The 55,414-nt window shown below is 65.8% G+C and carries 57 protein-coding genes and 1 tRNA gene (1 of these 58 cut by a window edge); 20 read left to right on the top strand and 38 right to left on the bottom strand.

Features of this window, described 5'->3' with window-relative positions; genetic code table 11:
• The first annotated feature begins 119 nt into the window (after window positions 1–119).
• Window positions 120–905 carry an FkbM family methyltransferase gene (locus Q8M85_RS21580; protein ID WP_305548585.1) on the top strand — a complete coding sequence of 262 codons (786 nt, stop codon included), beginning with the start codon at window positions 120–122 and terminating at the stop codon, window positions 903–905.
• Window positions 906–946: 41 nt separating this feature from the next.
• Here Q8M85_RS21580 and mraY read toward each other — a convergent pair whose 3' ends face one another.
• From mraY to Q8M85_RS21515, 13 genes are all read right to left on the bottom strand, one after another.
• Window positions 947–2,029 carry a phospho-N-acetylmuramoyl-pentapeptide-transferase gene (gene mraY / locus Q8M85_RS21575; protein WP_305548583.1) on the bottom strand — a complete coding sequence of 361 codons (1,083 nt, stop codon included), beginning with the start codon at window positions 2,027–2,029 and terminating at the stop codon, window positions 947–949.
• On the bottom strand, window positions 2,030–3,466 hold the full coding sequence (gene murF, locus Q8M85_RS21570) for a UDP-N-acetylmuramoyl-tripeptide--D-alanyl-D-alanine ligase (RefSeq protein ID WP_305548581.1): 1,437 nt from the start codon (window positions 3,464–3,466) through the stop codon (window positions 2,030–2,032). It lies immediately after the preceding gene.
• Complete coding sequence (locus Q8M85_RS21565) at window positions 3,466–4,947, bottom strand: UDP-N-acetylmuramoyl-L-alanyl-D-glutamate--2,6-diaminopimelate ligase (protein ID WP_305548579.1); 1,482 nt, start codon at window positions 4,945–4,947, stop codon at window positions 3,466–3,468. Before Q8M85_RS21565 ends, murF begins: the two co-directional genes overlap by 1 nt.
• Before the next feature lie 12 nt (window positions 4,948–4,959).
• Entirely contained in the window at window positions 4,960–6,750 is a 1,791-nt protein-coding gene (locus Q8M85_RS21560; protein WP_305548577.1) for a penicillin-binding protein 2, read from the bottom strand.
• Window positions 6,751–7,107 carry a cell division protein FtsL gene (locus Q8M85_RS21555; RefSeq protein ID WP_305548575.1) on the bottom strand — a complete coding sequence of 119 codons (357 nt, stop codon included), beginning with the start codon at window positions 7,105–7,107 and terminating at the stop codon, window positions 6,751–6,753.
• Window positions 7,108–8,130 carry a 16S rRNA (cytosine(1402)-N(4))-methyltransferase RsmH gene (gene rsmH / locus Q8M85_RS21550; protein WP_305548573.1) on the bottom strand — a complete coding sequence of 341 codons (1,023 nt, stop codon included), beginning with the start codon at window positions 8,128–8,130 and terminating at the stop codon, window positions 7,108–7,110.
• 4 nt (window positions 8,131–8,134) lie between these two features.
• Window positions 8,135–8,638 (bottom strand): division/cell wall cluster transcriptional repressor MraZ, encoded by a 504-nt coding sequence (locus Q8M85_RS21545; RefSeq protein ID WP_305548571.1) that lies wholly within the window; start codon window positions 8,636–8,638, stop codon window positions 8,135–8,137.
• A gap of 656 nt (window positions 8,639–9,294) precedes the next feature.
• Entirely contained in the window at window positions 9,295–9,948 is a 654-nt protein-coding gene (locus Q8M85_RS21540; protein ID WP_305548569.1) for a TetR/AcrR family transcriptional regulator, read from the bottom strand.
• Between the two features lie 19 nt (window positions 9,949–9,967).
• Window positions 9,968–10,420, bottom strand: a complete 453-nt coding sequence (locus tag Q8M85_RS21535; RefSeq protein WP_305548567.1) for a glyoxalase/bleomycin resistance/extradiol dioxygenase family protein — start codon at window positions 10,418–10,420, stop codon at window positions 9,968–9,970.
• A gap of 27 nt (window positions 10,421–10,447) precedes the next feature.
• Window positions 10,448–11,047, bottom strand: coding sequence for a dihydrofolate reductase family protein (locus Q8M85_RS21530; RefSeq protein ID WP_305548566.1), 600 nt, complete (start codon window positions 11,045–11,047; stop codon window positions 10,448–10,450).
• A 29-nt stretch (window positions 11,048–11,076) separates the two neighbouring features.
• A complete protein-coding gene (locus tag Q8M85_RS21525) occupies window positions 11,077–11,454 on the bottom strand; it encodes a nuclear transport factor 2 family protein (protein WP_305548564.1) in 378 nt (125 codons plus the stop codon).
• Window positions 11,451–11,924, bottom strand: a complete 474-nt coding sequence (locus Q8M85_RS21520; RefSeq protein ID WP_305548562.1) for a VOC family protein — start codon at window positions 11,922–11,924, stop codon at window positions 11,451–11,453. The genes Q8M85_RS21525 and Q8M85_RS21520 overlap by 4 nt, the downstream gene beginning before the upstream one ends.
• Before the next feature lie 160 nt (window positions 11,925–12,084).
• On the bottom strand, window positions 12,085–13,158 hold the full coding sequence (locus Q8M85_RS21515) for an Mrp/NBP35 family ATP-binding protein (RefSeq protein ID WP_305548560.1): 1,074 nt from the start codon (window positions 13,156–13,158) through the stop codon (window positions 12,085–12,087).
• A 249-nt stretch (window positions 13,159–13,407) separates the two neighbouring features.
• Between Q8M85_RS21515 and Q8M85_RS21510 the strand changes: the two genes are divergently transcribed.
• The 4 genes from Q8M85_RS21510 (at window position 13,408) to Q8M85_RS21495 (ending at window position 16,991) form a co-directional block, all read left to right on the top strand.
• A complete protein-coding gene (locus Q8M85_RS21510) occupies window positions 13,408–13,623 on the top strand; it encodes a DUF1127 domain-containing protein (RefSeq protein ID WP_305548558.1) in 216 nt (71 codons plus the stop codon).
• 612 nt (window positions 13,624–14,235) lie between these two features.
• Window positions 14,236–15,384, top strand: a complete 1,149-nt coding sequence (locus Q8M85_RS21505; protein WP_305548556.1) for a benzoate/H(+) symporter BenE family transporter — start codon at window positions 14,236–14,238, stop codon at window positions 15,382–15,384.
• A 190-nt stretch (window positions 15,385–15,574) separates the two neighbouring features.
• On the top strand, window positions 15,575–16,441 hold the full coding sequence (locus Q8M85_RS21500) for an S-methyl-5'-thioadenosine phosphorylase (protein ID WP_305548554.1): 867 nt from the start codon (window positions 15,575–15,577) through the stop codon (window positions 16,439–16,441).
• Between the two features lie 10 nt (window positions 16,442–16,451).
• Window positions 16,452–16,991, top strand: coding sequence for an adenine phosphoribosyltransferase (locus Q8M85_RS21495; protein ID WP_305548552.1), 540 nt, complete (start codon window positions 16,452–16,454; stop codon window positions 16,989–16,991).
• 330 nt (window positions 16,992–17,321) lie between these two features.
• Here Q8M85_RS21495 and Q8M85_RS21490 read toward each other — a convergent pair whose 3' ends face one another.
• The 12 genes from Q8M85_RS21490 to coxB form a co-directional block, all read right to left on the bottom strand.
• Window positions 17,322–18,731 carry an FAD-binding oxidoreductase gene (locus Q8M85_RS21490; RefSeq protein ID WP_305548551.1) on the bottom strand — a complete coding sequence of 470 codons (1,410 nt, stop codon included), beginning with the start codon at window positions 18,729–18,731 and terminating at the stop codon, window positions 17,322–17,324.
• Window positions 18,732–18,775: 44 nt separating this feature from the next.
• Window positions 18,776–19,576: an MBL fold metallo-hydrolase gene (locus Q8M85_RS21485; protein ID WP_305548549.1), complete on the bottom strand. Its 801-nt coding sequence runs from the start codon at window positions 19,574–19,576 to the stop codon at window positions 18,776–18,778.
• A 75-nt stretch (window positions 19,577–19,651) separates the two neighbouring features.
• The gene (locus Q8M85_RS21480) at window positions 19,652–20,167 is read right to left on the bottom strand and encodes a DUF1697 domain-containing protein (protein ID WP_305548547.1); all 516 of its coding nucleotides are present in this window, start codon (window positions 20,165–20,167) and stop codon (window positions 19,652–19,654) included.
• Between the two features lie 135 nt (window positions 20,168–20,302).
• Window positions 20,303–20,887, bottom strand: coding sequence for a GNAT family N-acetyltransferase (locus tag Q8M85_RS21475; RefSeq protein WP_305548545.1), 585 nt, complete (start codon window positions 20,885–20,887; stop codon window positions 20,303–20,305).
• On the bottom strand, window positions 20,887–22,143 hold the full coding sequence (locus Q8M85_RS21470) for a pitrilysin family protein (protein ID WP_305548543.1): 1,257 nt from the start codon (window positions 22,141–22,143) through the stop codon (window positions 20,887–20,889). The genes Q8M85_RS21475 and Q8M85_RS21470 overlap by 1 nt, the downstream gene beginning before the upstream one ends.
• Window positions 22,143–23,528: a threonine synthase gene (gene thrC, locus Q8M85_RS21465; RefSeq protein WP_305548541.1), complete on the bottom strand. Its 1,386-nt coding sequence runs from the start codon at window positions 23,526–23,528 to the stop codon at window positions 22,143–22,145. The genes Q8M85_RS21470 and thrC overlap by 1 nt, the downstream gene beginning before the upstream one ends.
• 11 nt (window positions 23,529–23,539) lie before the next feature.
• A complete protein-coding gene (locus Q8M85_RS21460; RefSeq protein WP_305548539.1) occupies window positions 23,540–24,208 on the bottom strand; it encodes an SURF1 family protein in 669 nt (222 codons plus the stop codon).
• 66 nt (window positions 24,209–24,274) lie between these two features.
• Window positions 24,275–25,078, bottom strand: a complete 804-nt coding sequence (locus Q8M85_RS21455; protein ID WP_305548537.1) for a cytochrome c oxidase subunit 3 — start codon at window positions 25,076–25,078, stop codon at window positions 24,275–24,277.
• Window positions 25,079–25,104: 26 nt separating this feature from the next.
• Window positions 25,105–25,701, bottom strand: a complete 597-nt coding sequence (locus Q8M85_RS21450) for a cytochrome c oxidase assembly protein (RefSeq protein WP_305548535.1) — start codon at window positions 25,699–25,701, stop codon at window positions 25,105–25,107.
• A complete protein-coding gene (locus Q8M85_RS21445; RefSeq protein WP_305548533.1) occupies window positions 25,698–25,892 on the bottom strand; it encodes a hypothetical protein in 195 nt (64 codons plus the stop codon). Before Q8M85_RS21445 ends, Q8M85_RS21450 begins: the two co-directional genes overlap by 4 nt.
• Before the next feature lies 1 nt (window position 25,893).
• Window positions 25,894–26,838 (bottom strand): heme o synthase, encoded by a 945-nt coding sequence (gene cyoE / locus Q8M85_RS21440; protein ID WP_305548531.1) that lies wholly within the window; start codon window positions 26,836–26,838, stop codon window positions 25,894–25,896.
• A gap of 72 nt (window positions 26,839–26,910) precedes the next feature.
• A complete protein-coding gene (gene coxB / locus Q8M85_RS21435) occupies window positions 26,911–27,822 on the bottom strand; it encodes a cytochrome c oxidase subunit II (protein ID WP_305548529.1) in 912 nt (303 codons plus the stop codon).
• A gap of 147 nt (window positions 27,823–27,969) precedes the next feature.
• On the opposite strand from coxB, the gene Q8M85_RS21430 reads away from it, so the two are divergent.
• On the top strand, window positions 27,970–28,794 hold the full coding sequence (locus tag Q8M85_RS21430) for an alpha/beta hydrolase (RefSeq protein ID WP_305548526.1): 825 nt from the start codon (window positions 27,970–27,972) through the stop codon (window positions 28,792–28,794).
• A 55-nt stretch (window positions 28,795–28,849) separates the two neighbouring features.
• Entirely contained in the window at window positions 28,850–30,271 is a 1,422-nt protein-coding gene (gene tldD, locus Q8M85_RS21425) for a metalloprotease TldD (protein ID WP_305548524.1), read from the top strand.
• Between the two features lie 68 nt (window positions 30,272–30,339).
• Here tldD and Q8M85_RS21420 read toward each other — a convergent pair whose 3' ends face one another.
• The 3 genes from Q8M85_RS21420 to Q8M85_RS21410 form a co-directional block, all read right to left on the bottom strand.
• Window positions 30,340–32,640 (bottom strand): Tex family protein, encoded by a 2,301-nt coding sequence (locus tag Q8M85_RS21420; protein ID WP_305548521.1) that lies wholly within the window; start codon window positions 32,638–32,640, stop codon window positions 30,340–30,342.
• An 85-nt stretch (window positions 32,641–32,725) separates the two neighbouring features.
• Window positions 32,726–33,745: a GlxA family transcriptional regulator gene (locus tag Q8M85_RS21415; RefSeq protein WP_305548519.1), complete on the bottom strand. Its 1,020-nt coding sequence runs from the start codon at window positions 33,743–33,745 to the stop codon at window positions 32,726–32,728.
• Window positions 33,746–34,212: 467 nt separating this feature from the next.
• Window positions 34,213–34,289 (bottom strand) — tRNA-His (locus Q8M85_RS21410).
• Window positions 34,290–34,416: 127 nt separating this feature from the next.
• Here Q8M85_RS21410 and Q8M85_RS21405 point away from each other — a divergent pair.
• The 8 genes from Q8M85_RS21405 to Q8M85_RS21370 all read left to right on the top strand — a co-directional run bounded on the left by Q8M85_RS21405 (window position 34,417) and on the right by Q8M85_RS21370 (window position 40,794).
• Complete coding sequence (locus Q8M85_RS21405) at window positions 34,417–34,635, top strand: DUF6324 family protein (RefSeq protein ID WP_305548518.1); 219 nt, start codon at window positions 34,417–34,419, stop codon at window positions 34,633–34,635.
• 84 nt (window positions 34,636–34,719) lie between these two features.
• Entirely contained in the window at window positions 34,720–36,291 is a 1,572-nt protein-coding gene (locus tag Q8M85_RS21400) for a Ppx/GppA family phosphatase (protein WP_305548517.1), read from the top strand.
• A complete protein-coding gene (locus Q8M85_RS21395) occupies window positions 36,291–36,902 on the top strand; it encodes a VOC family protein (RefSeq protein WP_305548515.1) in 612 nt (203 codons plus the stop codon). Before Q8M85_RS21400 ends, Q8M85_RS21395 begins: the two co-directional genes overlap by 1 nt.
• Window positions 36,899–37,384: a GNAT family N-acetyltransferase gene (locus Q8M85_RS21390; protein WP_305548513.1), complete on the top strand. Its 486-nt coding sequence runs from the start codon at window positions 36,899–36,901 to the stop codon at window positions 37,382–37,384. The genes Q8M85_RS21395 and Q8M85_RS21390 overlap by 4 nt, the downstream gene beginning before the upstream one ends.
• 32 nt (window positions 37,385–37,416) lie before the next feature.
• Window positions 37,417–38,130: a molecular chaperone DjiA gene (locus tag Q8M85_RS21385; protein ID WP_305548511.1), complete on the top strand. Its 714-nt coding sequence runs from the start codon at window positions 37,417–37,419 to the stop codon at window positions 38,128–38,130.
• The gene (locus Q8M85_RS21380) at window positions 38,127–39,179 is read left to right on the top strand and encodes an endonuclease/exonuclease/phosphatase family protein (RefSeq protein WP_305548508.1); all 1,053 of its coding nucleotides are present in this window, start codon (window positions 38,127–38,129) and stop codon (window positions 39,177–39,179) included. The genes Q8M85_RS21385 and Q8M85_RS21380 overlap by 4 nt, the downstream gene beginning before the upstream one ends.
• 31 nt (window positions 39,180–39,210) lie before the next feature.
• The gene (locus Q8M85_RS21375; RefSeq protein WP_305548506.1) at window positions 39,211–39,624 is read left to right on the top strand and encodes a hypothetical protein; all 414 of its coding nucleotides are present in this window, start codon (window positions 39,211–39,213) and stop codon (window positions 39,622–39,624) included.
• A 198-nt stretch (window positions 39,625–39,822) separates the two neighbouring features.
• Entirely contained in the window at window positions 39,823–40,794 is a 972-nt protein-coding gene (locus tag Q8M85_RS21370; RefSeq protein ID WP_305548504.1) for a bifunctional 2-polyprenyl-6-hydroxyphenol methylase/3-demethylubiquinol 3-O-methyltransferase UbiG, read from the top strand.
• Between the two features lie 115 nt (window positions 40,795–40,909).
• Here the strand turns inward: Q8M85_RS21370 and scpA are convergent, their stop codons facing one another.
• Complete coding sequence (gene scpA / locus Q8M85_RS21365) at window positions 40,910–43,036, bottom strand: methylmalonyl-CoA mutase (protein WP_305548502.1); 2,127 nt, start codon at window positions 43,034–43,036, stop codon at window positions 40,910–40,912.
• A 67-nt stretch (window positions 43,037–43,103) separates the two neighbouring features.
• On the opposite strand from scpA, the gene Q8M85_RS21360 reads away from it, so the two are divergent.
• Window positions 43,104–43,574 carry a DUF4174 domain-containing protein gene (locus tag Q8M85_RS21360; protein WP_305548500.1) on the top strand — a complete coding sequence of 157 codons (471 nt, stop codon included), beginning with the start codon at window positions 43,104–43,106 and terminating at the stop codon, window positions 43,572–43,574.
• A 46-nt stretch (window positions 43,575–43,620) separates the two neighbouring features.
• Here the strand turns inward: Q8M85_RS21360 and Q8M85_RS21355 are convergent, their stop codons facing one another.
• The 6 genes from Q8M85_RS21355 to Q8M85_RS21330 form a co-directional block, all read right to left on the bottom strand.
• Window positions 43,621–45,624: an acetyl/propionyl/methylcrotonyl-CoA carboxylase subunit alpha gene (locus Q8M85_RS21355; protein WP_305548498.1), complete on the bottom strand. Its 2,004-nt coding sequence runs from the start codon at window positions 45,622–45,624 to the stop codon at window positions 43,621–43,623.
• A gap of 95 nt (window positions 45,625–45,719) precedes the next feature.
• The gene (locus tag Q8M85_RS21350; protein ID WP_305548497.1) at window positions 45,720–45,938 is read right to left on the bottom strand and encodes a hypothetical protein; all 219 of its coding nucleotides are present in this window, start codon (window positions 45,936–45,938) and stop codon (window positions 45,720–45,722) included.
• 322 nt (window positions 45,939–46,260) lie between these two features.
• Window positions 46,261–46,656 carry a hypothetical protein gene (locus Q8M85_RS21345; protein WP_305548495.1) on the bottom strand — a complete coding sequence of 132 codons (396 nt, stop codon included), beginning with the start codon at window positions 46,654–46,656 and terminating at the stop codon, window positions 46,261–46,263.
• A gap of 183 nt (window positions 46,657–46,839) precedes the next feature.
• Window positions 46,840–46,968 carry a hypothetical protein gene (locus Q8M85_RS21340; protein WP_305548492.1) on the bottom strand — a complete coding sequence of 43 codons (129 nt, stop codon included), beginning with the start codon at window positions 46,966–46,968 and terminating at the stop codon, window positions 46,840–46,842.
• A gap of 208 nt (window positions 46,969–47,176) precedes the next feature.
• Window positions 47,177–47,587, bottom strand: a complete 411-nt coding sequence (locus tag Q8M85_RS21335; RefSeq protein ID WP_305548490.1) for a DUF6497 family protein — start codon at window positions 47,585–47,587, stop codon at window positions 47,177–47,179.
• 5 nt (window positions 47,588–47,592) lie between these two features.
• Window positions 47,593–49,125: an acyl-CoA carboxylase subunit beta gene (locus Q8M85_RS21330; protein ID WP_305548488.1), complete on the bottom strand. Its 1,533-nt coding sequence runs from the start codon at window positions 49,123–49,125 to the stop codon at window positions 47,593–47,595.
• A gap of 183 nt (window positions 49,126–49,308) precedes the next feature.
• Between Q8M85_RS21330 and Q8M85_RS21325 the strand changes: the two genes are divergently transcribed.
• The 3 genes from Q8M85_RS21325 to Q8M85_RS21315 all read left to right on the top strand — a co-directional run bounded on the left by Q8M85_RS21325 (window position 49,309) and on the right by Q8M85_RS21315 (window position 52,385).
• Window positions 49,309–49,659, top strand: a complete 351-nt coding sequence (locus Q8M85_RS21325; RefSeq protein WP_305548486.1) for a DMT family protein — start codon at window positions 49,309–49,311, stop codon at window positions 49,657–49,659.
• Between the two features lie 63 nt (window positions 49,660–49,722).
• On the top strand, window positions 49,723–50,931 hold the full coding sequence (locus tag Q8M85_RS21320; protein ID WP_305548483.1) for a multidrug effflux MFS transporter: 1,209 nt from the start codon (window positions 49,723–49,725) through the stop codon (window positions 50,929–50,931).
• Window positions 50,932–50,990: 59 nt separating this feature from the next.
• Window positions 50,991–52,385 (top strand): short-chain fatty acyl-CoA regulator family protein, encoded by a 1,395-nt coding sequence (locus Q8M85_RS21315; protein WP_305548482.1) that lies wholly within the window; start codon window positions 50,991–50,993, stop codon window positions 52,383–52,385.
• 48 nt (window positions 52,386–52,433) lie between these two features.
• Here Q8M85_RS21315 and Q8M85_RS21310 read toward each other — a convergent pair whose 3' ends face one another.
• From Q8M85_RS21310 to betI, 3 genes are all read right to left on the bottom strand, one after another.
• Window positions 52,434–52,670 carry a YdcH family protein gene (locus Q8M85_RS21310; protein ID WP_305548480.1) on the bottom strand — a complete coding sequence of 79 codons (237 nt, stop codon included), beginning with the start codon at window positions 52,668–52,670 and terminating at the stop codon, window positions 52,434–52,436.
• 82 nt (window positions 52,671–52,752) lie between these two features.
• Complete coding sequence (betA, locus tag Q8M85_RS21305; RefSeq protein WP_305548477.1) at window positions 52,753–54,402, bottom strand: choline dehydrogenase; 1,650 nt, start codon at window positions 54,400–54,402, stop codon at window positions 52,753–52,755.
• 3 nt (window positions 54,403–54,405) lie between these two features.
• Entirely contained in the window at window positions 54,406–54,987 is a 582-nt protein-coding gene (gene betI, locus Q8M85_RS21300; protein WP_305548474.1) for a transcriptional regulator BetI, read from the bottom strand.
• Between the two features lie 88 nt (window positions 54,988–55,075).
• Here betI and choX point away from each other — a divergent pair, with 88 nt between their 5' ends.
• Window positions 55,076–55,414 carry the 5' portion of a choline ABC transporter substrate-binding protein gene (gene choX, locus Q8M85_RS21295; RefSeq protein WP_305548471.1) on the top strand. Its footprint extends 591 nt past the window's final position, so only the first 339 of its 930 coding nucleotides appear in the window; it begins with the start codon at window positions 55,076–55,078; its stop codon lies beyond the right edge, outside the window.

Below are 55,414 nucleotides of genomic sequence, written 5' to 3'. Positions count from 1 at the left end.
AACCTGTTCGGGCACAGGGATAGGGGAGGATCGCGCAAAGGGAAAGAGGAGGCGGCTTCCGCTGACCGCCCCACCTGCTAATCTCTCCGTCAAAGCAAGGAGCCAAGAACGTGCAAACCATGCCGGTCTTTCCCCAGGCCGAGACCCGCTTCGGTCGGATGTTCACCCTGCAGGGCGATACCGTCATCGGCCGCGCGCTGCGGCTTTACGGCGAGTTCGCGGGGGACGAAGTCGACAGCATCCTCGCCCTCACCCGCGCCGGGGATCATGTGCTGGATCTGGGCGCGAACATCGGCTTTCACACGCTGGCGCTGGCCCGCACGGTGGGCCCGCAAGGCCGCGTTACCGCCATCGAGCCGCAGCGTTACTGCTTCCAGCTTCTGTGCGCCAATGTCACGCTGAACCAGGTGACCCATGTCCACTGCCTGCGCGCCGCTGTCGGCGACCAGCCGGGAACCTGCGCCGTACCGGTGAACGACCCCGCCACCCGCCACAACGCGGGCGCGACCGAGGTCTCGCTGACCCCCGGCAGCGGCGAGACGGACACGGTGCCACTGATCACCGTGGACAGCCTGGCCCTGCCGCGCTGCGACCTGATCAAGGTCGACACCGAGGGTTTCGAGGACCGCGTGGTCGCGGGCGGCCTGGGCACCCTCGCCCGGTTCCGGCCGGTCCTGTACATCGAGGTGCACGACCGCGAGAACCTTCAGCGCCTGGTTGGCCAGCTGAGGCCCCTCGGCTACGGCCTGACCCTGCACCACACCCGGTTCTACCGGGCGAAGAATCCGCATGGCGAAGCTGCGCAGATCTTCACCGCCACCGCCGGGGGAAGTGCCCTGATTGCCCTGCCGCAGGGCCGGACCCTGCCCCGGGGCCTGCCGGGAGAACTGCGGACAATCGGCTGAAGCGCAAGCGTAGGGTGGGCGATATCGCCCACCCTACCCACTCACCTGACTTTCAGTGTCGCAAGGCCGATCATCGCCAGGATCAGGCTGATGATCCAGAACCGGATCACGATCTGCGGCTCGGCCCAGCCCTTCTTTTCGAAGTGGTGGTGGATCGGCGCCATAAGGAAGATGCGTTTCTTGGTGCGCTTGTAGTAGAGGACCTGGATGATCACCGACAGCGCCTCGACGACGAACAACCCGCCGACGATGGCCAGCACGATCTCGTGCTTGGTGCAGACGGCGATGGCCCCCAGCGCACCGCCCAGGGCCAAGGACCCGGTATCGCCCATGAACACCGCCGCCGGGGGTGCGTTGTACCACAGGAACCCCAGGCCGCCGCCGAACAGGGCCGCCGAGAAGATCAGCAGTTCCGACGTCCCCGGCACATAGTGGACGTCCAGGTATTGCGTAAAGTCGACCCGGCCCACCGCATAGGCGATGATCCCCAGCGTGCCGCCCGCAATCATCACCGGCATGATCGCAAGACCATCCAGCCCGTCGGTCAGGTTGACTGCGTTCGCCGCTCCGACGATCACGATCATCCCGAAGGGCACGAAGAATATGCCAAGGTTCAGAAGCGCATCCTTGAAGAAGGGGAAGGCCAGTTCATTCGTCAGCTCGGGCGGGTGGAACATCGAGGCCGCATAGGCCGCCAGCGCCGCGATCAAAAGGCCCAGTCCCATCCGCACCTTGCCCGAGACGCCTTTGGTGTTCTGCTTTGTCACCTTCGCATAGTCGTCGGCAAAGCCGATCAGCCCGAAGGCCAGCGTGACCAGGATCACGATCCAGACGAAGGGATTGTCCAGACGTGCCCAGAGCAGCGTCGAGACCATCAGCGCCGACAGGATCAGAAGGCCGCCCATCGTCGGGGTCCCGGCCTTCGACAGATGCGACTGCGGGCCGTCGTCGCGGATTGGCTGGCCTTTGCCCTGTTTTCTGCGCAGAAGGTCGATCAGCGGGCGACCGAACAGGAACCCGAAGAGCAGAGCTGTGACAAAAGCTCCGCCCGCGCGGACGGTGATATAGCGGAAAAGGTTGAACACCCCACCGCCATCGGAAAACTCGGCAAGCCAGTAAAACATCTAGACGATCCCTTCTTTCGGGCTCGCGGCCTGCCCCATTTTCCGCAGAACGTCAACGACGAGGCTGACCTTTATCCCCTTCGAGCCCTTGACCAGCAGGATGTCCCCCGCGTCGATCAGGCTGCGCACCCGCGGCGCCAGTTCCGCCGCTGTCTCGACCCATTCCCCGCGCTGCAGGCGTGGCAGGGCCGCATGCAGCGCCTTCATCCTGGGACCGACGCAATGGATCACATGCACCTCCGACAGGCCCGGATGCCGGGCAATCGCCGCGTGCAACTCGCCCTCGGTCGGACCCAGTTCCAGCATGTCGCCCAGGATCGCGATCCGGCGGCCGCCACCGACGCGGCCGATCCCGTCGGTCGGCCGGGCCGCGATCAACACGTCCAGACTTGCGGCCATCGAGGCCGGGTTGGCGTTGAAGGCGTCATCGATCAGGTCGAAGAAGGTCTCCTCGACGATATCCAGCGTGATCCGCTCGCGCTGCCCGCGCCCTGGCGGAGGCGCCCAGCGCCCCAGGTCATGCGCCGCGATCATCGGGTCCGCCCCCAGCGCCTCGGCCACCGCCAGCGCACCCAGTGCATTCACCGCAAAGTGGCGGCCAGGGGACGAGACCTTGAACAGCACCGGCTCGCCGCGTCGCGTGGCCTGGCAGACGGTCGCCTCATCGGCGATCCGGGCCGACAGCAGGCGGTAATCCGCCCCCTCGACCGCGCCGAAGGCCACCGGCGTCGCTCTTACCGCTTCGGCCTGTGCCCGCAGGATCGGCGCTGTCGCGATATCGGCGTTGTAGACCGCCACACCGCCCGGCACCAACCCGTCGAAGATCGAGGCCTTTTCATGCGCGATACCCTCGACGCTGTCGAAGGCCTCCAGATGTGCCGGGGCGACCGTGGTCACCATCGCCACATCCAGCCGCGCCAGCCGCGCCAGGGGCGCGATCTCGCCCGGATGGTTCATCCCGATCTCGATCACCGCGAAATCCGCGTCCTGCGGCATCCGCGCCAAGGTCAGTGGCACCCCCCAGTGGTTGTTGTAGCTGGCTTCCGCGGCGTGGGTCCTGCCCTGCCCCGCCAGGATCGCCCGGAGCATCTCTTTGGTCGAGGTCTTCCCGACCGACCCGGTAACGCCGACCACGCGTGCCCTGGTCCGCGCACGCGCAAAGGCCCCCATCGCCTCCAGCGCCTTCAGCACGTCAGGCACCAGAAGAAGCGGCGCATCCGGCGCCACGCCCTCTGGCACGCGACTTACCAGCGCCGCCGCCGCACCCTTTTCCAGCGCCTGGGCCACGAACTCATGCCCGTCCCGCACGTCCTTCAGCGCCACGAACAGATCGCCCGGTTGCAGCGTCCGCGTGTCGATGGACACGCCCGAGGCCGCCCAGGCCTTCGTCACCTGCCCGCCTGTCGCCTGGGCCGCGTCGGAAGATGTCCACAGCATCAGATCACCCCATCCAGCGCGGCCACGGCGACCGAAGCCTGTTCCACATCGTCGAAGGGATAGATGTCCGTCCCGATCACCTGTCCGCTTTCATGCCCCTTGCCGGCGATCAAGAGAGCGTCTCCCGGCAGCAGCGCATCCACCGCCCGCAGGATCGCCTCGGCCCGGTCGCCGACCTCGTTGGCCTCGGGGCAGGCTTCCAGGATCGCCGCGCGGATCGATGCAGGGTCCTCGGTCCGGGGATTGTCGTCGGTCACGTAAAGCACATCGGCATGGGCCTGCGCCGCCGCCCCCATCAGGGGTCGCTTGGTGCGGTCCCTGTCGCCGCCCGCGCCGAAGACGACGATGATCCGCCCCATCACATGCGGCCGCAGCGCCCGCAACGCCGTCTCCAGCGCATCCGGCGTATGGGCATAGTCCACATAGACCGCCGCCCCGTTCCTGCGCGTCGCGGCCAGCTGCATCCGGCCCCGGACCCCGGTCAGGCGCGGCAGCACCGCCAGAACCGCTTCCGGCGCATCTCCCGCCGCAATCGCAAGCCCCGCGGCCACCGCCACGTTCTCGGCCTGAAACGCCCCGATCAGCGCCAGACGCGTCTGGAAGGCGCGGCCCTGCCACAGATAGCGCACCTCCTGTCCGGTCGGATCGGGCCGGGTCGCGGCAATCTGCAGATCCGCCCCCTGACCCTTGCCGACCGTCAGCACCCGCAGCCCCCGATCCAGCGCCAGTTCGGCCATCTCGGAGCCCTTGGCACCGTCCAGGTTCACCACGGCTACCCCATCCTCGGGCAGCAAACGGGTGAACAACTGCGCCTTGGCCTCGAAATAGGCCGCCATCGTGCCGTGATAATCCAGGTGATCCTGCGTCAGGTTGGTGAAGCCCGCAGCCCGCAGCCGCACCCCGTCCAGCCGCCGCTGGTCGATCCCGTGGCTTGAGGCCTCCATCGCCGCATGGGTCACCCCCCCGGAAGCCGCCGCTGCCAGAAGCTTCTGCAGGGTCACCGGGTCTGGCGTCGTGTGCCCGGACGGAGCCGACCAGGCCCCCTCGATCCCCGTGGTGCCGATGTTGATCGCCTCATGGCCCAGGGCGGTCCAGATCTGCCGGGTGAAGGTCGCGACGGAGGTCTTGCCGTTGGTCCCCGTCACCGCGACCATCACCTCGGGCTGCGCGCCGAACCACAGGGCCGCCGCACAGGCCAGCGCGGCGCGGGGGTCCTCGGCCACCACCAGCGCCACGTCGCTGTCGGCCAGCACCGCGCCCGCAAGCTTAACGCCTTCGGCATCGGTCAGCACTGCCGCCGCACCCTGCTCCAACGCCGCGCCGATGAACCTGGCTCCATGCACCGCTGTCCCCGGCAACGCGGCGAACAGCATCCCCGCCCGCACCGCCCGGCTGTCCGCCGTCACCCCCGACAGCGCCGGATCGCGCCCCGCCCGGGCCGTCAGGCCCAGATCGGATAGCCGAGTCGCGCGCGCTGTCATGGCAAACTCCCGTCAGTTGCTGGCGGCTGTTACCGCATCCACCGCGACAGGTTCAAGCTTGGGCCGCAACCCCATCAACGGAGCGACGCGCCGGATGATCTCGGAGGCGACCGGCACCGCGGTCCAGCCCGCAGTCCGCCGCGTCTGCGACAGGGTGTCGTCCTGCGGCTCGTCCAGGGTCACGATCAGCACATACTGGGGATTGCTGGCGGGGAAGATGGACGCAAAGGTGTTGACCACCTTGTCGTCATAGTAGCCGCCGGACTTCTTCGGCTTGTCCGCCGTCCCGGTCTTGCCCGCGACCTCATAGCCCGGCACCTCGCCCAGGGACGCCGTGCCCTCGGTCACCACGCGGCGCAGCATCGCGACCGAGTCGAACGCGGTCTTCTCGCTCATCACCCGGACGCCGGTCGTCGGCCCTTCGCGCTTCAGCAGGGTGGGCTTGATCGCAACCCCACCGTTGGCAATCGCGGCATAGGCCGCCGCCAGGTGCAGCGGGCTGGCCGACATGCCGTGGCCGTAAGAGGTGGTGATCGTCACGATCTCGGGCCATTTCTTCGGGATCAGCGGACGGGCGCCGGGGGCTTCGATCAGCTCGACCGGCGTCGGCTCGAAGAACCCGAGCGACTTCAGGAAAGCCTGCTGCCGCAAGGGACCGATCATCAGCGCGATATGCGCCGTCCCGACGTTCGAGGACTTGGAGATGACGTCGGTGACCGACAGCAGCGGGCCATAGTTCTTGCCCTCGAATTCCTTGATCTTGTGCCGGCCCCAGATCATCGGCGCATTGGCGTCGACCATCGTCTCGGGCCCGACAAGACCCAGGTCCATCGCCTGCGCGACAGCAAAGATCTTGAAGGTCGAGCCAAGCTCGTAAACCCCCTGGACCGCGCGGTTGAACAATGGGCTGTCGCCGGGTTCGGCGGTCTTGTCGACCAGGGGATTGGGCCGGTCGTTCGGATCAAAGGTGGGCAAGGACGCCATCGCCAGGATCTCGCCGGTGCGCGCATCCATCAGAATCGCCGCCGCGCCCTTGGCATTCAGCATCTTCATTCCGGCGACCAGCACTTCCTCGATGGTGGATTGCAGCGTCAGGTCGATCGACAGCGTCAAGGGCTTGCCGCCCTGCGCAGGGTCGCGAAGCCGCGCATCCATCGCCTTCTCGATCCCCGCCACGCCGATCACTTCGGCGGAATGAACACCTTCCGCGCCAAAGGAGGTTCCGCCAAGGATATGCGCCGCCAGCATCCCGTTCGGGTACAGCCGCATTTCGCGCGGGCCAAACAGCAGGCCCGGATCGCCGATCTCGTGGACCTTCTGCATCTGTTCGGGGCTTAGGACCTTTCTGATCCAGACAAAGCTGCGCCCATCGGTGAACCGCCGCTCCAGCGCCTTGGCATCCAGTTCGGGGAAAAGTTCGGCCAGATTCTGCGCGGTGCCTTTCGGATCGACCATCACCTTCGGATGCGCATAAAGCGCATGGGTCGTCATGTTGGTGGCCAGAACCCGACCGTTGCGGTCGGTGATGTCGGCCCGCTGGGCGATGATCTCGGCGCCCGGCGCACTTGCCCGGGGCTCCATCGGTTCCGTCGCCGCCATCAATCCCATCCGCGCGCCGATCGCCCCGAAGGCAATGACGAAGCTTGCACACAGTATCAGCAGGCGGAACTGCGCCCGCCCCCGTGCCTTTTCCCGCAGCGCCTCATGCCGAAGCTTCAGGTTCTCTTTTTCGATCGTGTCGGGGTTCAGACCCTCCTGCCGGGCCTGCAGGATGCGGGCAAGGGGACGCAGGGGTGTGCGCATCTAAAGTCCCTCCGCTTCGGAAGAGATCGTGCCCTGGACATCCTGCGTGAAGCTGATGTCGGGCAGTTTCGGGGTTGGATAGGCGACCTGAGCGGCGGTGCCGAACTGCGATGGCTCCATCGGCAACAGGCCCAGCCGGTCGAAGTTGACCGTCGCCAGGTCCCGCAGCCGGTCCGGGCGGTTCAAGTAGGCCCATTCCGCCTTCTGCACCGTCAAGGCCTCGTGCAGGCCGACGATCTGGCGTTGCAGCGCCTCGACCTCTTTCAGCGCGGCCTGGGTCGCATAGTTCTCGCGGTAGGCCCAGAAGCCAAGGGCGATCAGGGCCAGGAAGGAAAGCACATACAAAACGGGGCGCATCTAGCGGCGGCCTTTCTTCTGGATTTCCGGCAGGCCAAGCTCAGCCGGTGCAAGCGTCTTGGCGGGGGCCTGGGTCCGCCGACCGACCCGCAGCTTCGCCGATCGTGCGCGCGGGTTGCGGGCCACTTCGGCCTCGTCCGGGGCCACCGCCTTGCGGGTGACCATCTCGAACCGCGCGGTGGTGTCGGCCTTTGCGGGGGCATAGCGATTGGCGTTCGGGTCCTGTCCGCTGGCAAGCTGGAAGAACCGCTTCACGATCCGGTCCTCAAGGCTGTGGAACGTCACCACGGCCAGAAGCCCCCCCGGCTTCAGCGCGCGTTCGGCGGCGTTCAGGCCCTCGGCAAGCTCCTGGAATTCGGTGTTCACCGCGATGCGGATGGCCTGGAAGCTGCGCGTCGCGGGATGCGACTGCCCCGGCTTCGGTCGCGGCAGGCACTTCGACACGATCTCGGCCAGCTTCGCCGTGGTCTGGATCGGCTCGACCGCCCGCGCCGCGACGATGGCATGGGCGATCCGGCGCGAGGCGCGCTCCTCGCCGTAGTGATACAGGATATCGGCCAGCACACCCTCGTCCGAGGTGTTCACCAGGTCTGCCGCGCTTGGCCCGGACTGGCTCATCCGCATGTCGAGGGGTCCGTCCTTCATGAAGGAAAACCCGCGCTCGGCCAGGTCCAGCTGCATCGAGCTGACCCCAAGATCCAGGACGACCCCATCCAGCGGCTCCCCCGCCAGATCGTCAAGGTCCGAGAAGGTCCCCGCCACCAGCCGCACCCGGTCGCCGTAAGGCGCAGCCCAGTCGGCGGCCATCTTCAGCGCCAAGGGATCGCGGTCTACCCCGATCACCCGATCCGCGCCCGCCTTCAGCAATTCGCGGGTGTATCCACCGGCCCCCAGGGTCCCGTCCAGCCAGACGCCGGAAACGGGCGCACACTCCCGCACAATCGCCTCGATCAATACCGGAACATGGGGATCATCACTGGACGGGCGGCCAGTTTCGGGAGACCGGCGCAGCGGACCCTTCATCGGCCTACCCCGTCCGCTTGTGCTTCCCGACCAGCGTCAGCGGGTCGATCTCGTCGTCGTCTTCGGCTTCCAGCTCGGCCTCGTAGACCTCGCGGCGATAGAGGCGGAAGCGGTTGGTGAAGCCGGCGAAAGCCGCCTCGGCCTCGCCCGGCAGATCGCCCGCGAAACCCATCTTCTCGCGCACGCGCTGCGGCAGGACGATGCGGCCATCGGCGTCGATCTCGACCATCACCGACCGGCTGATCAGGTCACGCTCGGCCCGCACCCGTTCCGGCGAGCCCATGTCCATCGCCTCGATATCCTCGGCCAGCCGGTCCGCGCCCTGCTTGGAATAGCACTCGACGAAATTCCGCGACTTGCCGCCGTAGACCATGTACAGCCGCGCGCCGCCCTTTTCGCCCTTCTGGGGGTCATCCGCGTTCAGAACGGCACGAAAGGCCGCCGGGATCGAGACCCGCGCCTTCCCGTCTACCTTCTGGTAGAACTCGCCTCTGAACGCCTCTGCCATCGCCTGGCCTTTTCAATTCCACGTCAGTCCCGAAGCGATGAAATGAAAAAGGCGGACCGGGTTGCTGCCACTACCCGATCCGCCGCTGTCCCATCGCTGGGCGTCCAGCTACGCGCGCCACCTGGGGGAGATGTCTGCTCGCTCGCGCGCCGGATCTATACGTCCGATGAAAGGGGCTGCCTGTATGAAGCTGCCTTACGCCTGTTCGGGGTCTTTAGTCCGCCCCTGACTTTCACTTGCCCATCTCATCGTCGTGAGCTGAACTTGAATGGGATTGCATGGGAAAGCAAGGGAAAAGTTGGGACAGGGTGGGCCCGATCTTGTGTTAAGACGGCCTGAAACCCAGTATCTTGTGGTGCGAGATCGGTGGATTTCTCAACCAATAGGGAGTTTGCTGACTGAATTCCCCTACATCTTGTGAAGGCGTCACAGGCAATGACAGTCCCGTGATCTCCCGAGAAATTTCGCGATAGGCGCGTGAACTGCGGAAACCGCAGGGAAGTTCCGGCGAATCTGCCTGAATCACCTCGCGGAGAACAGCTTTGACCCGCCGTTTCCCACGATTTCCCGTGGCATGTGATTCGAAGTCCTCACGCAGCGACACGTCCCAGGGCTTTTGCCAACCCGCAAGGTCCCGGGTCAGGCCCGGGACGGGGTCACCGCTTGACGGGCCTGCCGAACAGAAGCCGCAGGTAGCGCTCCAGATGGTCAAAGGCGGCGCGCGCGGGGGCTGGGTCGTTCAGCGCCTTCGCCAGGATGATCCCGCCCTGGGTGGCGACCTGGAACTGCTGCGCCAGGCTTTCCGCCGTCACCCCCGGCACCGGTTGCGCGGCAAGAGCCTCCTGCAGGTGCGGCAGGACATGGGCAAAGCCAGACCGGATGCTGCGTTCGGCCGCCTCGCGCATCGGGGGTGAGCTTTCATAGGCCTCCTGCACCGTCGTGCCCGCCACGCAGGAAAACTCTGCCAGCGGCTGACCCAGAATCTCGCGCCGCAGGTCAAGGTAGGCCAGGACCCGATCCAGGGGATCGGGCAGCGTGTTATAGGGATGGGCGGCAAACATCGCCCCGGTCATCTGCGTCCAGTCCTCGACCAAAGCGACGCCCAGCGCCTCCTTGCTGGCGAAGTGGTGGAAGAAGGCCCCCTTCGTCACCCCCGCCGCCGCGCACAGCTCGTCCACCGAGGTCGCGGCAAAGCCCTTGTGGCGCACAAGGCTTCGCGCGGCCTCGATCAGCCGCGCGCGCGCCTCACCCCTGGGAACGCGAACGGGGGGAACGGGAACGGGAACGGGAACGGGGGACGCTGCGGTCACTCTGGCACCGGGGTAAACATCACCCCTTGTCCCAAAGAGCGGGATCAGGTGTCAACACCGCCCATTTCACCCCGAACGGATCGGAAAGCAGCCCCCAGGTATCGCCCCAGAACTGCCGCTCGAAGGGGGCCACCACCGCGCAGCCCGCCGCCACCGCCCGGTCCCACCAGGCCTGCCCGTCGGGCACCACCAGTTGCAGGTGGCCCTGCGGCATCGGGTTGCCCGTGGCATCGACACTGGACATGCCGCCCTCGTCGGTCAGCATCAGCGCGCCGCCGTTGATCGCGACCTGGACATGCATGAAGCCTGGCTTGTCTGGATAGGGCATCCGGCCGATGTCCTTGGCGCCGAAGGCCTTCACATAGAAGTCCGCCGCTTCGCCCGCCTTTCCGGGCATCGCGAAATAGGGGATCACGCCTTGCATGATCCGGTCGTCCGGGCAGTAACGCTGGTCGGCTGGTGTGTCGTTCATGATTTCCTCCCTTGGATGTGCTTCGCTTCAGAAACTTCCGGTGCGCATCGCGCCGGCGGGCTTGTAGGTCGAGACGACCACGCCCGAGGGCGTCGCCCTGCTGTCCGCCAGCTTCAATTCCGACGGCTGCACCAGATCCGAGAAGATGCGCTTGCCCCGCCCGATCAGCACCGGGAAGACCAGCAGCACCACCTCATCCGCCAGCCCCTCGGCAATCAGCAGCGGCGTCAGGGTCGAACTGCCCCAGACGATCAGGTCGGGGCCGCCCGCGCCCTTGACCCTGCGGATGCCTGCCACGATGTCCGCGCCCAGGCTCTCGACCGGCCCCCAGGCCAGACTGTCCGGCCGGTGGGTCGCCACGAACTTTCGTGCGCCGTTCAGGCTGTCGGCCATCGGGCCTGTCTGCTTCGGCCAGTAGCCCGCAAAGATGTCATAGGTCGTCCGGCCCAGCAGAAGATCGAAACCAACCCCCTGTGCCGCGTCGATCGCCCCGCCTGCCTCGTCGCCGTGATGGGGAAAGGCCCAGCCGCCATAGTCGAAGCCGTTGGTCAGATCCTCCTCCGGCCCGCCAGGGGCCTGGATGACCCCGTCCAGCGAGATATGCTCGATGATCCTGATCGTTCGCATCCGTCTTGTCCTTTCGATACCGCGTCGCGTCACGATGCCTGCGGCACCGGAAACGAGTGATGTTCGTGCTCGACCACCCAGCGCCCGTCGACGCGCCGAAGGCCCATCGTCAAGCGGCCCGCAGGCGCATCATCGGTCGTGCAGCGCAGGATGGCCCGGACCCAGCCCACGTCCTCGCCCGCGACGATGTGGGTTTCCAGCAGGTCGAACCGACGAGAGCCTTCGTCGCCGAAATAAAGCGTCCAGGTGTCGCGATAGGCGTCGATGCCCTTGGCTTGCAACGGCGCGGGCACGTCGAACATCACGATATCGGCGCTGCGGCCCTGGACCGCACCGTTCAGATCATGGGCGCGGACCGCTGCGGACCAGGCGCCCAGCATCTGTTCGATCTCTGCCCGGGCCGTCATGCCTGCACCGCCCGCACCGCCGCCTCGATCGCCGCGATGTCGATCTTCGACTGCTTCATCATCTCGCCCATCGCAGCCGCCGCGACCTTGGGGTCCTTGTTCATCGTCAATTCCGACAGCCGTCGCGGAAAGACCTGCCACGAGACGCCGAAACGGTCCTTGAGCCAGCCGCAGGCGCTTTCCTCGCCGCCTTCGGTCAGCGCATCCCACAGCCGGTCGGACTCAGCCTGATCGTCCGTCTCGACGCTGATCGACACGGCCTCGGTCAGCGTGAAGTGCGGACCCGCGTCAAGGATCTGGTAGGGCGTTCCGGCCAAGGTGAAGTCCGTCACCGAGAACGGCCCCATGCCGGCATCGGCACCAAAGCTGCGCTCGACCCGGCTGTTGGGAATAAGGTCGCAATAGAAGGCCGCCGCCTCGGGGCCGCGTCCGTCGCGGAACCACAGGCAGGTGCGAATGTTGTGGGCCATCTTCCCTTCCTCCTTCAGGACATGCGGTCGACCTGGCGACTCGCTGAGTATCGCCAAAGAATACCGACCAGTTGGTATGTAATCAACCAAAACCTGCCCCGAAAGCAAAAACCCGCCACGAGGGGCGGGTTTCCGGTCGATTGGGAAAGGGGTGGACGGGTCAGCCCATCCCGCCCGCGATCAGCCGGTCGGCCAGTGCCAGATAGGGCGCGGCCAGCGGACCGTCCGTCGCCGCGATCGGCGTGCCCGCATCGCCCGCCACCCGCACATCCAGCGCCAGCGGCAATTCGCCCAGGAACGGCAGGTCCAGCTTCGCCGCCTCGGCCGCCACCCCGCCGTGGCCGAAGATATGCGCCTCATGCCCGCAGTTCGGGCAGATGTAAGTCGACATGTTCTCGACCAGCCCCAGCACCGGCGTCTTCAGCTTCGAAAACATGTCCAGCGCCTTGCGCGCATCCAAAAGCGCCACGTCCTGCGGGGTGCTCACCACAATCGCCCCGGTCAACTGCGTCCGCTGGCACAGCGTCAGCTGCACATCCCCCGTCCCGGGCGGCAGGTCGATGATCAGGACATCCAGCTTGCCCCAGGCCACCTGCCCCAAAAGCTGCTGCAGCGCCCCCATCAACATCGGCCCGCGCCAGACCACGGCCTCGTCCTCCTTCAGCATCAGGCCGATCGACATCATCGTCACCCCATGCGCGACCAGCGGCTCGATGATCTTGCCATCGGGCGAGGACGGCCGCTTCGACACCCCCATCATCTTCGGCTGGCTTGGCCCATAGATATCAGCGTCCAAGAGCCCCACGCGTCGCCCCCGCCGCGCCAGAGCCACCGCCAGGTTCGACGCGACCGTGGATTTCCCCACGCCGCCCTTGCCACTTGCGACCGCGATGATCCGGTCGATCCCCGAGATCCTTTGCGGCCCGCCCGCTTGCGGCGTCGGATGCTGGCCGATCTTCAGACCGGGCGGGGCCGCCTTCGCCGCCGGCCCATGCGCCGTCATCACCACCTGCACCGAGGTCACCCCCGGCACCGCCTTCAGCTTCGCCTCTGCCTCGGCCTGCGCCGGGGCCAAAGCGCGCGCCTCGTCAGGCGTTGCCGCCTCGATCACAAAGCGCACGACACCCCCGTCGACGGTCAGCGCCCGAATCAGATCCCGACCGACAAGATCGCCGCCGCCAGGGTGCCCGACCCCCGCCAGGACCTGCATCACATCGTTCCGATCCACCGCCATCGTTTCAACTCCGCTGAAGATTTGCACTAAGGTCGTAGCGTTTCAGCGGAAGGGCAAGGTCCGTTGACCAAACGCTCAAAAATTCCGCGAAGACCTTAATAAATCATGACATTTCCGTGACCACAGCCATGCGTATACTGCATGGCAGCATTGCCGAGACCCAGTATTGTGCATCTGCAGCATGAGGTCCATGTTACCCCTAACAGCGCGACAGAACGTTGCTGACCAAACTGAAGAGGCTTGAGTGACATGGCTTATGTGAACACCACCCGCTACGCCCGCAAGGGTTTTGCCGACCGCCTGGCGTATCTGAAGGACGCTGTCCTGACCGCGATCACCCAGCGCCGCGTCTACGCGCAGACGGTTGCCGAACTGAACGCACTGACCGACCGCGAGCTGACCGATCTGGGCATCTCGCGCCTGCGGATCACCGAGATCGCCCGCGAGGCGGCCTACGGCAAGTAAGATTTCGTCCGGGTCCGTCCTCCTCCCTGGACCCTGACGATTGCGGCGATGCCCCTCCTCCTCCCTGGGCAAAGCCGCGCCTTCCTCGGACCTTGCGGTCCAACCTGATCTGACGCCTCTCCTCCTCCCTGGCGTCTGATACTGCGGCGGGACCAACCCTCCTCCCTGGTCCCGCCGCGCAAACCATCCCAAGGCCCCACCTCCTCCCGGGCCGACAGGACCAGCGACGGTGCCAACCCTCCTCCCCGGCACCGTCGCCCCCAATTCCGGGCCGCAAAGGCCCAACGACATCGGGCGCCCACCTCCTCCCGGGTTGCCTGGTACTGCGGCGGCGCCTCTCCTCCTCCCTGGCGTCGCCGCGCAAACCATCCCAAGGCCCCACCTCCTCCCGGGGCCGACAGGACCAGCGACGGTGCCAACCCTCCTCCCCGGCACCGTCGCCCCCAATTCCGGGCGAAAGCCCGCACGCCATCGGACGCCCCATCCTCCTCCCGGGGTGCGCCGATCTTCGGCGGCCCCCTCTCCTCCTCCCTGGGGGTCGCCGCCTTTCCCCCCTTGCAGCCCGCCGGTGCCCACGAAATAGTCCCGCCGTTCAAGGCGCTTGGAGTCTTCATGCGGGCCTCTGTCCTATCTGCCGCCACCGTGGCCGCCCTTGTGGGCTACGCAGCCTCGGTCGCGATCCTCCTCGCAGCCGCAACCGCGTTGGGAGCAACCCCCGAACAGACTGCAAGCTGGCTACTCGCCATCAGTCTGGGCAAGGCCCTTGGCTCCGCGCTCCTCTCGTGGACTTCGAAAGTCCCGGTTGTCCTTGCCTGGTCCACTCCCGGAGCCGCTCTCATCGCCGCCACCGACGGCATCAGTTTCGCCGAGGGCGTCGGCGCCTTCGTCGTGACCGGCCTCCTCATCGCCGCGACCGGAGCCCTGCGCCCGTTGGGAGCCCTGGTCGCCCGCATCCCCGATGGAATCGCCGCAGGAATGTTGGCCGGGGTCCTCCTTCCCTTCTGCCTGCAGGGCGCAACCGCCGCGCAGGCCCTCCCCGCGCTTGTCCTGCCGATGGTTGCAGTCTTCCTGATCGTCCGGCTCTGGAACCCCGCGATGGCGACCCTCGCCGCCTTCGCCACCGGAATCACGCTGGGCCTCCTGACCGGAACGGACCTTTCCGGCCTCCGACTGACAGTTCCGCTTCTGGAATTCACCACCCCCGACTTCCGCCCCGGCGTCATCCTCGGCCTCGCCCTGCCGCTGTACCTGGTGACGATGGCCTCGCAGAACCTGCCGGGCTTCGCCACCTTGCGCGCCGCAGGGTATGAGCCCCCGGTCTCGGCCGCGCTGACCACCACCGGCCTGATCTCCACCGTGACGGCTTTCTTCGGGGCCCATACCGTGAGCATGGCCGCCATCACCGCCGCGATCTGCCTTGGTCCCGACGTCCATCCCGACAAGGACCGCCGCTGGATCGTCGGTCTCGCCTATGCCGGGGTCTGGGTGCTGCTGGGCCTGCTCAGTCCCACTGTACTGCAACTCATCGCGGCCCTGCCCGCCCCCGTGGTCGCGGCCCTGGTGGCGCTGGCCCTGCTTGGCCCGCTGTTGGGAGCCTTGAGCGCCGCCTTCACCCACCCCGACCAGCGTCTCGCGGCCACGCTGACCCTGGTGACCACCGCTTCGGGCATGGCCGCCTTCGGGATCGGTGCGGCCTTCTGGGGACTGATGGTGGGCCTTGCTGCCTGGGGCCTCGAGCATGTGAAACCCCGCAAGGCCTGAGGGCGCCGCAAATCTTTTCGAAAAGATTTGCAAAATCCTTCGAAGGATTTTGCCTGCGCCCAAGTCCTAACGTTTCCCTAACGCCTGCGCCCAACCCCTTGAAATTCCAGCCATCGCCGCATCTGTCCACCGTGGACAGGATCACGCCGGCCCGTTATCCTCCGTCCCGTCCAGCCCCAGGGAGGCCCCCATGCAGACCATGCTCGGCGTGATCGGAGGATCGGGGGTCTACCAGATCGACGGTCTGGAAGGCGCCTCCTGGGTCAAGGTCAAGACCCCCTGGGGCAAGCCTTCCGACGAGGTCCTTGTGGGCCGCCTGAACGGCCTGCCCGTCGCCTTCCTGCCCCGCCACGGTCGCGGACATGTCCACACGCCGACCTCCGTCCCCTACCAGGCCAACATCGACGCCCTGAAGCGCCTCGGCTGCACCGACATCCTCGCCGTTTCCGCCGTGGGGTCCCTCCGTGAGGAGTACGAACCGGGCCACTTCGTCCTCGTCGACCAGTACATCGATCGCACCACCCAGCGGCCCCCGTCGTTCTTCGGCCCCGGCTGCGTCGCCCATGTCAGCCTTGCCGACCCGACCTGCCCCCGCCTCGGCGCGCTGGCTGCGCAGGCCGCCCGCGACGAAGGTCTGACCGTCCACGAGGGCGCGACATACCTGTCGATGGAAGGGCCCCAGTTCTCCACCCGCGCGGAAAGCCGGATGTACCGGACCTGGGGCGCCGACGTGATCGGGATGACCGGCTTCTCCGAAGCCCGCCTCGCCCGCGAGGCCGAGCTGTGCTACGCCTCCCTCGCGATGGTCACCGACTACGACTGCTGGCACGACAGCCACGGCGCAGTGGACGTGGCACAGGTGATTGCCGTGGTCCAGGCGAACGCCGCCGCCGCGCGTGGCCTGGTCACCCGCCTGCCCGCCCTGATGGACGCCGACCGGCAAGCCTGCGCCCACGGCTGCGACCGCGCCCTCTCCCACGCCATCATGACCGCCCCCGACAAGCGTGACCCCGATCTGCTGGCAAAACTCGACGCCGTCGCTGCCCGCGTTCTCTGAAAGGCCCGAAATGACCCCCCGCAAGACCGTCAAGGACTACATCCGCACCATCGTCGACTTTCCGCACGAAGGCATCCTCTTCCGCGACGTGACCACTCTTTTCGCCGATCCGCGCGGCTTTCGGATGTGCGTGGACCAGCTTCTCGCGCCCTATGCGGGACTGCGGATCGACAAGGTCGTGGGCCTGGAAGCGCGCGGCTTCATCCTCGGCGGGGCCGTGGCGCACCAGTTGTCGACCGGCTTCGTCCCGATCCGCAAGAAGGGAAAACTCCCCGGGCAGACCATCAGTCAAGCCTACAAGCTGGAATACGGCGAGGCGGTGGTCGAGGTGCATGACGACGCCATGCAGCCAGGGGAGAAAGTCCTCCTTGTCGATGACCTCCTTGCCGCCGGCGGCACCGCCGAGGCCGGCATCCGCCTGATCGAACGGCTGGGGGCCGAAGTCATCGGCTGCGCCTTCGTCGTTGATTTGCCCGACCTTGGCGGGCGGAAGAAGCTGGAAACGATGGGGATGGATGTCCACGCCCTGTGCGCGTTCGAGGGCCTCTGACACCGGCAAGATCTGGCGGCACAGGGATGTTCGAGAACCAAGGGCTGGTTTCTTCGACGAAATCAGCGCGCCGTTCGGCCAAGAGGGCTTCCGTTAACCGTCCTTAAAGAGAATCACCCTACACCGGTGCTTGTCAGGGCTACCCACCCTGACCGCGCTGCTACCCACAGCGTGACCCACACACCCCCAAAGCACCCCGTCGCAGGTTCCCTGCGGCGGGGATGTTTCATTCCCGCAGCCCCCTGACGATCCCACATTCACTTCGTGCGTTTCTCGGCGACTACGGCACCCCTTGCAAGGAGTGACGACGTTCATCGACGAGCGGCCCTGTCAGCCCAGCACTGCCCCGGGGTTCATGATCCCGACCGGGTCCAGCGCCGACTTGATCGCCCGCATCGCCGCCAGCTTGCCTGGGTCGGCGTAGCGCGCCAAGTCCGCGACCTTCAGCCGCCCCACCCCATGTTCCGCCGCGACCGACCCGCCCAGGGCGTGCACCATGTCATGCACCACCCGCTTCACCTCGTCGCGCACGGCCTCATGTTCGGACTTGGCATGCCCCCGCGCCGGGAAGACATTCCAGTGCAGGTTGCCGTCCCCCAGATGCCCAAAGCAGTTCACCCGAAACGCCCCCAGCCCCGCAATCGCCCGTGGCGCATCAAGAATGAAGCCCGGGATCGCCGACAGTGGCAACGAGATGTCATGGCTCGACACCGCCCCCACCTTCCGGTTCGCCAAAGGGATCGTCTCGCGCAAAGCCCAGATCGCCTCCGCCTGCGTCTCCGACGTCGCGATCACCCCGTCGGTCAGCAGCCCAGCCTCGGCCCCCGCCTCATAAAGCCCGGCCATCGTCACTTCTGGCTCGTGGCCCACGGGCAGTTCCAGTTCCAGAAGCACCAGCCATTCAGGCACTGGGTCGAAGGGCGCACGCAACGGGAAGCCGGTCTCGGCCAGGAAGTCAAACCCGATCCGATGGATCAGCTCGAAAGCCGAGATCATCCCCGCAGCCCGCTCGCCACACAGCGCCAGCAGCGCAAGCGCCGCCGCAGGCGACGGCACCGCCAGCAGCGCCACCACCCTGGCCGCAGGCCGCGGATACAGCTTCAGGCTTGCTGCCGTGATCACGCCAAGTGTCCCTTCCGACCCGATCAAGAGGTGCCTCAGGTCATACCCCGCATTGTCCTTCCGCAGCCGCGTCAGGCCATTGAAGACACTTCCGTCCGGCAATACCGCCTCCAGCCCAAGGCACAGGTCGCGCGCATTGCCGTAGCGCAGAACCGCCGTCCCCCCGGCATTGGCCGCCAGGTTCCCGCCAATCCGGCAGCTTCCCTCCGACGCCAGGCTCAGCGGAAAGAGCCGTCCCACCTGCTCTGCCGCAGCCTGAACGTCGGCCAGCACCATCCCGGCCTCGACCACCAGCGCGTTCTCTTCGGGCCAGACCCCGCGCAGTGCCGTCATCCGCTCCAGCGACAGCAGGACCGGCGCCGGACCAGAGGTCATGATCTGCCCCCCTACCAGCCCCGTCCCGCCGCTGACCGGCACCACGCCCACCCGCCCAGCCGCCGAGGCCCGCACAACCGCCGCCACCTCTGCCGTGGTCCAGGGCCGCACAAGCACCCCGGCCTGGCCGGTCCAGCGTCCCCGTGGCTCCTCCAGATGCCGCGGTTCGGGTATGGACAGGGTGCCCTCGGGCAGAAGCGCCGACAGCGTTGCGACGAAACCGGGATCGCAGGGGTTCAGCATCGGCGTCTCCTTCCCGCCCTTCATATCAAGGGCAGCCGGAGAGGCTAGTCGAGATAGGCCGGTTCCAGCACCATGATCGTCGGCTGAGACGGCAGATCGTCCAGCGACAGTGCGATCTGCGCGCCGCCGGTCTCGACCACGGTGAACTCTGCCGCCATTTCGGCAAGGAACCGGTCCAGCGAGGACCGGCTGAACCAGTGCATCGGGATCACGACCGAGGACCGCAACCGCTTCACCACTCCTGCCATGTCCTGCATCCGCATGGTGTAGCCGCCATCCACCGGCACCATCACCACGTCCAGCCGCCCGATCGCCGCATATTGCTCGTCCGAGGGGATCTGGTGCAGGTGGCCCAGATGGCCGATGCAAAGCCCCCCGGCCTCGAAGATGAAGATCGAGTTGCCGTCGCGGCGCGCACCCTCTCCGAACGGGCCGCGGGTGTCGGTCGTGACATTCCGCACCAGCATCGACCCCAGATCCAGCCGGTGATCCGCCGCAGCCACCCCTTCGCCCCAACCAGACAGCACATGCGGGATGCGGGCGTCCGGCGCAGCGGTCCAATGCGTCGAATGGGCGTTGTTCATGGTGACCACGTCCGGCACCAGATCCGAGCTGCCAAGGTATCCGGTGTAGTCCGTCACCGCCACCGTTCCATCTGCCGTGACTATGGCAAAACTCGCATGGTCAATGTAGCGGATCAGGATGCTGTCAGGCTCCAGACCCTCCTCCAGCGCCACGGGAACCACCAAGGGCGCACCCGCCGCCACGGCAATGCAGTGCGACGGGATGCGGTCCTGTGCCACTCCGGGCGTGGCAAGCAGGACAAGGGCAGCTAGCAGGCGCATGGTCACCTCCAGTTTCATCGAAGGGTAACCCGGATTGTCCTTGCGTCACGCACAGGGGCGATCACGGATGCGCGATCACCCCACCAAGGCGGCCAAAGCGGCAATCGTGCGCAGATTCCGGGCAGTCATCGGCCCTTGCAGCGGAAGCTTCGCGGCCAACTGCGACCGGCCGATGCCCACTGGGGTGTGCAGAGTGAAACGGCGCGGCCCGACGTGCCAGCCATCCCCCGGCAGGGCCAGCGCGCGCAGCTTCGCCTCATCCGGGGTTGGCGTACCGCGCAGGAAGAAGACATGCACACGCGCGGGGTCCGCGTCGGCAAACGGATGATCAGCCAACGCATCGCGGATCTCATCGGCTGTCCGCAGAAAGGTTTCCGGCGCAAAACCGAACCGCGCGGCCACCGCGTCCTCGATCATTCTCTCCAGGACCGGCGCGGCAAGGTCGCTCTCGAAGACCGCGTTGCCGGACTGGATGTAGGTCTGCACCCCGCCGTATCCCAATTCCTCCAGCATCGCGCGAAACTCCGCCATCGGCAGTTTTCCCGCGCCCGATACATTCACTCCCCGCAGAAGTGCGACACGAACGGCCATCCGGGATGCCTTTCACATTTGCTCAAATATCCCCTGCGGAGCATCTCCGAGCGGTTTTGCGTCCTTCACGCAAAACCGCGAGACCAAGAGCCTTCGCGCCTGCCAAGGCGCTCAATTCGACCACCGCCCGAACCGTCAGCCGACGTCCGTCCGCCCGCGCCGGTCCCCCCGCAGGTTGGCGTAAAGCACATGGTTCCGCCAGCGCCCGTTGATCTGCAGGTAACTCTGCGCGACGCCTTCATACTTGAAGCCGCACTTCTCCAGCACCCCGCGCGAGGCCGCGTTTTCCGGCAGGCAGGCGGCCTCCAGCCGCGACAGGTCCATCCGGGTGAAGGCGTGGTGGGTCAAGGCCAGGATCGCCTCGCGCATATAGCCCTGTCGCGCGAAGGGCTCGCCGATCCAGTAGCCGAAGGTGCCGGTCTGCGACGGCCCCCGGCGAATATTGTCCAGCGTCAGCGCGCCCAGAAGCTGCTGGTCCGCGCGCCGGATAAGCAGCATCGGCAACGCCTGGCCCTGCGATTCTGCGCGCTGCGCCCAGTAGACGCGATTGGTGAAGGCCCGCCGCGTCAGGTGGTCGTTTGCCCAGACCGGCTCCCATTTCACCAGAAACTCCGCCGAGGCCTCTCGCAGGTCCGACCATTGCCGCCAATCGCCATGTTCGGGCAGCCGCAGCGTCATCCGCTCCGTCTCCACCCTCACACGGCGCTTGAGGCCCAGCATCAGGCGGCAAGTCCCGTGCGGACCTCGTCGATGCCCGGTGCGCGGGCGACCGGCCCGTAGATCGCCAGTGCTGCCTTCGCCGCCGTCAGCTCGGCCGCATAGCCGCGCACGGCGGCGGTGTCGACCGCGTCGATCTTCGCCACGGCCTCGGCCACGTCCGGCACCCGGCCCCAGATCGACAACAGTCGCGCATTGCGCTCGGCGCGGCTGGACGGGCTTTCCAGCCCCATCAGAAGCCCCGCCCGCAACTGTGCCCGCGCCCGCGCGACCTCGGCCTCGGTCATGTCGTCGGCGGCCCGCTTCAGCTCGGCAATGGTCAGTTGCGTCAACTCGCCGATCTCGGCCTCCGACGTGCCGGCATAGACGGTGATCTGCCCGGTGTCCTCATAGGCCGAAGACTGGGCATAGATCGAATAGCACAGCCCCCGATCCTCGCGGATCTTCTGGAACAGGCGGCTCGACATGCCGCCCCCCATCGCCGTCGAATAGACCTGAGCGGTGTAGACCTTGTCGTCGCGGTAGCCGGGCGCTTCGAACTGCAGCGCGAAATGCACCTGTTCCAGGTCCTTGACCTCGCGCCGCTCGCCCCCGACGAAGCGCGCGGCTTCGACCTTCGAGGCCCCCACCGGCTTCAGCCCGCCGAAGATGCGCTCTGCCGCGGCCACGATGGCGTCGTGCTCCACGCCCCCTGCCGCCGACAGGATCATCTGGTCGGGGCCGTAGTGCGCGCCGGTGAAGCCTTCGAAGTCGGCCTTGCGGAAGGACGACACCCGCTCTTCCGGGCCCAGGATGGTGCGGCCGAAGGGCTGGTCGGGGTAGCTGACTTCATGCAGCCAGTCGAAGATGATGTCGTCGGGCGTGTCCAGCGCCTGCCCGATCTCTTGCAGGATCACGTGACGCTCGGTCTCGATGTCGGCCTTGCGGAACACCGGGTTCAGCACGATGTCCGAAATCACGTCCAGCGCCATCACCACGTCCTGCGACAACACGCGGGCATAATAGGCGGTCATCTCGCGGCTGGTGTAGGCGTTGATGTAGCCCCCCACATCCTCGATTTCCTCGGCGATCCGCAGGGCGGACCGCCGCCGGGTACCCTTGAAGGCCATATGCTCAAGGAAATGCGCGATGCCGTTCTGTTCGGGCGTCTCGTGCCGCCCGCCGGCCTCGACCCAAACGCCGACCGAGGCGGATTGCAGCCCCGGCATCGCTTCGGTCACGATGCGGAACCCGTTGGGCAGGGTGTGCAGGCGCTGCATCAGTGGGCAATCCTTTCGCGAACTAGGGTCTGCAGGGCCGCAAGGTCGTTCGGCACCCGCGTCACCCGTTCCGGCTTGTCGAAAAGATCCGCCATATGCGGCGGCAGGCCGGGACGGTTGCCCGTGGCGCGCTGCACGGCGTCAGGGAACTTTGCGGGATGTGCGGTCGCCAGCGTGATCATCGGAGCGCCGCCAACATGCTCTTCGGCGACCTTCACCCCCACAGCGGTGTGCGGGCAGAGAAGTTCGCCGGTCGTTTTCCAGTGCCGCGCGATCACCGCCAACGTCTCGTCTTCGTCGCAACGGCCAGAGGCAAAGGTCGCGCGCAGACTGTCGATGGCCCCTTGGGAAATGGAGAATCCGCCCGCCTTCATCTCGCCCATCAGCGCCGCAATCGCCGCGCCGTCCCGATCATAGGCATCAAACAGCGCGCGTTCAAAGTTCGAGGACACCTGGATGTCCATCGACGGGCTGATCGAGGGTTTGACCCCGTTGGTTCGGTAGTCGCCCGACCGCAAGGCGCGGTCAAGGATGTCGTTCTGGTTGGTCGCGATCACCAGCTTGTCGATGGGCAGCCCCATCCGATTGGCGATGTAGCCCGCGAAGATGTCGCCGAAGTTGCCCGTGGGCACGGTGAAGCTGACCTCGCGGTGCGGCGCACCCAGGGCCGTGCCCGCGTAGAAGTAATAGACCACCTGCGCCAGCACCCGCGCCCAGTTGATGCTGTTCACTCCGGCCAGCCGCACCCCGTCGCGGAAAGCGAAGTCGTTGAACATGTCCTTCACGCGGGCCTGCGCCTCGTCGAAATCGCCGTCGATGGCCAAAGCATGACAGTTCGCCTCGGACGGCGTCGTCATCTGCCGCCGCTGTACCTCGCTGACGCGGCCATGCGGGAAGAGGATGAACACATCGACGTTCGCCAGCCCCCGGAACGCCTCCATCGCCGCCGAGCCGGTGTCTCCGCTGGTCGCGCCGACGATTGTGATCCGCTCGCCGGTCTTGGCCAGTGCCGCCTGCATCATCTGGCCGATCAGCTGCATGGCGAAGTCCTTGAAGGCCAGGGTCGGCCCGTGGAACAACTCCAGCAGGAAGTGGTTCGACCCCAGCTGCACCATCGGCGCACGGGCGGCGTGGTGGAAGCCCTGGTAGGCCTTGGCGATCAGGCCCCGGAACTCGTCGTCGGCGAAGAACCCGCCCAGATAGGGCCGCATCACCTTGAACGCGACCTCCTCGTAGGGCGCGCCTGCCAGCGCCGCAATCTCGGCCCTGGTCAGCACCGGGATGGTCTGGGGCACGTAAAGCCCACCATCGCGGGCCAGGCCCGTCATCATCGCTTCGCCAAAGCCCAGAACCGGCGCCGTGCCGCGGGTCGAGATGTACTGCATCGCTGTCGCCTTCAAACCTTCCGCGTCCTGATACGCCAGAGCAGGAACAGTGTCATCCCCGCCCAGGTCGCCGCCAAGAGGAACCACTGGATCGCATAGCCCCAATGGTTGTCGGGTATACCCGAGGTATCCACCGGCATCGGCGCGATCCCGTCACCGGTTGGCGCGCTGGCGACAATAAGTGTCGACTCTGTGCCCAGCCTGGCGGCCATCGCCGGGACGTCGCGGGCAAACCACAGTCCCGTCTTCTGATCCGGCGGCGGGGTGGAGCTGCTGCTGTCGTCCGGCCAGTGCAGGTTGCCTTCGACCTTCGCCTCGTGCGGTGGGCGCGGGACCCTACGCGCCTCCTCCTCGACGAAGCCGCGCTGGACCATGATCCGGCGGCCATCCGGCAGAGCGAAGGCCTCGATCACCATGACGCCGGGGCTGGCGCCCTTCTGGCCGGCCAGCACCTCCAGATACTCGCCCGTGAACTGCCCCTCGACCGTCACCGCCTGAAACTTGTGCGGCCCCTCCTCGGGCACTGCGGGCAGCGGGATCGGCGCATTGGCGATCCGTATCTCGATCTCGTCAAGGTAGACGCGCTTTTCCTCCGCCCGGTCCAGCTGCCAGAAACCCAGGCTCATCAGGACGACGACCCCGGAGACCCCCAGGATGACGGGAAAAAGATAGCGGCGCATGCATCCCCCGGAAATGACAGCGCAGGCCCGAAGGCCCGCGCTGGAGAGGCGTTCAGTTGCTGAGGATCAGCCCTGACCCCAGACGTAGATCGCGGCGAACAGGAACAGCCAGACCACATCGACGAAGTGCCAGTACCAGGCAGCGGCCTCGAAACCGACGTGTTTTTCCGGGGTGAAATGGCCCTTCAGCGCGCGGATCAGACAGACGGTCAGGAAGATCGTGCCGATGATGACGTGGAAGCCGTGGAAACCGGTCGCCATGAAGAAGGACGCGCCATAGATGTTCCCGGCAAAGCCGAAGGCGGCGTGGCTGTATTCGTAAGCCTGCATCGCGGTGAAGATCACGCCAAGACCGATGGCGATGATCAGACCGTTCACCAGGTCGCGGCGGTTGTTTTCGTGCACCAGGGCGTGGTGTGCCCAGGTCGCGGCACAACCCGACAGGAGCAGGATCAGCGTGTTGATGAAGGGCAGGTGCCAGGGATCGAAGGTCTCGATCCCGGCGGGCGGCCAGACACCGTCGATGGCCGGGCTGTCCGGCCCCATCGGATACAGGCGGTGCTTGAAGAAGGTCCAGAACCAGGCCGAGAAGAACATCACTTCCGACATGATGAACAGGATGAAGCCGTAGCGCAGGCCCAGGCGGACGACCGGGGTATGGTCCCCGACCTGGCTTTCATGCACCACTTCCGACCACCAGGCGTACATGACGTACAGCACCCCGGCGAGGCCGATCAGCCCCAGCCAGGGGCCGGAGCCATGCATCCACAGGACCGAACCGAACAGCATCACGAAGCCGGCGACCGCGCCGAAAAACGGCCAGATCGATGGGGGCAGGACGTGGTAATCGTGGTTCTTTGCGTGTGCCATGCCGGCGGTTCCCTCTTTGTCTTTTCTCAGTTCACTACGGATGCGTTGTCCGCAGCGGGCGTTTGCAGGGCTGCCTGTTCATCGGGCAGCGGAGTTTCGTGGAAGGTATAGCTCAGCACGATCTCGTGCACAAACTGCCCCTCGATATCCTCGACCATAGCGGGATCGACGTAGAAGCTGACCGGCATCTGCACCGTCTCGCCGGGTTGCAGCACCTGTTCGGTGAAGCAGAAACATTCGATCTTGGTGAAATAGCCGCCAGCCGCATAGGGATAGACGTTGAAGCTGGCCGTGCCCGCGACGGGGCGGTCGGTCGGGTTGTGCGCCTCATAGAAGGCCAGACCGGTTTCGCCGATCCGAACTTCCATCGAGCGGACGACCGGCTTGAAGGTCCAGGGCATCCCCTGTTCCAGCGAGGCGTCGAAGCGGACCTTCACCGTCTGGTCCAGCACCGTATCGGCCCCGGTTTCCGCGACTGCGGTCGTGCCGCCGAAACCGGTGACGCGGCAAAACCAGTCGTAAAAGGGCGGTATGATCACGATGGTGGTAAAGGTCAGCGTGACAACCATCGAGACCAGCAGGGCCAGCGTCCGGTTGTTGCCCTGAAGACGCGGGAAGATCATGGCTGGGTCTCCACCTTCGGCAGCAAGGCCGGTTGGTAGGTATGGTCGTATCCCTGCAGCGGATCGCCGCGCTGCACCTTGACCACGGTCAGCGCAAAGACCAACACCACAAAAGCCACCAGCGTCAGGCCGAGACCCAGGTTCCGGCTGAAGCGGCGTTTGTGAAGTTCGTGTTCGGGGCGGAAGGTCATCTCACCAGCCCCCAAGCCCTGCGGATTTCAACGCCAGCTCCACTAGGAAGGCCGCGAAATGCAGGAACAGATACAGGAGCGAGAAGCGGAAGAAGGCCTTTTCGACGGCATACTTGTCCGCCTCGGCCACTGCCTCGTCCCGCCGCCAGATGCGCCAGGCACCGACGACGAACCAGGCGTTCAGCACCACGGCGACGGCCAGCGTGAACGGCCCGCCGATCGAAGTCACCGCCGCGCCCAGCGCCACGGGGACCAACAGGAGCGTGTAGACCAGGATATGCGCCCGCGTCGCCTTGCGGCCATGCGTCACCGTCAGCATCGGCACGCCCGCCGTATGGTAGTCTTCCTTCATGAACAGCGCCAAAGCCCAGAAGTGCGGCGGGGTCCACATGAAGATCAAGGCAAACATCAGGAACGCCTCGACCGAGACGTTGCCCGTTGCCGCAACCCAGCCGATCATCGGCGGGAAGGCACCGGCCGCGCCACCGATCACGATGTTCTGCGGGGTCGAGCGTTTCAGCCACATCGAATAGACGACGGCGTAGAAGAAGATCGTGAAGGCAAGTAGCGCCGCCGCCAGCCAGTTCGTCGCCAGCCACAGCATCACGATGCTGATCCCGGACAGGGCCATTCCCAGTCCCAGCGCCTCGCCCCCGGCGACCTTGCCGGCGGGGACCGGACGGCGCGCCGTGCGCTTCATCACCGCGTCGATGTCGGCGTCCCACCACATGTTCAGCGCCCCCGAGGCCCCTGCCCCAAGTGCGATGAACAGAATGGCCGAGAAGGCTTCCACCGGGTGCAGATGGACGGGAGCAACCAGCAGGCCAACCAAAGCGGTGAAGACGACAAGCGACATCACGCGGGGCTTCAGAAGCTGCACATAATCGCCAAACCCCGGCTCATACGGGGTGGCGCCTGCGCCCTGATATGCTGTGGTATCGCTCATTACGGTTCCGTTTCAGACAGGAGGGGCCTGACCCACGCCAAGCCCCGTATCCTGCATTTTTGTTGACTGACCTCAGTCGTTCGAGGCCACTTCGACCGCAGCCGGGACTTCCACGCTGGAAAGCTGGACATCGCCCGCCTTGGCCTTCTCAAGCCACTGCGCGTAAGCCGCTTCCGACACGACCTTCACGGTGATCGGCATGTAGGCGTGCATCTGCCCGCAGATTTCCGAGCACTGACCGAAGAAGATCCCTTCCTGGTCCGCCTTGAACCACAGCGCGGCGGTGCGGCCGGGAACCGCATCCTGCATCACGCCGAAGGCCGGGATCTTCCAGGAATGGATCACGTCCGAGGCGGTGACCTGCACCACGACGACCTTGCCCACCGGCACGACGACGGCGGTGTCGGTGGCCAGCAGGAACTGTTCTTTGCCATAGCCCGCGGCCTTCAGCTGCGCCTCGACCTCGGGGGTCAACATGTTGCTGCCGCCGGTCGCGGGCGAGCCGATCATGTAGCTGTCGAAAGCGATGCCCTCGTCGACGTATTCGTAGGCCCAGTACCACTGGTTGCCGGTCGCCTTGATGGTGACCTCGCCCACTGGAATTTCTTGCTGCTTGAACAGGATCGGCAGCGAGAACGCGCCGATGAAGACCAGGATCACGATCGGGATGATCGTCCACGCCACTTCCAGAGGGCTGTTGTGGGTGAAGCGGGCCGGGGTCGGATTGGCGCGGCGGTTGAAGCGGACGATCGTGTAGATCAGAAGCGCGGTCACGAAGATCACGATTGCGCCGATGATGTAGTTGATCATCGTGTCCAGCCAGACGATGTCATGCTTCAGCTCGGTCGCCGAGGGCTGGAAGTCGATCCCACCCGGCACAGGCTGCCCAATGATTTCAAGAGCTTGCTGCGCAAGGGCCGGCCCTGCCACCAGCGTGGTCATCCCTGCTGCGGCGATCCCGCCGATCACTGTCGAAAGACGCATGCTTTTGTTCCCGTTCACGTCGCGGCTTTGCGCCGCTTTCAAGGGACCCGACGAAGGGTCAGAATCCCGCTGTTTCCCACGGCCCTCAAACCATATTAGCTTGACCGCGACAAGCAAAACCGTCGCGACAAATCGCGCCTTTGCCCCTTGGAGATACCTGCCCTGGCCATCCTAAAGCTGACCCTCGTCACCTTCGGCGTCCTCTACGCAACCCTGTTGTCCGGCATGTATCTGTGGCAGCGGGACCTGCAGTATTTCCCTACCCGCCGCGACCCCGCACCTCAGGCCGTGGGTCTTGCCGGCGTCGACCGGGTCGTCCTTGCCACCCCGGATGGCGAATCCATCGTTCTGTGGACCAGCCCGCCCCGCGCGGATCGGCCCACCGTGCTGTTCCTGCACGGCAACGGGGGCGAGATCGCAGACCGCGCCGACCGTTTCGCCTTCTACCAGTCGCGCGGGCTTGGCGTGGCCTTTCTGTCCTGGCGCGGCTACGGCGGCTCCAGCGGATCACCGAGCGAAACCGGGCTTCTGACGGACGCGAAGACCGCCTATGACCATCTGCGGACCCAGGGGCTTCAGCCCGGAAGGATCGTCCTGGTCGGAGAATCGCTCGGCACCGGCATCGCTGTTCAACTTGCAGCGGCGAACCCGGTCGGCGCCGTGGTGCTGGAGGCGCCCTACTCCGCCGCCGTCGACCTGGCCCGCGTGGCCTATCCCTGGCTGCCCGTGGGTCTCTTGATGAAGGACCAGTTCCGTTCGCGCGACCACATCGGTGCGGTCCGCGCGCCGATCCTGATCCTGCATGGCGAGGCCGACAAGGTGATCCCGCCGGGGTTCGGCCGCCGCCTCTTCGACGCCGCAGAGGATCCCAAGACCTTCCTCTCCCTCGGCCCGGTGGGGCATGAGGCCCTGTTTGATCCCGCCACCTGGGCGGAAGGGGCGGATTTCATCGACCGGGCCGTGACACCTTGACCCGGTCCCCGCCGCGGCCCATCTCTGCACCCTGCCCTTCCAGAAAGCCCTTTCCATGACCGACGCCCCCTTCCGCCCGTTCGAGACCCACCTTGACGAGGCCGCCGCCCTTGCCACCTTGCGCGCGGCGACCGAAGGGGCCGACGATGGCGAGTTGTTCCTCGAACGCCGCCGGGCCGAGTCCATTGTCCTTGACGATGGCCGCATCCGACAGGCGACCTATGACGCGTCGCAAGGCTTTGGTCTTCGCGCCGTCCGGGGCGAAGTTGCCGGCTACGCCCATTCGACCGAGATCACCGAAACCGCGCTCCGCCGCGCGGCCGAGACCGCCCGCCTTGCGGTGGGTGCAGGCGGCGGCACGCTTGCAGCCCCCCCGCGCGGCACCAACACCCGGCTTTACCGCGCCGACGACCCGATGGCCGACGCCGCCTTCCCGGTGAAGATCGAGCTTCTGCGCGAGATTGACGCCTATGCCCGCGCATTGGACCCCCGCGTCGTGCAGGTCTCCGCCACCCTCTCGGCCAGCCTGCAAGAGGTCGAGATCCTCCGCCCCGAGGGCACCCGGATCGCCGACATCCGCCCGATGGCCCGGATCAATGTCAGCGTGATGCTGGAAGAAAACGGTCGCCGCGAACAGGGCGGCATGGGTCAGGGCGGCCGCCACGGTCTTGCGCAGCTGATGTCGCCCGAAACCTGGAAGCCCATGATCGCCGAAGCCCTGCGCATCGCCCAGGTCAACCTTGGCGCAGTCGAGGCTCCGGCCGGTGTGATGGACGTCGTTCTCGGCCCCGGCTGGCCCGGCATCCTGTTGCATGAAGCCATCGGTCACGGGCTGGAAGGCGACTTCAACCGCAAGGAAACCTCGGCCTTCGCCGGTCTTCTAGGGAAACAGATCGCCTCAAGGGGCGTTACTGTCCTTGACGACGGCACAATTCCCGACCGGCGTGGCAGTATCTCCATCGATGACGAGGGCACGCCATCGGCCAGGAATGTGCTGATCGAGGACGGAGTGCTGGTGGGCTACATGCAGGACCGCCAGAACGCCCGCCTGATGGGCGTGGCCCCCACAGGCAACGGGCGGCGCGAAAGTTTTGCGCATATCCCCATGCCCCGGATGACCAATACGTATATGCTTTCAGGCAAGGACGACCCTGCCGGGATCGTGGCAAGCCTCAAGGACGGCCTTTATGCCGTGGGCTTCGGAGGCGGACAGGTCGACATCACGTCGGGCAAGTTCGTGTTCAGCTGCACCGAAGCCTACCGGGTTCGGAACGGCGTCGTGGGCGAGGCGGTGAAGGGTGCCACCCTGATCGGCGACGGCGCGACGGCGCTGAAAGGCATCCGCGCCATCGGCAACGACCTGAAGCTTGACCCCGGCATCGGCAACTGTGGCAAGGCCGGGCAATGGGTGCCGGTCGGCGTCGGCCAGCCGACGCTGCTGATCCAGGGGCTGACCGTCGGGGGCGCTGCGGCCTGACCGGGGCGCGACCCAAATTTCTTGAGGAAGAAATTTGCCAAAATCCTTACTTCAGGATTTTGCCCCCACTACCGCCCGAACTTGCCCTTCAACGCATCCGCGAAAGCATTTCCGCCAGTCGCAGGCCCCGACTGCATCGGCCCCCGCACCGGCTTTTGCGGCCCCGGCCCCCGCTCGCGCGCTTGATCCTTTGCGCTGGCGCCGCCATCCGACTTCATCGTCAGCCCGATCCTTTTGCGAGGCACGTCGACCTCGACCACCCGGACCTTGACCACATCCCCGGCCTTCACCACCGCATGCGGGTCCTTGACGAAGCTGTCCGACAGCTGGCTTACATGCACCAGCCCGTCCTGATGCACCCCGATGTCGACGAAGGCGCCGAAGGCCGCAACGTTCGTCACTGTTCCTTCCAGAACCATGCCGGGTTTCAGATCCCCGATCTCGTCCACCCCGTCGGCAAAGGTCGCCGTCTTGAAAGAGGGTCGAGGGTCCCGCCCCGGCTTTTCCAGCTCCGACAGGATGTCCTTCACCGTGGGCAGGCCGAACCGTTCGTCCACGAAACTCGCCGGGTTCAAGGATTTCAACGCCGACCCATCGCCCATGATTGCCCGGATGTCCCGTCCGCAGGCCGCAACGATCTTCCGTGCCACATCATAGGCTTCCGGGTGCACGGATGAGGCATCCAGCGGCTCCTTCCCCCCACTGATCCGCAGGAATCCCGCCGCCTGTTCAAACGCCTTCGGCCCCAGTCGAGCGACCTTCAAGAGGTCCTTCCGCGTGGCAAACGGCCCGTTCTGATCCCGATGCGCCACTATGGCCTCGGCCAGCCCCGGTCCCACCCCCGATACCCGCGCCAGCAAGGGGGCGGAGGCGGTGTTCAGGTCGACCCCCACCGCGTTCACCGCGTCTTCCACCACCGCCTCCAACGACTTGCCCAGCCGGTGCTGGTCCACATCATGCTGGTATTGGCCCACGCCAATGGCTTTCGGCTCGATCTTCACCAGTTCGGCAAGCGGGTCCTGCAAGCGCCGCGCAATCGACACCGCCCCGCGCAAGGACACGTCCAGATCGGGGAACTCCCGCGCAGCCAGTTCGGAGGCCGAATAGACCGAGGCCCCCGCCTCGGACACGATCACTTTCGTCGGCTTTTCCGCCCCCGCAGGCAGCAGCGCCAGAAGGTCCGCGACGAGCTTTTCCGTCTCGCGGCTGGCGGTGCCGTTGCCGATGGCGATCAACTTCACCCCGTGCTGCCCGATCGCCTTCGCAATGGCCATCTGTGCACCGCGCACGTCATTCTTCGGCTGGAACGGATAGACCGTATCCGTCGCCACGACCTTGCCTGTCGCATCCACGACGGCCACCTTCACCCCGGTGCGAATACCCGGATCGAGGCCCATCGTTGCCTTCCCCCCAGCCGGGGCCGCCAGCAGCAAGTCCTTCAGATTTCGCGCGAAGACCCGGATCGCCTCGGCCTCTGCTGCCTCGCGCAGGTCAGCCATCAGGTCCAGCATAAGGCTGGTCTTCAGCTTCACCCGCCAGGCCCAGGCCGCCGCATCGCGCAGCCACTTGTCTCCCGGACCCGACCCCGAGGCCCCCACCGCCGCCCCACAGGCCCGTTCGGGCGGGCTTTCGCCGCGGGGCGCATCGGCATCCACCTCCAGGTCCAGCGTCAGGAAATCCTCGTTCCGCCCCCGGAACATCGCCAGCGCGCGGTGGCTGGGCACGCGGGAAAACTCCTCGGTATGCGCGAAATAGTCCGAGAACTTTGCCCCCGCCGCCTCTTTCCCCGCCACGACCTTCGCCGCAAGCTTCCCCACCTTTCGCATGTGGTCGCGCAGACGTCCCAGCAGCGCGGCGTCCTCGCTCAACCCCTCGGCCACGATGTCGCGCGCGCCCTCCAGCGCCGCCTTGGCATCCGGGAAGCCTTCGGACAGGAACCCGCCCGCCAAAGCCACTGGGTCCGCTGATCGGTTCGCCAAGATCGCGTCGACCAGCCCCTGCAACCCCGCCTCGCGCGCGATCATCGCCTTGGTGCGGCGCTTGGGCTTGTAGGGCAGGTAGATGTCTTCCAGCTCGGCCTTCGTCACCGCCCCGGCGATGGATTTCGCCAAGGCATCCGTCAGCTTGCCCTGCTCGGTGATCGAGGACAGGATCGCCCCGCGCCGCGCCTCAAGCTCGCGCAGATAACCCAGCCGTTCCTCCAGCTTGCGCAGCTGGGTGTCGTCCAGGCCCCCCGTCACCTCCTTGCGGTAGCGCGCGATGAAGGGCACCGTGGCGCCCCCATCCAGAAGCTCCACCGCCGCCGTTACCTGTTGCGGCGTCGCGCTGATTTCCGTGGCAATCAGGCGGGGGATCTGGGTCAGGCTCATGCGAATCCTCGAAAGCTAGGGGTGGGCACCTTAGCTGTCGACCTGGTCCGGGTGAAGCCCGCCGCCGGTGTCGCGCAGGGCGGGCCTAGCGGTAACGGGCCGGGCTGGTGCCGAAACGCTTGCGGTAGGCTTTCGAAAAGCTGGACCGCGAGTTGAACCCGGTGGCGATTGCCACCTCAAGGATCGACAGGGTGGTGTCGGCCAGAAGGTTCCGCGCCTCTTCCAGCCGCAGGCCCAGGTAGTGACCCTTGGGGGTCTCTTGCAGGACCGACTGGAAGATGCGCTCCAGGTGCCGGGGCGAGCGGCCGAAGACCCCGGCCAGCTGCTCGCGGTCCAGCGGCGTGGCGATATTGGCCTTCATCGCGGCAATCACGCGCGCCACTGCGGGATGCCGCGCAGCCATCGGCGCGGGAAAGGCGGCCTTCTGCGTGGCGTTCGCCTCGCGCCGGCGGCTGTGCAGGCACATCTCGGCCACGGCATCCGCCAGCTTCTGCCCGTGGTCCTGGGCAATCAGCGCCAGCATCAGGTCGACCCCAGCCTCGCCGCCCGCGCACGAGAAATGCTTGCGGCCGATGACATAGATCTGTTGCAGCGGCTCCACGTCGAAAAGCTCGCGGAAGGCCGGGCGGTTCTCCCAGTGGACGGCCGGGCTGTCGTCGCCCAGAAGCCCCGCGCGTGCCAGCGTATAGGCCCCGGTGCAGATCGCGCCCAAGCCGCCGCCCTTCCTCGCATGATCACGCAGCCAACCCAGTACCTTGCGATCTGCCGCCTGGCTGGCGTCGGTGCCCGAACAGACGATGGCCGTCGTCTCGCGGCCCAGGGGCTGCAACCCCTGATCCACCTCGATCCGCACCCCGGCCGAACTTTCGACCGCCCCCCCGTCCATGCTGACCAGCCGCCAGCGGTACAACGGCTGCTGCGTCAGCTGATTGGCGATCCGCAACGGCTCGATGGCCGACGAGAAAGCCAGCAGCGTAAAGCGCGGCAAGGCGAGGAAGGCGAAGTCCCGGGTGGCGACTGGTCCTGACAGGTGGAAATGCGCCACGCCGCGCGGGATGACCGCCGAGGCACGCTGAAAGCTCTGGTCGTCGGCAGGACGGGTCATGGCGGCGAAATCCCGGTCGGCACGCAGAAGGCCCCGCGCTTCTGAGGCTGCGGGCAGATTCTGTCAACGGGCAGCGACAGGCGTCCACGACGTCTCGCTGCCAAGGACGGCGACAGGGGGCGGTCAGCACAGCGCCACCCCGCATCGCGGCTCCTCCTCGCAAGGTGAGAACACGCCACACGGCAGGTTGTTCAGCTGAAAGGGCTGGTTTGGCGCGTTCGCGCTTTCCACCCAGTATCCCCGGGGGTCGCCAGTGGTGCGCCATTGGTTCAAGAACCACTGGCGACAGGGCAGGTTCCCGGTCCGCCCTGCGTCACTTCACCCCCCGGCGTCCCGTCGAATTTCTTGTCCAGGCTCGCCCACCTTCGACCTGCAGGACGTCCTGTCCTATCGACCTCTTGCGGCGCATCATCGCGCTGCAACCAGCCAACGCCGGGACCGACTGACAGATGGAAGAAAGGAGAGAATGGTACAGCCTCCCCGGCTCGAACGGGGGACCCCCAGATCCACAATCTGGTGCTCTAACCAACTGAGCTAAGGCTGCACTCGCGGGGCGATTTAGCCCCCCTCCCCCCGAATTGCAAGCACCTTTGCCAGCCCGCCCGGACGGTTTTTCCTTGCGCCGCACCGCCTCGCCCGCTACCCCCGCCGCAAAGTTGGGAGCACGGATCATGGGCATCAACAACTCCAGCGAGATCGCGGCAAACCTGCAGATCGGGCCGACCGACGCCGGCATGGTCCGCATCTACGTCGAGGCCGAGGGCGGGATCGAACTGCCGCTCGACTTCGACCCCGAAGAAGCCGAGGAAATCGCCGAGGAATTGCGCGCCGCCGCCGAGGCTGCACGCGCCATCGGCCAGAAGCCCACGCCCAAGCCCAACAAGCGCTAGACGGAACCGACACACAGCCCGGCGGTTGACCCTGCCAACGCAGGCTTGCACGATGCCGCCGCAAGACCCCGGGGGATTCTTCTCATGGCCGCAGACGGAAAAGCCGCGCTTCCCGACGATGATGATGACGCGGGCGACTGGGGCCCCTTCGGCAAACCCTTGTTCGACGACCCTTCGGCCCGTGCCCTGTCGCGGGTCGGCGTGGTCGATGTCGGATCGAACTCAGTCCGCATGGTGGTCTTTGATGGCGCGGCCCGCAGCCCGGCCTACTTCTACAACGAAAAGATCATGTGCGGCCTGGGCAAGGGCCTCGCGCAGACCGGGCGGCTGAACCCGGAAGGCAAGGAACGCGCCGTAGCCGCCCTGAAGCGGTTTTCCCTGCTGGCCAAAGGCATGGACATCGCCCCGTTCACCGTCGTCGCCACCGCCGCCACGCGTGAGGCGGAAGATGGCCCCGAATTCCAGGCCCGTGTCCTGCGCGAGACCGGGCTGAAGCTGCACGTCATCGACGGCGACGAAGAGGCGCGGCTTTCGGCCCAGGGGGTCCTTCTGGGCTGGCCGGATGCCAAGGGCATCGTCTGCGACATCGGTGGCAACTCGATGGAACTGGCGCGCATCGGCAACGGCCGCGTCGGCAAGCGGGTTTCCACCCCGCTTGGCCCCTTCCGCCTGCAACAGATCTCGGCCGATCCGAAGAAGCGCAAGGCGCACATCGACACGATCCTGGAGGCCGCCGCCCGCGAGATCCGGCCCGAAGGCGACCGCATCTATCTGGTCGGCGGCAGTTGGCGGGTCATTGCACGGCTGGACATGGAGCGGCGGAATTACCCGCTGACCGTCCTGCACGAATACCGCATGACGCCCGAGGGGTTGCTGGCCACGCTCGACTGGCTGCAGACCACCGACCTGCCCGCACTGCGCGGCCGAACCGGCACCAGCGCCGAACGGATGGAACTGGTCCCGCTGGCCTGCGAGGTCCTGCGCGAGATGCTTCGATTGCTGAAACCGTCCGAAATCGACATATCGGCCTACGGCATCCGCGAGGGGCTTCTGTTCGAACAGATGCCCGAGCGCCTGCGCGCCCGCGATCCGCTGATCGAAGCCGCACGGATGACGGAACTCACCCAGGCCCGCATCCCCGGCTTCGGCAAGAAGCTCTTCGCCTTCCTCGAACCGATCTTCAAGGGTGCGGCCGAGGATCGCCTGCGCCTTATCAAGGCCGCATGCCTCTTGCACGACACCACCTGGCGCGCTCACCCCGACTACCGCGCCGAAGCCTGCTTCGACAATGCGACCCGCGCGAACCTTGGCGGCCTTGACCACCCCGGTCGGGTATTTCTGGGCCTCGCCCTGCTGCACCGCTACAAGAACAGCCGCTCCGGCAGCCGGATGGAGCCGCTGTTCCGCCTGCTCAGCGAAACCGACATCCAGGAGGCCGAGGCCCTGGGCAAAGCCATGCGCTTCGGCGCGATGTTCTCGATCGGCGATCCGTCGCAGGCGGGGGAACTGCGCTGGAACCAGAAGAAGCGCCAGCTGACCCTGGCCCTGACCGAGGACGGCCTTGGCCTCTTCGGCGAGGTGGCCCAGGCCCGCTTTGCCGCACTGGCCCTGGCCCTGAAGGGGCAGACCAAGGTTGTCCTGAAGGCGTCCGAGTGATGCTGCGCCTTGATCATCTGGCGGTTTCCGCCGCCACGCTGGAAGACGGCGCAGCCTGGGTCGAGATGGCGCTTGGCGTGCCGCTGGCCGGCGGGGGCAAGCATCCCCAGATGGGCACGCACAACCGCCTCCTCAGCCTTGGCGACCTTTACCTCGAAGTCATCGCCACCGACCCCGCGTCTGCACGGCCCGCTCATCCCCGCTGGTTCGACCTTGACCATTTCCAGGGTGCCGCGCGCCTGACCAACTGGATCTGCCGCACCGACGATCTTGACGCGGCCCTGGCCAAGGCGCCCTCCGGCACCGGCGCTGCGACCGACCTTGCCCGCGGCGACTACCGCTGGCGCTTTGCCGTGCCGGACACCGGCAAGCTGCCCTTCGACAACTGCTTCCCCGCGCTGATCCAGTGGCAGGGCGACCTTCACCCCGCGCGGACCCTGCGTGACCACGGCATCCGCCTTGCGCGGCTGGAGATCACCCACCCCGACGCGCCCGCCCTGCAAAACGCCCTGACCAGCCTTGCCGACCCCAGACTGCATATCCAGCTTGGCCCCTACCGCTCGCTCCGCGCGACGTTCGACACGCCGCACGGCCCCCGCGTCCTGACATGATCCGCCCCGCCGAACCCGCCGACGCCAAAGCCATCGCCGCGCTTCTCAACCCCTGGATCGAGACCACCGCCGTCACCTTCAACCCGGTGCCGAAGTCCGAGGACGACATTCTGGGCATGATCGCCAGCAAGGCCGCAGCCGGCCACGCCTTCCTGGTCGCAGTGCAGGACGGCGATCTGCTCGGACAGGCCAGCTACGGCCAGTTCCGCGGCGGCGAGGGCTACCGGACTTGCATGGAACACTCCATCACTTTGGCCCCCCAGGCCAAGGGCCGGGGGATCGGCCGGGCGCTGATGGCTGCGATCGAGGACCACGCCCGCGTGCAGGGCGCCCACCAGATGATCGCCGCCGTCTCGGGCGAAAATCCCGACGGCCGCGCCTTCCACGAACGGGTCGGCTACCGCCACATCGCCACCATCCCCGAAGCGGGCTTCAAGTTCGGCCGCCACATCGACCTTGTGCTCATGCAGAAAATCCTCTGACATCCGCCACTGACCGCGATAAAGTCGCAGCCATGTCGATCTGGACCCGCATCACCGAGGCCCTCGCCGCCCTTGCCAAGGGCGAGCCGCTGTCCGTCGTCTTCGACCGCTTGCTCAACGACCCTGCGCCGGAACAGTCCATCGGCTTCACCATCGCCGTCCTTGCCCTTGGCGCCAAGATGGCCAAGGCCGACGGCACCGTGACCCGCGACGAGGTCACCGCCTTCCGCCGGATCTTCACCTTCCCCGAGGGCGAGGAGCAGCACGCCGCCCGGGTCTTCGACCTCGCCCGCCAGGACGTCGCGGGTTTTGACGCCTATGCCCGCAAGATCGCCCGGCTCTTCAACCCCGATGGCCACCGGATCTGCGCCGACGATCACCATGTCCTTGTCGACATCCTCGAGGCCCTGTTCCAGATCGCCATCGCCGACGGCTCCTACCATTCGGGCGAGGACGCCTTCCTTGCCCACGTCGCCGATGAATTCGGCCTGGACGACCGCTGCTTCAACATCGTCCGCTCGCGTCTTGTCGAAGGCGCGCCCCGCGACCCCTTCGACGTCCTCGGCTTGCCACGCGATGCCAGCAAGACCGAGGCCCGCAAGGCCTGGCGCGACCTTGTCCGCGACACCCACCCCGACGTCCTGCAATCCCGCGGCGTCCCGCCCGAGGCGATGAAACTGGCCGAACGCCGGTTGCAGCTTATCAACGAAGCCTGGCGCGAAATCTCGGCAAGGGAGGCCGCATGACCCCCCGGCCCCTGCGGCTTGCGACCTACAACGTCGAATGGTTCAACGCACTTTTCGACGATCGCGGACGGCTCTTGGAAGACGGGGCACCGTCAAGCCGCTACAAGCTTAGCCGCGGCGAACAGCTTGGCGCCCTGGGCATCGTCTTCGCGGCCCTTGACGCCGACGGCATCGTCATCATCGAAGCCCCCGACACCAACGGCAGACGCTCGACGGTGCGGGCGCTGGAAAACTTCGCCCGGACCTACGGGCTGCGGGCGCACAAGGCCCTCATCGGGTTTCCCTCGGAAACCGAACAGGAAATTGCCTTCCTTTACGACCCCGACCGCCTGTCCGCCCACCACGACCCGCAAGGCACGCCCTCGACCAGCCACGGCTCGCACGAGGCGCCGCGCTTCGACACCACCTTCCGCTACGACCTTGACGCCGACAACGTCTCGGAATCCATCCGCTTTTCGAAGCCCCCTCTCGAACTGGCCGTGACCACCGCCAGCGGAACGAAACTGCGGCTGATCGGCGTCCATGCCAAGTCGAAGAACCCCTACGGTGCGGTCGGGCGCGAAGCACAGATCCGCCTCTCGATCGAGAACCGCCGCAAGCAGCTTGCGCAGTGCCTCTGGCTGCGCCAGCGGGTCGAGGCGCACCTTGCCGCCCAGGAAAGCCTGATCGTGATGGGCGATTTCAACGACGGTCCCGGCATCGACGAATTCGAAAAACTTTTCGGACATTCCGGGGTCGAGATCGTCCTTGGCACCACGCCCGACCCCAAGCTGCAGCTGACCGATCCTCATGCCGCGATGGCGCTGCAAAGCCGCGTCGGCGTGACGCCCACCACCGCCCGCTTCTACCTTGCGCCGCAGAAACGGTTCTTCGAGGCGCTGCTGGATTTCGTCATGGTCTCGCCGGACCTGGCCGTCCGGCAGCCAGAGTGGCGGATATGGCATCCGTTCGACGATCCCCACATCATGCAGATCCCCGAACTAAGCGAGGCGCTGTTGCAGGCCTCGGACCATTTTCCCGTAACCGTGGACTTGCCACCGGGGGTTTGAAACGGGCAAAGGGGCTTCCCATATGCAAGCCATGAAACTCGCACTCGCCCTGATCCTTGCCGCCGCCCCCGCGCTTGCGCAGGAGGCCGACACCACCCCTGCCCCGCTGGCCGATGAAGACGGCTTCAGCCTGATGGAAGAAGGGATGAAGCTTCTCTTCCGCGGTCTCATGACCGAAGCGCAGCCTGCGCTTGACGAGATGAGCCAGGCGCTGGAAGAGATGAAACCTGCGCTTGATGCGCTTGGCAAAGAGATCGGCCCGAAGATCACCGAGCTTTTCGCCATCGTCGACGATTTCACCAACTACGACATGCCCGTCATTCTGCCGAACGGCGACATCCTGATCCGCCGCAACGCGCCGCCGTCGCCCAAGACCAATCCCAGGTCGGAACCGGAACCCAAGGCCGAACCCCAACCCGGCCCGAACGGCGAGATCGAGCTTTAGGGCATAGGGTCGGGCCGCTTGTCCCGACCGCCGACCTTGCGCAGCGTCCCGTCTGACTGGTTCCTCTCCAACCACTGGCCTTTGCCTTGAAAACACGACGGCATCACCCCACGTGATCCTATGAAGGGCCTGGGTCGCCATCGCGGCACGGGGAAGGGAACAGAAGACCAGCAAGCACCAGTCTCAGGGGCCTCAGCCATGACAGCCAAGGCAGATCACTGCCCGCTTTGCGGCACACCGACACCCCGTCTCCGGCCTTGGCTGACCATGCCGGTCGATGCCAAGAAGCGCGCGCCGGTTGGGACGGGATCGCTGGTCTGGTGCGACGCCTGCGACCTTGGCACGACCCTTCGCCAGCCGGACGACGCGGCGCTGATTGGGGCCTATGACCTCTCTGCCTACTATACCAGCGGCACCTCGCACATGCCGGACGTCAAGCCGGGCCTGATGGACCGGGTGCTGCAAAAATGCGCCTATCTCAACGACAGCGGCACCTTGATGGACGCACAGGGCCTCCTTGGGCGGGCACCGGGGGCGCAGTCGGTTCTCGACATCGGTTGCGGCAATGGTGACTTCCTTGCGGCGCTGGCGGGTGGCGGGCGTCGGCTGGTTGCGGTCGAGCCTGACCCGAAGGCGCGCGCCGTTGCGGCCTCGAAGGGGCTTGATGTGCTGCCTGGCACCGCCGAGGATTTGCCCGACGCCCTGGCGGGCCAGCGCTTCGACCTGGTCACCCTGACGCATGTGCTGGAACATTGCCGCGACCCGCTGAAGGCCCTGACGTCAATCCGCAACCTCCTGTCGCCGACTGGCATCCTTTACTGTGAGGTGCCGAACTGCGGTTCGGTCTACTTCCAGAGCCTCGCGCCGATTTCCGAGATGCTGGATGTACCCCGGCACCTGCATTTCTTCACCAGGTCCTCGCTGACCGGCCTGTGCAAGGCCGCCGGACTGACGGTCTTCGACCTGAACCACCACGGCTACACCCGGCACTTCAGCACCGGCTGGCGCGCCTGGGAGAACCAGATCCACGCCATGCTGGCTGAACAGGGCGTCGCCAGTCCGCGCCGCAGCCTGTTGAACTCCCTCGCGCTTATCGCCCGCTCGGCGCGGGTGCCGCCGGACCGCAAGTACGACTGCATCGGCATCTTCGCCCGGGTGGCCCCGGCCTGATCGCGACGGGACAACCCGTCGGCTTGGCCACCGAATTCAGGTTAACGATCCCTGAATGTCCACAGGCAAGCCATTGATTCCGCGGCGTTCGCATGCCCTGTCCTGCGTGGACAGATCACGCCCTTGCCGCGCGGATCAGATCCAGGATCTCTTTCGCGGCCGCCGGAATGTTGGTCCCCGGCCCGAAGATCGCCTTCACCCCGGCCCCCTTCAGGAAATCATAGTCCTGCTGCGGAATGACCCCCCCGCAGATGACCAGAATATCCCCCGCCCCGCGGCGTTTCAGCTCCTCGATCAGCACCGGGGCCAGCGTCTTGTGCCCCGCTGCCTGGGATGAAATCCCGATCACATGCACATCATTGTCGATGGCATCCTGAGCCGCTTCCTCGGGCGTCTGGAACAGCGGCCCCACATCCACATCGAACCCGATGTCGGCAAAAGCCGTGGCGATCACCTTGGCCCCCCGGTCGTGCCCGTCCTGCCCCATCTTGACGACCAGCATGCGCGGCCGCCGCCCCTCTGCCTCGGCAAAGGCCTCCACGTCCCGCTGGATCGCCTCGAACCCCGCGTCGCCCTCATAGGCCGCGCCATAGACCCCGGCCAGCGTCTTCACCTCGGCCCGATGCCGCCCGAACACCTTTTCCATCGCGTCAGAAATCTCCCCGACCGAGGCCCTGGCACGGGCCGCCTCCACCGCCGCTTCCAGAAGGTTGCCACCCTCACCCGCCCGCCGCGTCAACTCCACCAGCGCCGCTTGCACCCGCACCTCATCGCGGCCAGCCCGCACCGTCTTCAGCCGCGCGACCTGAGCCTCACGCACCGCGCCGTTGTCGATGTCGCGGATGTCGATCGGATCTTCCTTGTCCTTGCGGTACTTGTTGACCCCGACAATCACCTCGTCGCCCCGGTCGATCATCGCCTGCCGCCGCGCCGCCGACTCCTCGATCCGCAGCTTTGGCATGCCCGAGGCCACCGCCTTGGTCATGCCCCCCATCGCCTCGACTTCCTCGATCAGCTTCCAGGCCTCCTCGGCCAACTGGTTGGTCAGGCTCTCGACGTAATAGGACCCCGCCAGCGGATCGACGACATGGGTGATCCCCGTCTCCTCTTGCAGCACCAGCTGAGTATTCCGTGCAATCCGCGCCGCAAACTCGGTCGGCAGCGCAATCGCCTCGTCCAGAGCGTTGGTGTGCAGCGACTGTGTGCCGCCCAAGACAGCCGCCATCGCCTCATAGGCCGTGCGGATGACGTTGTTGTAGGGGTCCTGCTCCTGCAAGCTGACGCCGGAAGTCTGGCAATGCGTCCGCAGCATCAGGCTGGAGGTCTTTTTCGCCCCGAACCCGTCCATGATCCGGTGCCACAGCATCCGCGCGGCGCGCAGCTTGGCGACCTCCATGAAGAAGTTCATCCCGATGGCAAAGAAGAACGACAGCCGCCCCGCAAAGTCATCCACGTCCATCCCGCGCTCGATGGCGGTGCGGACGTATTCCTTCCCGTCCGCCAGCGTGAAGGCCAGTTCCTGCACCAGGTTCGCGCCCGCCTCCTGCATGTGGTAGCCAGAGATCGAGATCGAGTTGAACTTCGGCATCTCGGCGGACGTAAACTCGATGATATCCGCGATGATCCGCATCGAAGGCTCGGGCGGATAGATATAGGTGTTCCGCACCATGAATTCCTTCAGGATGTCGTTCTGGATCGTCCCCGACAGGTCCGCCCGGCTGACCCCCTGCTCTTCCCCCGCCACGATGAAGTTCGCCAGGATCGGGATCACCGCCCCGTTCATCGTCATGGAAACGCTGATCTTTTCCAACGGGATGCCGTCGAACAGGATCTTCATGTCCTCGACGCTGTCGATGGCGACCCCGGCCTTGCCCACATCCCCCACCACTCTGGGATGGTCCGAGTCATAGCCCCGATGCGTCGCCAGGTCGAAGGCCACCGACACCCCCTGCTGGCCCCCAGCCAAGGCCTTCCGGTAAAACGCGTTCGACTCCTCAGCGGTCGAGAACCCGGCATACTGCCGGATCGTCCAGGGCCGCCCGGCATACATCGTCGCCCGCACCCCCCGCGTGAAGGGTGCCACGCCCGGCAACTCGCCCATCTGCGGCAGGCCCTGCACGTCCGCCGCCGTATACAGCGGCTTGACCGTGATCCCCTCCAGCGTCTGCCAGTTCAGGGTCTCCGCACCCTTGCCCTTCAACTCTTTCGAGGCCAGCGCCTCCCATGCCTTCAGGTCCGTCATCACTTTCTCCAATCCGCGACGCTTCCGCGCGCTTGGGCTTTTGCCGAAAGCCCCCTATATCAGGGCCATGCAGCTTATCGCCCGTCGTCCGTTCCTCGCCGTCCTGGCCCTTTGCCTTCCGGCGCTTGCCTTTCCTGCGGGGGCCGATGAGGCCCCTGCAGTCCCTTCCACCTTCGCCCCGGTCCCTGCCCTGGAGGTGGTCGAAACCGACCTTCTCTTCCTTCGCCGTCCGGTCGTCGTCTTCGCCGACAGCGCCAATGACCCTGCCTTCGTGCGGCAGATGGAGCTATTGAAGCGCTATTACGCCGAGTTGGACGCTCGCGACGTTATCCTGATCACCGACACCGACCCCGCGAACCCCAGCGACTTGCGAAAGAAGCTGCGGCCTCGGGGCTTCTCGTTGGTCCTGATGGACAAGGACTGGAAGCCGATGATCCGCAAACCCCTGCCCTGGGACGGGCGCGAGATCGTCAACTCCATCGACAAGATGCCGATTGCCCGGTCCGAGTCGCTGGAGAAAAGCCCGGCTGGGCGATAGGGCGGAGTTTTCGAAAACTCCGCACCCCAGCCGGACCCGCCCGGCATCATTCGAACTCCATGATGACATCGTCGACCTTCAGGCTCGCCCCGGCGCTGGCCTTGATGGTCTTGACCACGCCCCGGCGCTCGGCTTTCAGGATGTTCTCCATCTTCATCGCCTCGACCGTCGCAAGGGCCTGGCCTTCCTGCACCTCGTCCCCTTCCGCGACCGCGATCTTCACCACCAGACCCGGCATCGGACACAGCAGATACTTCGAGGTGTCCGGCGGGGCCTTTTCCAGCATCAGTCCAGTCAGCGCCTTCTGACGCGGCGACTGGACATGAACCTTCAGGTCCGCGCCGCGCAGCCGCATGCGAAAGCCCATCGGCACCTTTGCCGTCTTGATGACCAGGGGCTCTCCGCCCACGGTCAGGCGGGCCAGGGGCTGCCCAGGGGTCCAGTCGCTTTCCACCCGCAGGTCGGTCCCGTCCTCGAAGACCACGGTGGACCCGGCCGGATCAGCCTTGATCGTCACCGGCCAGTTGATCCCCTGGAGCGTGACGACCCAATCGTCGCCCACCCGGCGCGTATGGTTGTCCATAGTCCCCGAAATCCGCGTGCGCCGGATTTCCGCCACCCGGTTCATCGCCGCCGCCGCCGCCGCGACCCGGCGCAGAAGGCTGGAGTCCAGCGTGGCCCCGGCGAAACCGCCCTCGTATTCCTCGGCGATGAAGGCGGTGGTAATGTTGCCGCTGGCAAAGCGCGGGTGGTCCATCACGGCAGAACAGAACGGCAGGTTGTGGCCGATCCCCTCCACCTCGAAGGTGTCCAGCGCCAGCCGCATCTCTTCGATGGCATCGGCGCGGGTCGGACCCCAGGTGCACAGCTTGGCGATCATCGGGTCGTAGAACATGCTGATCTCGCCGCCCTCGTAGACGCCGGTATCGTTGCGCACGATCCCGCCGCGCGCGGTCTTGCCCTCGACCGGGGGCCGGTAGCGGGTCAGCCGCCCGATGGAGGGCAGGAAGTTGCGATACGGGTCCTCGGCGTACAGCCGGCTTTCCATCGCCCAGCCGTGGATCTTGAGGTCGGACTGCTTGAAGGGCAGCGGTTCGCCATTGGCGACCCGGATCATCTGTTCGACCAGATCGACCCCGGTGATAAGCTCCGTCACCGGGTGTTCAACCTGCAAACGGGTATTCATTTCAAGGAAATAGAAGTTGCGGTTGCCATCGACGATGAACTCCACCGTCCCGGCGCTGGTGTAGCCCACGGCCTTGGCCAGCGCGCAGGCCTGTTCGCCCATCGCCTTCCGCGTCGCCTCGTCCAGGAACGGCGAGGGTGCCTCTTCGATGACCTTCTGGTTCCGGCGCTGGATCGAACATTCGCGTTCATGCAGGTAGACGCAGTTGCCGTGCTTGTCGGCCAGGACCTGAATTTCGATGTGACGCGGCTGGGTCACGAACTTTTCGATGAAGATCCGGTCATCGCCAAACGAAGCGGCCGCCTCGTTCTTCGACGACTGGAAGCCCTCGGCCACCTCACCCTCGTTCCAGGCGATCCGCATCCCCTTGCCGCCGCCACCCGCCGACGCCTTGATCATCACCGGATAGCCGATCTGGCCCGAGATCTTCACCGCCTCGTCGGCATCCGCGATCAGGCCCATATAGCCGGGAACCGTGGACACCCCCGCCTCCATCGCCAGTTTCTTCGAGGTGATCTTGTCCCCCATCGCCTCGATGGCAGGGGACGGTGGGCCGACGAAGACCACGCCCTCCGCCTCCAGCGCAGCGGCGAAGTTCATGTTCTCGGAGAGGAAACCATAACCGGGATGCACCGCCTGCGCGCCGGTCTTGCGAATGGCGTCCATGATCTTGTCGATCACGATATAGGACTGCGCGGCGGGGGGCGGCCCGATATGCACCGCCTCGTCCGCCATCTGCACATGCAGTGCATTGCGGTCGGCGTCGGAATAGACCGCCACCGTCTTGATCCCCATCTTCCGGGCCGTCTTGATCACACGGCAGGCAATTTCGCCCCGGTTGGCGATCAGGATCTTGTCAAACATCGGCTCCCCCCATCAGGCACAAAGAAAAAGGACCACCCGGGCGGGCGGCCCGGATGGTCCTTGTGTCGGTTTGAACCCGCCCGAAAGCGGTTAGCTTAATAGCCCGAGCGGCAGGGCGGCAGGCCAAGTTCGATGCCGCAGGTGGCAAGACCCGCCATCCCGCCAAGCGCCGCGCCGGCCAGCATGTTTTCGTCCAGAGCATCGGCGACCAGAGCGCCAGCCGCCGCGCCGGCCATGCCGCGCGTTGCCGGGTCCTGCATGCAGCCGGCCAGGGACGTGGAAAGTATAGCAAAGACGATAAGCGACTTGCGCATGGGGTACTGCCTCGTTGGTTTGTTGTTATTGCGCCGGATTCTACCGCAACATCACGGATTTGGAAGCAGTTTCTAAGGCGGCCCACGCAATCGTCACCCTGCACCGAGGACCGGCGCATAAGGATCGGTCCGGCCTGGGACGGGCCGGACCGAAGGGAAGGGGAAGGGTAACAACGTTGACTGCGCGTGCCATGACCTGACTGCCATTGACCCGCACAGAAACAATGGCGCGGCAAAGCCGTCATTGCAAACACGTTGCAAACGACGCCAAGGCCGTGGGCAAAACCATGCCAAAACGAAAGGGGCGTCGGCAATTTCATGCCTAGTCCTCCTCCTCGTCCCAGTCATCGGTCAGTGCGTCGGGGGCATCCGGCGCAAAGACCTGCGGAAAGGCCGCCTCGGCGCGCTTTGCGTCGATCTTCAGCAGCGCCTCATAGGAACAGGGATCGAACGGATCCTCGGCCGCTACCACTTCGCGTCCGAAAAGCCAGGACAGCCGACCGGCGTCCAGATTGCCCCGCTCGAACGGTTCTTCCCCGAAATACTGCCAGAGCGCCGCCATGAACGCCGCATCCGCCAGCCGGTCCACGTGCTTGCGGTCCTTGTAGCGTTCGCGCTTGATGATCTTGGTCGCACCCTCTTTCACGTTGGCGCGGCGGATGGTGAACTGGAAATCGGTGCCCGGCATCCGGCCGGGAAAACCGCGGTGCTTCAGCATCTGGTCTGTCTCCTGTCATGGCAGTCGACAGCACGGATAGGCGAAAGCAGCGGCGCGGCCCAGAGGGACCGGATGAGAGTTTCAAAGTGGGGAATGTTTTGCCTGCAAACCGCGCTTGGGCGCAGGAGGCGGAAGATTGGCGCGGGCCTACCCTGCCGAAGCAGGCAGGCCCGCTCCGAAAGATTATTTGTACTTGCCGGTGTAAGCCGGTTCGACCGAAACCGGCTCGACGACTGCAACTTCTTTCTTGGCGCAGGCGGCGATTGCCGAAACCATAGCCAGAACCAGAACGAGACGTGCGCTCTTCGACATCCTCTACTCCATCTTTCTTGGGGTGCTTCGGATCCCTGACGGGTACCCGGCACCTGTTCGCTGTTAAAGGCCAGTTTGGCCCGGCCCGTCGTCACCCTAACCGAAACAAATCCGGTTTGGTATGTCGGCCAGACCAAGTTCCCGACCTGTGGCGTTCCTACATCAGCCCCTTGTGCAAGGCCAGCAAGAAAATCTGCATGTTGCGGCATCAGAAGACCTCCCAGACGCAGACGCCGTTCTCGACCCGGAAGGATTCGAAGAACTGCACGACATCGGGGGCGGCCTCGCCGAAGGGAACGGCGGCATTGGCGAAGGATATGATGATCTGCTGCGGCTCTGGGACCATCCCCTCGGTCCGCTCCAGCGCGAAGAGGTCACAAAGCGCCTGCATGTCCGCGGCTGCCACTTCGGCGTCTTCGGACGTCAGATCCGGCGCCAGGAACCGGAAGCGCGCCGCAGCGCCCTTCGGTCCCGGAGCGTTGGTGATCACGTCGATCAGCGAAAGCGTGCGGCCCGAAGGCACCTCGACCCCTGGTCCCGCTGCTGTGTCGTCTTGGCAGCCCGAAGCAAACGCCAAGGCGACCAGAACCAGCACGGGATGGGAAATGGCTCGCCGCATTGGCATTACAGCGGGATGTTGTCGTGCTTTTTCCACGGCATCACGGCTTTCTTGCCCCGAAGTGCCGCGAAGGCCCGCGCTACCCGGCGACGGGTAGAATGAGGCATGATCACCTCGTCGATGAACCCCTTTTCGGCCGCCACGAAGGGGTTGGCAAAGCGGTCCTCGTAATCCTTGACCCGCGCCGCGATCTTTTCGGGTTCGCCCAGCTCGCTGCGATACAGGATCTCGACCGCCCCCTTGGCCCCCATCACCGCAACCTCGGCGGTAGGCCAGGCATAGTTGAAATCGGCCTTAAGATGCTTGGACGCCATGACGACGTAGGCCCCGCCATAGGTCTTGCGGGTCAGTACAGTGACCTTTGGCACCGTCGCTTCGCCATAGGCGAACAGCAGTTTTGCCCCGTGCTTGATGACGCCGCCATACTCCTGCCCTGTCCCCGGCAGAAAGCCCGGCACGTCGACGAAGGTCAGGATCGGGATCTCGAACGCATCGCAGAACCGCACGAACCGCGCTGCCTTTCGACTGGCGTCGATGTCCAGGCACCCGGCCAACACCATCGGCTGATTGGCCACCACCCCCACCGTCTGCCCTTCCAGCCGGATGAAGCCGATGATGATGTTGCCGGCAAAGTCCTTCTGCACCTCGAAGAAATCGCCTTCGTCCGCGATCTTCGTGATCAGTTCCTTCATGTCGTAGGGCTGGTTCGGGTTGTCGGGGACCAGGGTATCAAGGCTGGTCTCGATCCGCGACGGATCGTCGAAGAACGGCCGAACCGGAGCCTTCTGGCGGTTGTTGAGCGGCAGGAAGTCGAACAGGCGGCGAACCTCGGCCAGCGCCTCGACGTCGTTCTCGAACGCGCCATCCGCAACGCTGGACTTGCGGGTGTGGGTCGACGCCCCGCCCAGTTCCTCGGCGGTCACCACCTCGTTCGTCACGGTCTTCACCACGTCGGGGCCGGTGACGAACATGTAGCTGGAATCCTTCACCATGAAGATGAAGTCGGTCATCGCCGGAGAATAGACCGCGCCCCCCGCGCATGGCCCCATGATCAGGCTGATCTGCGGCACCACGCCACTGGCTTCGATGTTCCGCTGGAACACTTCACCATAGGCCGCCAGCGAGGCGACGCCTTCCTGAATCCGCGCCCCACCCGAGTCATTGATCCCGATCACCGGCGCGCCGTTCTGCATCGCCATGTCCATGATCTTGCAGATCTTGGCGCCATGCGTCTCGCTGACCGAGCCGCCCATGACCGTGAAGTCCTGGCTGAAGACATAGACCTGCCGGCCGTTGATCGTGCCCCAGCCGGTCACCACGCCGTCACCCGCGGGCCGGTCCTTCTCCATCCCGAAGTCGGTGCAGCGGTGGGCGACGAACATGTCGAACTCTTCGAACGACCCTTCGTCCAGCAAAAGCTCGATCCGTTCGCGTGCCGTCAGCTTGCCCTTGGCATGCTGCGCTTCGACCCGGCGCTCACCTCCGCCCGCCCGCGCAGCGGCGCGACGGGTTTCCAGCTCTCCCAGGATATCCTTCATCGCGCGCTCCCCCACGGTTGATGGCTGGCGGCACTCTATTGGAACGCTGCGGATGCGAGAAGCACGAATGAGAAAATTTGCAAACCTGTTTGAAAGCCCGCCCGTCAAATCGCAAATCCGCAAAGCATTGGCCCTGCGCGAGGGCCGGGCTATGCCACCCGGACCCTGAACCCCGAGGACTTCATGACCCTGCCCGTCCCCTTCGTCACCATCGGCCTGCTCCTGGCCTCGAACATTTTCATGACCTTTGCCTGGTATGGACATCTCAAGTTCAAGGAAAGCGCGCTGGTCACGGTGATCCTGGTTTCCTGGGGGATCGCCTTCTTCGAATACGTGCTGCAGGTCCCCGCCAACCGCATCGGCCATGGCCATTTCAGCGCGGCCGAACTGAAGACCATCCAGGAAGTCATAACGCTATCGGTCTTTGCCGTCTTTTCCGTCCTCTACCTGAAAGAGCCGCTGTCGTGGAACCATCTGGTCGGCTTTGCGTTCATCGCGGCGGGGGCGTTCTTCATCTTCCACAAATGGGCGTGACGCCGGATTTCCCCACCCGGCGGCCTGTGGACAAAGCGGACTCGCAGGCGTAGCCCTATCCCGATGCAAGACGCGGTGTTTCTCGACCGGACGACTCCCCCGAAGATCGTCACGCTGATCCTCATGGCGGGTCTTTCGGCCCTGACGATGAACATCTTTCTGCCGTCGCTGCCCGGCATGGCGACCTGGTTCGGCGTGCCCTATGGCGTGATGCAGCAGTCCGTCGCGCTTTACCTCCTGCTCTCCGCGCTCTTGCAGGTCGTCATCGGCCCGATTTCCGACCGCTACGGCCGCCGCGCCGTGCTGATCTGGTCGCTGGTCCTGTTCCTTCTGGCCACCGTTGGCACGCTGCTTGCGCCCAACGCCACCTGGTTCCTGATCTTCCGCATGGCCCAGGCCGTGATTGCCGCCGGCATGGTCCTTTCGCGCGCGGTCGTCCGCGACATGGTCGCTGATGCCCAGGCTGCCAGCATGATCGGCTATGTCACCATGGGCATGAGCCTGGTGCCGATGATCGGACCCGTCATCGGCGGTGTGCTGGACGATCTTTACGGCTGGCAGGCAAACTTCGCCCTCCTGCTGATCCTCGGGCTTGCCACACTTGCCCTCGTCTGGGCCGACCTGGGCGAGACCGCCACCCTGCGCCGCGTCAGCCTGGCCGACCAGGTACGGACCTACCCCGGCCTCTTCGCCTCACGCCGGTTCTGGGGCTACACCCTGGCTGCCGCCTTCGCCTCGGGCTGCTTCTTCGCCTACCTGGGCGGCGCGCCCTATGTCGGCGACAAGATCTTCGGCCTCTCCTCCACCTATGTCGGCGCGCTGTTCGCCCTCACCGCCATCGGCTACGCCCTCGGCAACTTCTTCGCCGGGCGCTACTCCGTGCGGATCGGCATGAACCGGATGATCCTTCTGGGCTGCATGGTCACCTCCTTCGGCCTTGCCCTCCTCCTCCTGCTCACCCTGCTCGGCCTCTCCGGGCCCGTGGTGTTCTTCGGCCTCACCATCTTCATGGGCCTCGGCAACGGCATCTGCCTGCCGAACGCCAACGCCGGCATGCTCTCGGTCCGCCCCGAGCTTGCGGGCACCGCATCCGGCCTCGGCGGAGCGATCATGATCGGCGGTGGCGCGGCGCTTGCGGCTTTCGCTGGCATCCTCCTCGGCCCCGGTTCGTCGGAAATGCCGCTGATCCTCCTGATGCTCGCCTCCTCGGTGGCCTCGGTCATCGCCATCCTCTTCGTCATCCGCCGTGCCCGGCAGATCGGCGCCCCCTGATCGACACTTGACGCACCGGCTTTGCAAAGCCATCACTCGCTTTGCAAACGGGGGACGACATGGCCACCCAGAAACTTTACGCTGGCGTCAAATTGCGCGAGATCCGCGGCCGCCTGGCGCTGACCCAGAAGTCCTTTGCCGACAAGCTGTCCGTGTCGCTGCCCTATCTGAACCAGATGGAAAACAACCACCGGCCGGTCAGCGCCGCTGTGGTCCTTGCCCTGGCGCAGGAGTTCGGTCTTGACGTGACCGAACTGACGGTCGGCGAAAGCGAGCGCCTGGTGACCGACATGCGCGAGGCGCTTGCCGATCCGGTCTTCACCACCGCGACCCCGCCGCTGGCCGACCTGCGCCTCGCGGCCTCGAACGCCCCGGCGCTGGCGCGCGCCTTCCTCGACCTGCACCGCGCCTACCGCCAGACCCACGAACGCCTCGCCTCGCTGGATGAGGCCCTGGGGCGCGAGGACGCCTCCCTTCGCCCCTCTCCCTGGGAAGAGGTTCGCGACTTTTTCCACTATTGCGACAACTACCTTGATGCGATCGACCGCGCGGCCGAACATTTCGCGACCTCGGCAACCAACGGAAAATCCATCGAGACCTTGGCTCAGGACCTGTTCAAGCGTGCAGGGATCAGTCTGCACTTTTCGAACACCGCGCCCTTGCGGCATTACGACCCCAGTGCAAAGCGTCTGGACATCTCGGCCCGTGCTTCCGGTCCATCGCAGCGCTTCCAGCTTCTGCACCAGATCGCGCTACTGACCCAGAATGACCTGCTGGAAGCCACCCTAGACCTTGCCCGGTTCTCGACGCCCGAAGCCCGCGACATCGCCAAGATCGGGCTGGCGAACTATTTCGCCGGGGCCGCGCTGCTGCCCTACCGCGCCTTCCTGACCGCCGCACAAGAGGTGCGCCACGACCTTGAACGTCTGGCCGACATCTTCGGTGCCAGTATCGAGCAGGTCGGCCACCGGCTGTCCACGCTGCAACGCCCCGGCGCGAAGGGCATCCCCTTCTTCTTCGTCCGCGTCGATCAGGCCGGCACGATCACCAAGCGCCACTCCTCCACGCGCCTGCAATTTGCCCGCTTCGGCGGCGCCTGCCCCTTGTGGAACGTTCACCAGGCCTTTGAAACGCCGGGACAATTCCTGCGCCAGCTTGCAGAAACACCGGACGGCGTCCGCTATCTTTGCCTTGCCCGCGATGTGTCAAAACCCGCCGGGGCCTTCCTTGCCCCGGTCCGCCGCTATGCCATCGGCCTTGGCTGCGAGGTGCAGCACGCACAGCAGCTCGTCTATTCCGATGGACTCGACCTGAAAGGCCGGTTCGAACCGATCGGGATTTCCTGCCGAATCTGCGAGCGGATCAACTGCCACCAGCGCAGCGTTCCGCCGCTGGAAGGGCGCCTGAAGATCAACCCCAACGCCCGCGACGTCCTGCCCTACGAGATCGGCTGACCCCTCCTGCCGTAGCGCGAGGAGGGGCCGAAGACGAAGGATACGCTGCTATTTCCGCAGTGCCGTGGCGATCTGGTCCTTCAGCCGCGACCGAACCCGGCGCAGCGTCTCTTCCTCGTGCTCGGGCATCAGGTCCAGCCGCGTCTCGGCCCGGTGCACCTTGTCGTTGATCACATCATATTCGATCAGCAGCTTCGCGAAATGCGCGTCCGAAACCTTCAGCGCGCTGATCTTCTGTGCATCTGCCGGGAATTCCTCGTGCAGCGTGTGCGGGGTATTCGACATGCCTGTCTCCTTCTTGACTGTCCCGCGCAGTCTAGAGGCCAGCGCCGGCCCCGGCCTTGACCGGGATCAAACGCCTGAAATTTCAGCGTTGCGCTGTCTTCCAGTTCGGATGGATCCAGGGCTCCTGGTTCGAGGCGGGCAGCGGCGTCCGGCCAAGAATGTGATCCGCCGCCTTCTCGCCTATCATGATCGAGGGTGCGTTCAGGTTACCGTTCGTGACCTGCGGGAAGATGGACGAATCGGCCAGCCGCAACCCCTCGACGCCGATCACCCGACATTCCGGGTCGACCACCGCCATCGGGTCCGACGCCCGTCCCATCCGCGCCGTGCCGCAAGGGTGATAGGCGCTTTCGACGTGTTCGCGCAGGAAATCGTCCAACTCGATGTCGTTCTGCACCTGTGGACCCGGCTGCAATTCCCCCTTGAGATAGGGCTTGAAGGCCTCTTGCCCGAAGATCTCGCGCGTCAGGCGGATGCACCTGCGGAAATCCTCCCAATCCTCGGGATGCGACATGTAGTTGAAGCGGATCACCGGGGCATCGGTCGGGTTGGCCGACCGCAGGGTGACCGATCCGCGCGACTTTGACCGCATCGGGCCGACATGGGCCTGGAACCCGTGGCCTTCCGCCACCGCCTTGCCATCGTAGCGCACGGCGATCGGCAGGAAGTGGTACTGGATGTCGGGATATTCCACGCCCGCCTTCGACCGGATGAAGGCGCAAGCCTCGAACTGGTTCGACGCGCCAAGGCCCTTCCCGGTCAGAAGCCACTGCGCCCCCACCCAGGCCTTGCCCCAGAGATTCCAGTATTTGTAAAGGGTTATCGGCTGGCTTGCCGCGAACTGCATGTAGATTTCCAGATGGTCCTGCAGGTTCGCGCCCACGCCTGGCCGGTCGGCCACGACCTCGATCCCGTGGTCGCGCAGATGCGCCGCAGGCCCGATCCCCGACAGCATCAGAAGCTTGGGCGAGTTGATCGACGAGGCTGCCAGAATCACCTCCCTGCCCGCCCGGATCACCTGCCGCCCGGCACGGGTGTCGATCTCGACCCCCACCGCGCGCTTGCCTTCCATGACCACCTTGCGGGCGAAACCGCGGACGATCTGCACATTCCCGCCAGCCATCGCAGGTTTCAGATAGGCGTTCGCCGCCGACCAGCGCCGCCCCTTGTGGATCGTCGCCTCGAAGGGGCCGAATCCCTCCTGCTGCTGGCCGTTGTAGTCCTGCGTCACCGGATAGCCCGCCTGCCGCCCCGCCTCGATGAAGGCGTCGAACAGCGGGTTGACCCGTGTCCCGCGCGAGACATGCAGCGGGCCGTCCGTGCCCCGGAACTCTGCCCCGGACCCGCCGTGCGACTGCTCCATCCGCTTGAAATAGGGCAGCACGTCGGCATAGGACCAGCCATCCGCGCCCATATCGGCCCAGGTGTCGAAATCCCGTGCGTGGCCGCGGACATAGACCATCCCGTTGATGCTGGAGGACCCCCCGATCACCTTGCCGCGCGGCGTCGCCAGCACCCGGCCGCCCAGATGCGGCTCTGGTTCCGTCGCAAAGCCCCAGTCATAAAGCCCCATGTTCATCGGATAGGACAGCGCACCCGGCATCTGGATGAACGGCCCCGCGTCTGAGCCGCCATGCTCGATCACCGTAACTCGCTTGCCCGCCTCGGCCAGCCGGTAGGCCATCGCACATCCCGCCGAGCCTGCCCCCACGATCACGTAATCTGCATGCATCCCTCAAGCCCCCCGCTGCAATTCGGCTTCGAGGTGGCGCAGCGCCAGCCCCACCGCCATCGCCCCGTCCGGGGCCCCCGATTTCAATACCTCGCGCAGGTACAGTCCGTCGATCAGCGCCCCCAGCGATTCGGCGATCTCTTCCGCCCGAGCCCCCGCCAAGGGCCGCAATCCCGCCACCAGGTTCGACCGCAACCGACGCTGATAGACCGCAAGCAATCGCTTCGCCTCGGGCACCGATTGCGCCAGGACCCAGAAGTTCAGCCAGGCGCCCACTGCCTCGCGCCGGAAGTTGCCGGGGCTGAACGAGGCCCGCAGCACCGCCCGAATCCGCCCCTCCGGCCCCTCTGCCACCGCCAGCGCGCCCCGCACCTCTGCCCCATAAAGCGTCATGATGTGGCGCATGGCGGCCAGGAACATCTCTTCCTTCGACCCGAAATAGTGATGCGCCAGCGCGCTGGACATCCCCGCCCGCTTGGCGATCTGGCTGACCGTCACGTCCAGCGACCCCACCCTGCCGATCTCGACAATGGTGGCTTTTACCAGCGCTTCCTTGCGGATAGGCTCCATTCCAAGCTTCGGCATTTCGGTCTGGCCTCAGAAAACCCTTGCCAAACTGAATAAGGGCGAAGTTTATTGACTCGTCAATCAACAAAAATACGGGGAGCCTGCCATGACCATCCGATCCACCCTCCTCACGAGTGTCGTGACCTTCGCATTGGCCGGATCGGCCTTTGCCGAAGGCTGCGACAAGATCGTCTTCTCAGACGTCGGCTGGACCGACATCACCGCAACCACCGCAGCCACCGCAGTCATCGCGGAAGCTTTGGGCTATGACACCGAGATCAAGGTCCTGTCCGTACCCGTGACCTACACCGGCCTTGCCGAAGGCGATGTCGACGTCTTCCTTGGCAACTGGATGCCCACGATGGAGGCCGATCTCGCCCCGCACCGCGACGCCGGCAAGGTCGAGACCGTCCGCACCAACCTGGAAGGCGCCAAGTACACGCTG

The sequence above is a fragment of the Tabrizicola sp. genome (assembly GCF_030694085.1).
GTDB lineage: Bacteria > Pseudomonadota > Alphaproteobacteria > Rhodobacterales > Rhodobacteraceae > Tabrizicola.
This window is presented reverse-complemented; position numbering and strand designations above follow the sequence as displayed.

Coding starts and splice junctions, on each gene's coding strand:
- Q8M85_RS21580 (WP_305548585.1), top strand. CDS start 120: ATGCCGGTCTTTCCCCAGGCCGAGACCCGCTTCGGTCGGATGTTCACC.
- mraY (WP_305548583.1), bottom strand. CDS start 2,029: ATGTTTTACTGGCTTGCCGAGTTTTCCGATGGCGGTGGGGTGTTCAAC.
- murF (WP_305548581.1), bottom strand. CDS start 3,466: ATGCTGTGGACATCTTCCGACGCGGCCCAGGCGACAGGCGGGCAGGTG.
- Q8M85_RS21565 (WP_305548579.1), bottom strand. CDS start 4,947: ATGACAGCGCGCGCGACTCGGCTATCCGATCTGGGCCTGACGGCCCGG.
- Q8M85_RS21560 (WP_305548577.1), bottom strand. CDS start 6,750: ATGCGCACACCCCTGCGTCCCCTTGCCCGCATCCTGCAGGCCCGGCAG.
- Q8M85_RS21555 (WP_305548575.1), bottom strand. CDS start 7,107: ATGCGCCCCGTTTTGTATGTGCTTTCCTTCCTGGCCCTGATCGCCCTT.
- rsmH (WP_305548573.1), bottom strand. CDS start 8,130: ATGAAGGGTCCGCTGCGCCGGTCTCCCGAAACTGGCCGCCCGTCCAGT.
- Q8M85_RS21545 (WP_305548571.1), bottom strand. CDS start 8,638: ATGGCAGAGGCGTTCAGAGGCGAGTTCTACCAGAAGGTAGACGGGAAG.
- Q8M85_RS21535 (WP_305548567.1), bottom strand. CDS start 10,420: ATGAACGACACACCAGCCGACCAGCGTTACTGCCCGGACGACCGGATC.
- Q8M85_RS21530 (WP_305548566.1), bottom strand. CDS start 11,047: ATGCGAACGATCAGGATCATCGAGCATATCTCGCTGGACGGGGTCATC.
- Q8M85_RS21525 (WP_305548564.1), bottom strand. CDS start 11,454: ATGACGGCCCGGGCAGAGATCGAACAGATGCTGGGCGCCTGGTCCGCA.
- Q8M85_RS21520 (WP_305548562.1), bottom strand. CDS start 11,924: ATGGCCCACAACATTCGCACCTGCCTGTGGTTCCGCGACGGACGCGGC.
- Q8M85_RS21515 (WP_305548560.1), bottom strand. CDS start 13,158: ATGGCGGTGGATCGGAACGATGTGATGCAGGTCCTGGCGGGGGTCGGG.
- Q8M85_RS21510 (WP_305548558.1), top strand. CDS start 13,408: ATGGCTTATGTGAACACCACCCGCTACGCCCGCAAGGGTTTTGCCGAC.
- Q8M85_RS21505 (WP_305548556.1), top strand. CDS start 14,236: ATGCGGGCCTCTGTCCTATCTGCCGCCACCGTGGCCGCCCTTGTGGGC.
- Q8M85_RS21500 (WP_305548554.1), top strand. CDS start 15,575: ATGCAGACCATGCTCGGCGTGATCGGAGGATCGGGGGTCTACCAGATC.
- Q8M85_RS21495 (WP_305548552.1), top strand. CDS start 16,452: ATGACCCCCCGCAAGACCGTCAAGGACTACATCCGCACCATCGTCGAC.
- Q8M85_RS21490 (WP_305548551.1), bottom strand. CDS start 18,731: ATGCTGAACCCCTGCGATCCCGGTTTCGTCGCAACGCTGTCGGCGCTT.
- Q8M85_RS21485 (WP_305548549.1), bottom strand. CDS start 19,576: ATGCGCCTGCTAGCTGCCCTTGTCCTGCTTGCCACGCCCGGAGTGGCA.
- Q8M85_RS21480 (WP_305548547.1), bottom strand. CDS start 20,167: ATGGCCGTTCGTGTCGCACTTCTGCGGGGAGTGAATGTATCGGGCGCG.
- Q8M85_RS21475 (WP_305548545.1), bottom strand. CDS start 20,887: ATGCTGGGCCTCAAGCGCCGTGTGAGGGTGGAGACGGAGCGGATGACG.
- Q8M85_RS21470 (WP_305548543.1), bottom strand. CDS start 22,143: ATGCAGCGCCTGCACACCCTGCCCAACGGGTTCCGCATCGTGACCGAA.
- thrC (WP_305548541.1), bottom strand. CDS start 23,528: ATGCAGTACATCTCGACCCGCGGCACGGCGCCGGTTCTGGGCTTTGGC.
- Q8M85_RS21460 (WP_305548539.1), bottom strand. CDS start 24,208: ATGCGCCGCTATCTTTTTCCCGTCATCCTGGGGGTCTCCGGGGTCGTC.
- Q8M85_RS21455 (WP_305548537.1), bottom strand. CDS start 25,078: ATGGCACACGCAAAGAACCACGATTACCACGTCCTGCCCCCATCGATC.
- Q8M85_RS21450 (WP_305548535.1), bottom strand. CDS start 25,701: ATGATCTTCCCGCGTCTTCAGGGCAACAACCGGACGCTGGCCCTGCTG.
- Q8M85_RS21445 (WP_305548533.1), bottom strand. CDS start 25,892: ATGACCTTCCGCCCCGAACACGAACTTCACAAACGCCGCTTCAGCCGG.
- cyoE (WP_305548531.1), bottom strand. CDS start 26,838: ATGAGCGATACCACAGCATATCAGGGCGCAGGCGCCACCCCGTATGAG.
- coxB (WP_305548529.1), bottom strand. CDS start 27,822: ATGCGTCTTTCGACAGTGATCGGCGGGATCGCCGCAGCAGGGATGACC.
- tldD (WP_305548524.1), top strand. CDS start 28,850: ATGACCGACGCCCCCTTCCGCCCGTTCGAGACCCACCTTGACGAGGCC.
- Q8M85_RS21420 (WP_305548521.1), bottom strand. CDS start 32,640: ATGAGCCTGACCCAGATCCCCCGCCTGATTGCCACGGAAATCAGCGCG.
- Q8M85_RS21415 (WP_305548519.1), bottom strand. CDS start 33,745: ATGACCCGTCCTGCCGACGACCAGAGCTTTCAGCGTGCCTCGGCGGTC.
- Q8M85_RS21405 (WP_305548518.1), top strand. CDS start 34,417: ATGGGCATCAACAACTCCAGCGAGATCGCGGCAAACCTGCAGATCGGG.
- Q8M85_RS21400 (WP_305548517.1), top strand. CDS start 34,720: ATGGCCGCAGACGGAAAAGCCGCGCTTCCCGACGATGATGATGACGCG.
- Q8M85_RS21395 (WP_305548515.1), top strand. CDS start 36,291: ATGCTGCGCCTTGATCATCTGGCGGTTTCCGCCGCCACGCTGGAAGAC.
- Q8M85_RS21390 (WP_305548513.1), top strand. CDS start 36,899: ATGATCCGCCCCGCCGAACCCGCCGACGCCAAAGCCATCGCCGCGCTT.
- Q8M85_RS21385 (WP_305548511.1), top strand. CDS start 37,417: ATGTCGATCTGGACCCGCATCACCGAGGCCCTCGCCGCCCTTGCCAAG.
- Q8M85_RS21380 (WP_305548508.1), top strand. CDS start 38,127: ATGACCCCCCGGCCCCTGCGGCTTGCGACCTACAACGTCGAATGGTTC.
- Q8M85_RS21375 (WP_305548506.1), top strand. CDS start 39,211: ATGAAACTCGCACTCGCCCTGATCCTTGCCGCCGCCCCCGCGCTTGCG.
- Q8M85_RS21370 (WP_305548504.1), top strand. CDS start 39,823: ATGACAGCCAAGGCAGATCACTGCCCGCTTTGCGGCACACCGACACCC.
- scpA (WP_305548502.1), bottom strand. CDS start 43,036: ATGACGGACCTGAAGGCATGGGAGGCGCTGGCCTCGAAAGAGTTGAAG.
- Q8M85_RS21360 (WP_305548500.1), top strand. CDS start 43,104: ATGCAGCTTATCGCCCGTCGTCCGTTCCTCGCCGTCCTGGCCCTTTGC.
- Q8M85_RS21355 (WP_305548498.1), bottom strand. CDS start 45,624: ATGTTTGACAAGATCCTGATCGCCAACCGGGGCGAAATTGCCTGCCGT.
- Q8M85_RS21350 (WP_305548497.1), bottom strand. CDS start 45,938: ATGCGCAAGTCGCTTATCGTCTTTGCTATACTTTCCACGTCCCTGGCC.
- Q8M85_RS21345 (WP_305548495.1), bottom strand. CDS start 46,656: ATGCTGAAGCACCGCGGTTTTCCCGGCCGGATGCCGGGCACCGATTTC.
- Q8M85_RS21340 (WP_305548492.1), bottom strand. CDS start 46,968: ATGTCGAAGAGCGCACGTCTCGTTCTGGTTCTGGCTATGGTTTCGGCA.
- Q8M85_RS21335 (WP_305548490.1), bottom strand. CDS start 47,587: ATGCGGCGAGCCATTTCCCATCCCGTGCTGGTTCTGGTCGCCTTGGCG.
- Q8M85_RS21330 (WP_305548488.1), bottom strand. CDS start 49,125: ATGAAGGATATCCTGGGAGAGCTGGAAACCCGTCGCGCCGCTGCGCGG.
- Q8M85_RS21325 (WP_305548486.1), top strand. CDS start 49,309: ATGACCCTGCCCGTCCCCTTCGTCACCATCGGCCTGCTCCTGGCCTCG.
- Q8M85_RS21320 (WP_305548483.1), top strand. CDS start 49,723: ATGCAAGACGCGGTGTTTCTCGACCGGACGACTCCCCCGAAGATCGTC.
- Q8M85_RS21315 (WP_305548482.1), top strand. CDS start 50,991: ATGGCCACCCAGAAACTTTACGCTGGCGTCAAATTGCGCGAGATCCGC.
- Q8M85_RS21310 (WP_305548480.1), bottom strand. CDS start 52,670: ATGTCGAATACCCCGCACACGCTGCACGAGGAATTCCCGGCAGATGCA.
- betA (WP_305548477.1), bottom strand. CDS start 54,402: ATGCATGCAGATTACGTGATCGTGGGGGCAGGCTCGGCGGGATGTGCG.
- betI (WP_305548474.1), bottom strand. CDS start 54,987: ATGCCGAAGCTTGGAATGGAGCCTATCCGCAAGGAAGCGCTGGTAAAA.